Genomic DNA, 46,482 nt, shown 5'->3' on the forward strand with positions numbered 1-46,482 from the left:
GGGTGCGGATCTGCTCGGCCGTCCCCTGGACCCGCAGCGTCACCGCGTGCCGGTACGGGGCGGTGGCGAGCGCCGTCAGGACGCGCTCCGCCGGGTCGTACCCGGCGGGCGGCTCGAACGAGCCGGGCAGGACCGTCGCACCGGCGACGCGGTCCAGCCGGAACGTCCGGTCCTCACCGACCGAGAGATCCCTGCCCGTCACGTACCACCTGCCGGAGTGGGCGACGAGCCCGTACGGGTACAGGGTGCGCTCGCTGCGCCGCCCGTCCGCGGCCGTGTACCGGAGCGAGACCGGCCGGTGATGGCGCACCGCGTCGGCGATCGGGAGCAGTACGGCACTCTCGGGGGCGGTCGACGCACCCGGCGGGGCCGTGAAGGTGAGCGTGTCGAGCACGGCGTCCAGTCGGCGGCGGAGCCGGTCCGGCAGCACCCGCCGGATCTTGGCCGCCGCCGTCTCGCCCGCCGTGCCGGCCGCCGCCGTGATCCCGGTCCGCCGGCCCGCGACCAGGCCCAGCAGCACGGCCAGCGCCTCGTCGTCGTCCAGCATGAGCGGGGGCATGCGGTGGCCGGGGGCGAGCCGGTAACCGCCGTAGCGGCCGCGCACCGACTCCACGGGAACGTCGAGGTCGAGGAGGTGGTCGACGTACCGGCGCACCGTGCGCTCGCCGACGCCGAGCCGGTCGGCGAGTTCGGCCACGGTCCGGACGCCGCCCGCCTGGAGGAGTTCCAGCAGGGTGAGCACGCGGGACACGGGTCGGGACATGCAGTAAGTCTGCCGCCGATACCGGCCGGTTCCTGTCCGGTATCGCTCGTAGCGTGCGGTTGTCAGCACCGACGACCAGCACGCCGACCAGGAGCAAACCCATGAACCTCGTCTCGATCCGCGTCATCACCGACGACGTCGCCCGCCTCGTCGACTTCTACGAGCGTGCCACCGGTGTCGGCGCGACCTGGTCCACCGAGGACTTCGCCGAACTCCGCACCGCCTCGGGCACCCTCGCGATCGGCAGCACCCGGACCGTTCCGCTCTTCGCCCCCGGCTCCGCCCGCCCGGCCGACAACCGCAGCGTCGTCATCGAGTTCCTCGTCGACGACGTGGACCGCGTGCACCGGAACCTGACCGGGTTCGTCGCGGACTTCGTCAGGGAACCCACGACGATGCCCTGGGGCAACCGCGCGCTCCTGTTCCGCGACCCCGACGGCAACCTGGTCAACTTCTTCACGCCGGTCACCCCGGCCGCCGTCGAGAAGTTCGCCGCGTTCACCCGCTGACGATCCGCGCGGCCGTAGCGCGTACGGGACCCCGGGGGACCGGATGCGACTGCCCCTATGCTGGGCCTGCCCGTACGGGGAGGGACCGGGCGGAGGACGGGGAGAGATCGCACGCCGGGAGGCATCTGTGTCAGCGCTGGAGCCGGACGACCCGCGCTCCGTCGGGGAGTACCGGTTGCTGGGCCGGCTGGGCGTGGGCGGCATGGGCCGGGTCTTCCTCGGCCGCTCCCCGGGCGGACGGCTCGTCGCGGTCAAGGTGGTGCACGCCGAGCTGGTGCGCAGGCCGGAGTTCCGCGACCGCTTCCGCCGCGAGGTCCAGGCGGCCCGGATGGTCAGCGGCGCCTTCACCGCTCCCGTCGTCGACGCCGACCCGGACGCGCCCCTGCCCTGGCTGGTCACCAGCTACATCGCCGGGCCGTCGCTGGACCGGGCGGTCGCCGAGCGGGGGCCGTTCGAGCCGGGGGCGGTGCTCGCGCTGGCGGCCGGGCTGGCCGAGGCGCTGGTGTCGATCCACGCCGCGAACCTCGTCCACCGGGACCTCAAGCCGTCCAACGTGCTGCTCGCCGAGGACGGACCGCGCGTCATCGACTTCGGGATCGTCCGCAGCGTCGACGCCGACTCGGTCACCACGACCGGGCACATGGCGGGCTCCCCGGGATTCATGTCCCCCGAGCAGGTCAACGGGGACGAGGTCGGCTGGGCGAGCGACGTGTTCTGCCTGGGCGCGGTGCTGGCCTTCGCGGCGACCGGCGCCAACCCCTTCGGCGGCGGACCGACCCCCGCGCTCCTCTACCGCGTCGTGCACAACGCCCCCGACGTCGACGCCGTCACCGACCCGGCCCTGCGCGCCCTGATCGGCGACTGCCTGGCCAAGGACCCGGCCCGCCGTCCCACCCCGCGCGCGATACTCGCCCGGATCGGCCCGCTGGGCGGCGAGAGCACGACGGCCGCGCCGCACGCCGGCCAGTGGGCGCCGGCCGTCGGCCCGGCCCGTACCGATGCGGCGCCCACGGCGGTCACCCCGGCCGTCGGCCCGGCCGTCACCCCGGTCCGTACGGACGCGGTGCCCACGTTGGTCGCCCCGCCCCCCGCGTATCCGGCCACCCGGGTGGACACCGCCCGCCCGGCGCCCCGCCCACCGGACACACGCCCGACCGCACCGGGCGAGCGTGGTGGTGGCCGCGGCCGGCGGGCCTTCCTGCTCTCCGGTGCGGGCGCGATCGCCGCGCTCGGCGTCGGCACGGGGTTCTGGCTCAACCGGTCGCCCGCCCCGGACGACGTCGGGGCCTCTCCCACGCCCTCGCCGTCACCCTCCGCCGCCACCCCCCTCCCCCCGGAACCCGTCGGGCGCTGGGCCCTGGACGAGGCCTCGGGGACGATCGCGCGGGACACCGCCGGCGGGCACGACGCCACCGCGACCGGCGTCGCCTGGCAGCCCGGCGGCGCAGGGGCCGCCTTCGACGGGACCGGCAGCCAGATGGTGACCGAGGGCCCGGTGCTGAAGACCGGCGCCGGGCGGAGCTTCACGGTCGCCGCCTGGGTCCGTCTCTCCGCCGTGCCGGGCACCTTCGCCACCGCCGTCAGCCAGGACAGCGGCACCGCCAGCGGCTTCTACCTCCAGTACTCCAGCGAGGACAACGGCTGGGCCTTCTCCCGCCCCGGCCTGCGCGCCGTCGGCCGCACCGCGCCCGCCGCGCACGTCTGGACCCACCTCGCCGGCGTCTGCGACGGCCCGGCCCGCAGGCTGCGGCTGTACGTCAACGGGGTCGAGGAGGCGGTCGTCGAGGACACCGACCCGCTCCCCGCCACCGGCCCCTTCGTGATCGGCCGGGCGTCCTACGACGGACAGCCCCGCGACTTCTTCCCCGGCGCCATCCGGGACGTACGGGCGTTCGACCGGGCGCTGGACCCGGCCGGGATCAGGGCACTGACCGGATCCGGCTGACGGCCGCCGCCCCGATCCGGCTGACGGGTACTGCCCCGATCCGGCTGACGGTTACTCAGCTGACCCGCTCAACTGATCTTCCGAGAGCCGCTCTTGGGGTGCGCGTGCTAAAGATGTAGCTTCCTGGGGGTGGCCGTGAGAGCCCACCCAGGAGTTCGCGGCAGCCGGTGAACGGGGAGAGAGTTGAGCGGGGAAGCCGGATTCGGTCTCACGGGCAGTGGCGCCGAGCCGTTGCAGGACGACGACCCGCGCCGGATCGGACCGATCCCGCTGCTGGGCCGGCTCGGGGCCGGCGGCATGGGCCGCGTCTATCTCGGTGTCCACGAAGGCCGGTACGCGGCCGTCAAGCAGGTGCTGCCGTCGGTCGCCGGCGAGGACAAGGACTTCCTGCGCCGCTTCGGGCACGAGCTGGACAATCTCTCCCGGCTGCCCGCCGACGCCACCGCGCCACTGCTCACGGGGGACCGGGACGCCCGGCCGCCGTGGTTCGCCACCGCCTACGTCCCCGGCATCACCCTGCGCGAGGCCGTCGGCCTGCACGGGCCCCTGCCCGCCGACGCGCTGTGGCTCATCCTGCGCGAGGCCGCCACCGCCCTGGCGTCGGTGCACGCGCTGGACATGGTCCACCGCGACCTCAAACCGTCCAACGCCATGCTGACCCTCGACGGCCTCACCCTCATCGACTTCGGCGTCGCCCGGGCGGCCGACCAGAGTCAGCTGACCAGGACCGGCATGGTGGTGGGCACACCCGCCTACATGTCGCCCGAACAGGCCTCCGGGAAGCGGGCGTCGAGCGGTGTCGTCGACGTCTTCGCCCTGGGCTCGGTGATCGCGTACGCGGCCTGTGGCCGGCCGCCCTTCGGCGACGAGTCCGGGCACGCCGTGCTGTACCGCATCGTGCACGAGGAACCCGACCTCCAGCCGCTGCGTGAGCTGGACGCCGAGCTCGCCGACGTCGTGGCGGCCTGCCTGGACAAGGACCACGAGGGCCGGCCCACGGCGGCCGAGCTGGTGGAGATCGCGGAGCGGCACGGGCCGTTCGATCCGCCCCTGTGGCCCGCGGCGGTGAGCGGTCCGCTGGCCGAGCGGGCGGCCTTCGCCTCGACGGTCCCGGACTCCGGGCAACTGCCCGAGCTGCCGGAGGGCACACCTTCCCCGCCGTCCGTCCCCGTGGTCCAGGGCGGACAGCCGGAGAAGCGTGAGCGGCGTGGCCGTACGAAGGTACTGGCGTTCGTGGTCCCGGTCGTCGTGACGGGGGCGACGCTCGGCGTCACGCTGCTGCCGTACGCGATGAGCGACTCGGACAAGGGCCGGGACGCGGGCGCGCCGCCCGCGGCCGCCGGCCCCGCCACTTCGGGCCCCGCGGGCTCCGGCACCGGCTCCCCCGGCCCGAGCGCCTCCGCCGCCTCCGGCGGTCCTGAGGACGGCAAGAAGGACAAGCAGGACAAGAGCGAGGAAGAGGAGAAGGACGACGGGCAGGACGGGAACGGCACCGCGCCCGGCGGGGACGGGGACGCCGCTGCCGCCGGGGCCCGGGCGTCCGGCGACGGCTCGGGCTCCGGCGGCTCCCCGGATTCGGGAGGGTCCTCCGGTGCCGGAGGGGCACCCGATTCGGGAGGATCGTCCGGCTCGGGTGGGTCCTCCGGCTCGGGTGGGTCCTCCGGCTCCGGAAGCGGGTCCGGGGCGAGTGGGCCCACCGGCGACGGCTCGGAGGGCGGGGCCGCGTCGGGCAGCTTCATGCTGAAGAACGGATCGAGCGGAAAGTGCATGTACGTCGGCACCCCCATCGACGACGGCGACTGCTCGGGCGACATCGCCGTCTTCCGCTTCCAGAGCACCTCGGACGGGGCCTTCAGGCTCCTCAACGTGGGAACGGCCCAGTGCGTCCACGCCAGGAGCGCGAACGCCTGGCTCGTCAGGGCGGCCTGCGGCCAGGCCGGGGGAGAGTGGCGGGAAGGGGCGAACGGCTCGCTCCGTAACCTCACCACGGGTGGCTGCCTCGACCTCAACCGGCGGGCTTCCATGATCGGCCTGACGACCACGACGTGCACCGGCTCCGCGTCCCAGCGCTGGACCAGGATCTGACGGAGAGGAGCGTCAGCCCTCGTCCCGCCTGCCGCCCCTGCGGTCCTCGTCGTCCTCGGGGCCGCTCCGGCCGGTGTCCCGCGAGCCGTCCTCGCCCCGGTCCTCGCCCGCGTCACCGGGCCGGTCGCCCAGCGACTTCAGGAACTCGGGGTTGTCGTCCGGCGCGACCCACTGACGGCGTCCGCCGCCGCCCGGCCGGGGCGACGCGCCGGCCGGCTGCCGCTTCTTGCCGGCGATGATCCAGGAGATCGACCCGGCCAGCGGGAACAGCAGCACGAGGATCGCCCACAGCGGCTTGGGCATGTGGCGGATGTCCTGGTCCTTCGTGCTGATGCAGTCGATGAACGCGTAGACGCTCAACGCCAGTGGCACGAGGAACATCAGCACCCGGAGCATGGGGCCTCTCCAGCTCAAGCGAAGGGCGGGGACGCGTCACGGCCCCCAGGTACAGGGCCAGGGTAGCCGCTCGGGGATACTGGACCGCATGGCTTACGACGATCTTCGCTCGCTGCTCAGGGCACTGGAGCGCGAGGGCGACCTCAAGCGCATCAAGGCCGAGGTGGATCCGCACCTGGAGGTCGGGGAGATCGTCGACCGGGTGAACAAGGCCGGCGGGCCCGCCCTGCTCTTCGAGAACGTGAAGGGCTCCGACATGCCCCTCGCGATGAACGTCTTCGGCACCGACCGCCGCCTGCTCAAGGCCCTCGGCCTGAAGTCGTACGGCGACATCTCGGACAAGATCGGCGGCTTGCTCCGCCCCGAGCTGCCGCAGGGCTTCGTCGGCATGCGCGAGGCCTTCGGGAAGCTCGGCGCCATGACGCACGTACCGCCGAGGAAGGTGAAGGGCGACAGCGCCCCCGTCCAGGAGGTCGTCCTGCACGGCGACGACGTGGACCTCGACCGCCTCCCGGCGCTCTTCACCTGGCCCGACGACGGCGGCTCCTTCTTCAACCTGGGCCTCACCCACACCAAGGACCCGGAGACGGGCATCCGCAACCTGGGCCTGTACCGGCTCCAGCGCCACGACAAGCGCACCATCGGCATGCACTGGCAGATCCACAAGGACAGCCGCAACCACTACCAGGTGGCCGCCCGGCGCGGCGAGCGCCTGCCGGTCGCGATCGCCTTCGGCTGCCCGCCGGCCGTGACGTACGCCTCCACCGCGCCCCTGCCCGGCGACATCGACGAGTACCTGTTCGCCGGGTTCCTCCAGGGCAAGCGGATCGAGATGGTCGACTGCAAGACGGTCCCGCTCCAGGTCCCGGCACATGCCGAGGTGGTCATCGAGGGCTGGCTGGAGCCCGGCGAGATGCTGCCCGAGGGCCCGTTCGGCGACCACACCGGCTTCTACACGCCGCAGGAGCCCTTCCCCGCCCTGACGATCGACTGCCTGACCATGCGGAAGCGCCCGCTGTTCCAGTCGATCGTGGTCGGCCGCCCGCCGACGGAGGACGGCCCGCTCGCCCGTGCGACGGAGCGTTTCTTCCTCCCCCTCCTGAAGATCATCGTCCCGGACATCGTGGACTACCACCTCCCCGAGGCGGGCGGCTTCCACAACTGTGCGATCGTGTCGATCGACAAGAAGTACCCCAAACACGCCCAGAAGGTGATGCACGCCATCTGGGGCGCGCACATGATGTCCCTGACCAAGCTGATCGTGGTCGTCGACTCCGACTGCGACGTCCACGACCTGCACGAGGTCGCCTGGCGCGCGCTCGGCAACACCGACTACGCCCGTGACCTGACCGTCGTGGAAGGCCCCGTCGACCATCTCGACCACGCCTCCTACCAGCAGTTCTGGGGCGGCAAGGCGGGCATCGACGCGACGCGGAAGCTGCCCGAGGAGGGGTACACCCGGGACGGAGGCTGGCCGGAGATGGTGCTGTCCGACCCGGACACGGCGGCGAAGGTCGACCGCCGCTGGAAGGAGTACGGACTGTGACGTCGGCTTCCGCCGCGCTACCGCAGCAGCCGGGGCGCACCAAGGCGTTCCTGCGCCTGGTGATGATCGAGCACTCGGTCTTCGCGCTGCCCTTCGCCTACATCGCCTCCCTCACCGCGATGTACGAGTGGGACGAGAACATCCACTGGGGCCGGCTGCTCCTGGTCACCGTCGCCATGGTGGGCCTGCGCACCTTCGCGATGGCCGTCAACCGGATCATCGACCGCGAGATCGACGCCCGTAACCCGCGCACCGCGCACCGCGAACTGGTCACCGGCGCGATGTCGGTCCGGCACGCCTGGACCGGCGCGCTCGTCGCCCTCGTCGTCTTCCTGGGCGCCGCCGCCCTGCTCAACCCGCTCTGCCTCGCCCTCGCCCCCGTCGCGGTGATCCCGATGGTGGTCTACCCGTACGGCAAGCGGTTCACGAACTTCCCGCAGGCCATCCTCGGCCTCGCCCAGGCCATGGGCCCGGTCGGCGGCTGGCTGGCCATCAGCGGCAGCTGGTCCTGGGAGGCCGTCATCCTCGGCCTCGCGGTCGGCATCTGGATCGGCGGCTTCGACCTGATCTACGCCTGCCAGGACGTCGAGACCGACCGGAAGGTCGGCGTGAAGTCGGTCCCGGCCCGCTTCGGCATCCCCGCGGCGATCTGGGGCGCCCGCGCCTGCCACACGGTCACCACGGCCCTGTTCGCCTGGTACGCCGTCGCCACCCACGCCGGCGCCTTCTTCTGGCTCGGCCTGCTGATCGTCGCGGCCGCGTTCGGCTACGAGCACACCATCGTGCGGCCGAACGACCTGTCCCGCCTGAACCGGGCGTTCTTCAGCGTCAACGGCTTCATCGGCATCGCCCTGTTCGTGTGCGCGCTGCTGGATCTGCTGGTGCGGGGTCTGACCGTCTGAGTGCGGTGCGGCCCCCATCGGGGGCGAGGCGGTGGACCGGTCCTGAGGTCTGCCCCGTGCGCCGGTAGGCTCAAGATGTGAACCCAGGAGAAGCGCAGCGCAGGCCTTGGATCGTGGGGGTATCCGGAGCGTCCGGCACCCCGTACGCCGCCGCGGTCCTACGCGCGCTGCTCGCCGCCGGCGAGCGCGTCGACCTGGTGGTCAGCCGGGCCTCGCGGCTCACCCTGCTCGACGAGACCGGCATCTCCTTCCGGGACGCCCACTGGCAGCACGACCTGCGCGCATGGCTGGCCCGCGGAGCCGACGGCAAACCCGACACCTTCGACGTCGACCTCGACACCGACCTCGGCGACGACCGGGTACGGCACTGGAGCGCGGGCGACCTCGCCGCCGGGCCGTCCTCGGGGTCGTACCCCGCCAAGGGCATGCTGATCGTGCCCGCGTCGACGGCGTGCGTGGCGGGGGTCGCGCTCGGCCTGTCGAAGGACCTGTTGCAGCGGGCGGCGAGCGTCACCCTGAAGGAGCGCCGCAAGCTGGTCGTGGCCGTACGGGAGACCCCGCTGGACGGCCGGACCCTGCGGCACCTGGTGACCCTGGACGACGCGGGCGCGGCCGTGGTGCCCGCCTCGCCCGCCTTCTACGCGGGAGCGACACACATCCAGGACCTGGTGGACTTCGTCGCCGGACGCGTCCTCGACGCGGCGGGCGTCGAGCACGACCTCTACCGCCGCTGGAGCGGCGACCTCGGCGGGGCGCGCCCCGCCACCTGAGCACGGTCCGAGCAGCACCTCCCCCCACACGTTTCGGTTACCCACATCTTCTGACCTCTTCAGTGGAAGGCTTCGATCGCATGGACGCGGTGGACAGGCAGCTCATCCAGGCCCTGAGGGAGAACGGCCGGGCCTCCTACGCGGAGCTGGGGCGCCTCGTCGGGCTGTCGGGACCCAGCGTCACCGACCGCATCAACCGGCTGGAGGCGGCCGGCGTCATCACCGGTTACCGGGCCACCGTGGACGCCGCCTCGCTCGGCCTCGGCGTCACCGCCCTGATCGGCGTCTCGCTCTCCGACGCCGCCGACCACGAGGACGTCGCACAGCGGCTGCGGGACCTGCGGGAGATCGAGGACTGCTGGTTCATCGCCGGCGACGACTCCTACATGCTCAAGGTGCGCGCGGCCGACGTGGACGGCCTGGAGAGCATCATCCGCCGGCTCTCCGGCACCAAGGGCGTCTCCCGGACCCGTACCACCATCGTGCTCTCCACCAAGTGGGAGAACCGGGTGGGCGAGCTGCCGGAAGAGGTCCGGTAGGCGGGGCGTACGGTTGACGGAGTCTGTCTCAGAAAGAGGTATCGCATGGACGCCGGGCTCAAGCGGGAGCTGGAGCAGAAGGTCCGCTCCGGGGAGCGGCTGACCCGCGAGGACGGCATCGCGCTGTACGAGTCGGACGATCTGGCCTGGCTCGGCGGCCTCGCCCACGAGGTGCGGACGCGGAAGAACGGCGACGTCGTCCACTTCAACGTCAACCGCCACCTCAACATGACCAACGTGTGCACCGCCTCCTGCGCGTACTGCTCCTTCCAGCGCAAGCCGGGGGAGAAGGACGCGTACACGATGCGCATCGAGGAGGCGGTCAAGCTCGCCAAGGCGATGGAGGGCGAGAACCTCACCGAGCTGCACATCGTCAACGGCCTGCACCCGAACCTGCCGTGGCGCTACTACCCGCGCTCGCTCCGGGAACTGAAGGCCGCGCTGCCGGACGTGTCGCTCAAAGCGTTCACGGCCACCGAGATCCACCACTTCGAGACCATCTCCGGGATGTCCGCCTCCGACATCCTCGACGAGCTGATCGACGCCGGTCTGGAGTCCCTCACCGGCGGCGGCGCCGAGATCTTCGACTGGGAGGTGCGGCAGCACATCGTCGACCACCGCACCCACTGGGAGGACTGGTCGCGCATCCACCGCCTGGCGCACGAGAAGGGGCTCAAGACCCCGTGCACCATGCTCTACGGCCACATCGAGGAGCCCCGCCACCGCGTGGACCACGTGCTGCGCCTGCGTGAGCTCCAGGACGAGACCGGCGGCTTCCAGGTCTTCATCCCGCTGCGCTACCAGCACGACTTCGTGGACATGAAGGACGGCAAGATCCGCAACCGGCTCCAGGCGCGGACGCAGATGGCGACCGGGGCCGAGGCGCTGAAGACCTTCGCGGTCTCCCGGCTGCTGTTCGACAACGTCCCGCACGTCAAGGTCTTCTGGGTCATGCACGGCGTCCAGACGGCCCAGCTGGCCCTCCAGCACGGCGCCGACGACATGGACGGCTCGGTCGTCGAGTACAAGATCACGCACGACGCCGACAACTACGGCACGCCGAACAAGCTCACCCGCGAGGACCTCCTCGACCTCATCCGTGACGCGGGCTTCCGCCCGGTCGAGCGCAACACGCGGTACGAGATCATCCGGGAGTACGAGGGCCCCGACCCGGCGCGCCGGGACGAGCCGCAGCCGATGCGGGTCTGACGTCCCGGTAGTTCTCCGGCCGTGGGCCGGTGGGGGCCGGTCGCGCTGTTCCCCGCGCCCCTCAGGGCACGCACCCGCGCCTCCTGAGGGGCGCCGGGACCGTCCCGCCCCCGGGGCGCGGGACGGTGTCGATGTGCGACTCCGCCGCGTGCGCGCGCCCAGCCACAGATCGCCCGCACCCGGCAGGGGTCCTCACCGGGCCGGTGGGGGCCGGTCGCGCAGTTCCCCGCGCCCCTGAGGGCATGCATCCGAGCCTCCTGAAGGGTGCCGGAACCGTCCGACCCAGGCACGCGGGACGGTGTCGATGTGCGACTCCGTCGCGTGCGCGCGCCCAGCCACAGATCGCCCGCACCCGGCAGGGGTCCTCACCCCCACGGCGGGTACCCGACCCGCATGCCCGGCACCCGTGCGCCCGAAGACGCCTACACCGCGGAGCCCTTCGTCCCCCGCCGCGGCGGCCTCCCCGCCCTCCGCGCAGCCGCCGCGGGCTGCCGCGGCTGCCCCCTGCACAGGGACGCCACCCAGACCGTCTTCGGCGCCGGCAAGGCGACCGCCCGCGTCATGCTCGTCGGCGAGCAGCCCGGCGACCAGGAGGACCGGCAGGGCGAGCCCTTCGTCGGACCGGCCGGCCGGCTGCTGGACCGCGCCCTCGCGGAGGCCGGCATCGACCCCGGCGAGGCGTATGTGACCAACGCCGTCAAGCACTTCAAGTTCACGCAGGCCGAGCCCCGCAAGCGGCGGATCCACAAGGCGCCCACCCTGCGCGAGATGACCGCCTGCGGCCCGTGGCTCGCAGCCGAGCTGGCCCTGGTGGAACCCGAGCTGATCGTGGTGCTCGGCGCCACGGCCGGCAAGGCGCTGCTCGGCTCCTCGTTCCGGGTCACGCAGGTGCGCGGCACGGTGCTGGAGGAGGAGATCCACGGGCGCCCGGAACGGCTGGTGCCGACGGTGCACCCGTCGGCGGTCCTGCGGGCGGAGGACCGGGACTCGGCGTACCGGGGGCTGCTCTCGGACCTGCGGGTGGCGGCGCGGGCCCTGGCGTAATGCACTGGCGTCATGGCCCCGGGTAATGGTTACCATGCTCCCGTGTCCCTTACTTTCACGCTGGATCCCACCCCCACTCCCGACCTGCGCGACGGCGTGCTCGACCTGTGGGCCGACGTCAGCAACGCCGGCGGTGCCGTGGGCTTCGTCCCGCCGGTGACGCACGAGACCGTCCGCCCCGAGCTGGTCAAGCACATGGTCGCCATGGTCGAGGGCCGTACCCGCCTCCTGGTCGGCCACGACGAGGAGGGGCGCGTGGCCGCCGCCGCGTTCCTCACCCGCAACACGCACCGGCTGATGGCCCACTGGCTGTGGCTCTACACGGTGATGGTCCACCCGCGCCACCAGGGCCGGGGATACGGCCGCGACCTGATGGCCGCCGCCGCGGACGCGGCCCGCACCATCGACGGCATCGAGGCGATACGGCTGACCTGCCGGGGCGGCCTCGGCCTGGAGCGGTTCTACGAGTCCTGCGGCTACAAGGAGGTCGGCCGGGTACCCGGCGCGATCCGCGTGGCGCCGGGCGACGACCGCGACGACATCGTGATGCTGCTGCCGCTCGGCTGAGCCCGGCCCGCCCGGCCCGGACCCCCCTTGCGGGGACGAGACCCCGGCATGTTTCACTGGACAGTGCCTCTTTGTGCCAGAAACGGAAGAGTGGATTGAGATGCTCCGCTACACGCTGATGCGCCTCGGGATCTTCGTGGGCTGCCTCGTGGCCGTCTGGGGGCTCGTCTACGCCGGCGTGTTCCCGCGTGGCCTCGGCGACTCCAACGGCATGTGGATCCTGCTGCTCTCCCTGCTGATCTCGGCCCCCATCAGCTTCGTGATGCTGCGCAAGGAGCGGGACCGGGCCTCGGTGCAGGTCGTGCACCGCGTGGACCGCATGAAGGCCAACCTCGAGGCCAACCGCGGCCAGGAGGACCTCGCCGACGACGCGGCCCGGGCCGCCCAGGGCCAGACCCGGTAACGTCCGCCACACACGCGTGCGCCCCGGCTTCCCGAATCACGGGAAACCGGGGCGCTTTACGTTTTGCGGGCAGTGGTGCACCCGTACCTCTCAAAGTGAGGCTTTGAGACCCCCAAAGCGTAAGTGTTAAAGTCATACGCATGAAGCCAGCAGTCGCGCACCCCACACCGCCGAGCCTCGGGCTCGTGGCGCGCCTGCACGTGGACCTCTGTCGGTGCGCGTCCGCGACCTGTCGCCCCTGACGTTCTTCCTCATCCGTCGTTCTCCACGTCAGCCCAGCGCGTCCGTCCCCGCGTCCCGTCCCCCTACGGAGCATGTCCGTGTCTTCCTCGACGAAGTCCTTCAAGGTGCCCTTCTGGGCCCAGATACTCGCCGGTCTCGTCCTCGGCGTCCTGCTGGGCTGGCTGGCCCGCAGCCAGGACGTCTCCTGGCTGGTCACCACCCTGGAGAAGGTCGGTGACACCTTCATCGGCCTGCTGAAGCTGGCCGTCGCACCGCTCGTCTTCTTCGCGATCCTGGTCTCGATCACCAATCTGCGGAAGGTCAACAACGCGGCACGCCTGGCGTCCCGCACCCTCCTCTGGTTCATGATCACCTCGCTCATCGCGGTGGCCATCGGCCTCGTCATCGGCCTGGTCACCAACCCCGGCTCCGGCACCGGCCTCACGCCGGCCGACGGCGCCAAGCCCGAGCACACCGGTTCCTGGATCGACTTCCTGACCGGCATCGTGCCGACCGACGTCATCACGCCGTTCACCGAGCTGAACGTCCTGCAGATCGTCTTCATGGCCGCCGTCGCCGGTATCGCCGCGCTCCAGCTCGGTGAGAAGGCCCAGCCGATCCTCAACCTGAGCGAGTCGATCCTCGAACTCCTCCAGAAGGCCCTGTGGTGGGTCATCCGCCTGGCCCCGCTCGGCACCGTCGGCCTCATCGGCAACGCCATCGCCACCTACGGCTGGGACCTGATCGGCAAGTACGCGACCTTCACCGCCGACATCTACGTCGGCTGCGCGATCGTGATGTTCGTGGTCTACCCGACGCTGCTCGCCACCGTCGCCAAGGTCAGCCCGCTGCAGTTCTTCAAGGGCGCCTGGCCCGCGATCCAGCTGGCCTTCGTCTCCCGCTCCTCCGTCGGCACCATGCCGCTGACCCAGAAGGTCACCGAGCGCCTCGGTGTGCCGAAGGAGTACGCGTCCTTCGCCGTGCCGTTCGGCGCGACGACCAAGATGGACGGCTGCGCCGCGATCTACCCGGCGATCGCCGCGATCTTCGTCGCGCAGATCTTCGACATCCAGCTCGGCGTCGGCGACTACCTGCTCATCGCCTTCGTCTCGGTGGTCGGCTCCGCCGCCACGGCCGGCCTCACCGGTGCCACGGTCATGCTGACCCTCACGCTGTCCACCCTGGGCCTGCCCATGGAGGGCGTCGGCCTGCTCCTCGCGATCGACCCGATCCTGGACATGATGCGCACGGCCACCAACGTGGCAGGCCAGGCCCTGGTCCCGGTCATCGTCTCGGCCCGCGAGGGACTGCTCGACCGCAAGGCGTACGACGAGGCCCACAGCTCCCCGATCGACGAGCCGGAGCCGCAGCGGGAGTCGGTGCCGGTCGCCGCCTGACGGTTCGTACGGGCCGTACGCTGATCCGCATGGGTGCAGTCAAGGCCAGGCGGATGCCGCGTGCGGTCCGTGAGCAGCAGATGCTGGACGCCGCCGTGCGGATCTTCGGGCAGCGCGGGTACACGGCGGCGTCGATGGACGAGATCGCCGAACTGGCGGGTGTCTCCAAGCCGCTGGTGTACCTCTACCTGAACTCGAAGGAAGACCTCTTCACCGCCTGCATCCGCCGCGAGGCCCGGGCCCTCACCGAGGCCGTCCGGGCCGGCGTGCGTCCGGATCTCTCCGCCGACGGCCAACTCTGGACCGGGCTGCGGGCCTTCTTCACCCACACCGCCCGCAACGCGGACGCCTGGGCGGTGCTGCACCTCCAGGCCCGCACCCACGGCGAGCGGTTCGCGGCCGAGGTCACGGCGATGCGCGAGGAGATCGTCGCGTTCGTGACGCAGCTGATCACCGCGGCGGCGCGGGACGTGCACCGGGACCCGCACCTGTCCGAGGGCGAGGCCGCCGGGCTGGCCGAGGCGCTGGTCGGCGCCGCGGAGTCGCTCGCCGACTGGGCGGGCACCACCGAGGGCGTCACCGCGAAGCAGGCGGCGGCGACCCTGATGAACTTCGCCTGGGCGGGCCTGGGCGACCTGATGACGGGGCGCCCCTGGTCCCCGCCCCGGGAGCCCGAGACGGAACCGGTGGCTCAGGCAGGGTAGGGCTCCGGTCTCCCCGGTCTCCGCCCGATCAGTGGGCGGTCGGGGCGTCACGGTCATACCGGAAGGAACGTAACCTACCCGCAGGTAACCCCCGGGACTGCACACCCCCGGCGCGGGACCATCCCCGAACCCGCACCAACTCCCCACGAGCGCCCCGTACGATCCCGAGACTGACCGCCGGTAACCCCACGTCCGGGGGACGGCGATGAACGCCTCGGCGCGCGCGGCACGTACGTCATGCAAGCGCGCGGCACGTACGTCATGCAGCAGGGCAGTGTCGCCGCTGCACGTCCCAGGAGCCGCCCGTGTCCACCCCGCTTCCCTCCTTCGCCGCATCCGCCGCCTACGCCGACTCGCCCGGCCCCACCCTGGTGGCGCCCGAGACGCGGCGGCTGGACGGGACCGTACGGGAGGCGTACGTACCGCCGTTCGCCCCGCCGGTGCGGCGCGGCTCCCTCGCCGACCTGCCCTTCGACAACGCGGCCGCGGCCGGGGACCAGGTCGTCCTCAGCCGCAGGTCGCCGGACGGGGACTGGTCCGACGTGACGGCGGCCGAGTTCGCCGCCCAGGTGCTGGCGGTGGCCAAGGGCATGATCGCCGAGGGCCTGGCGCCGGGCGACCGCATCGCGATCATGTCCCGGACGACGTACGAGTGGACGCTGCTGGACTTCGCCGCCTGGGCGGCCGGCCTGGTGACCGTGCCCGTCTACCCGACCTCCTCCCTCTTCCAGACCCGCTGGATCCTCCAGGACTCCGGCGCGGTCACCCTGGTCACGGAAACCACCGCACAGGCCGCGGCCCTCGGCCCCGACCTGGACCGCATCCCCGACCTCAAGCACCTGTGGGTGATGGAGAAGGGGCACACGGAGCGGCTGGCGGAGCTGGGCGCCCGGGTGCCGGACGCGGAGGTGGACGTCCGCCGGGGCATGCTGAGCCCGAGCACGCTCGCCACCCTGATCTACACCTCGGGCACCACCGGCCGCCCGAAGGGCTGCGCGCTGACCCACGGCAACTTCTTCGCCGAGGTCGACAACGCGATCGAGCTGCTCTACCCCGTGTTCAAGGAGAAGACGGGCGAGGAGCCGTCGATCCTGCTCTTCCTCCCGATGTCCCACGTCTTCGGCCGCATGGTCGCCGTGGCCTGCGTCCGTGCCCGGGTCCGCCTCGGCCACGCGCCGAGCCTGAAGCCGGCGGACCTGCTCCCCGACCTGGCGGCCTTCCGCCCGACCTGCCTCCTCACCATCCCGTACATGCTGGAGAAGGTCTTCAACAGCGCCCGCGCCAAGGCAGAGTCCGGCGGCCGGGCCGCCGTCTTCGACCGCGCCGTCTCGGTGGCCGTGCGTCACGGCGAGGCCACGGAGGCGCGCCAGACAGGCGCGGGCGGCGGCCCGGGCCGCGCCCTGAAGACCGCCCGCTCCTTCTACGACCCCCTCGTCTACCGCAAGATCCGGCGCGCCATGGGCGGCCGGGTCCGGTACGTCATCTGCGGCGGCTCCCCGCTCGGCCGCCGACTGGCCGCCTTCTACGCCGGGGCCGGCATCGAGGTCTTCGAGGGCTACGGCCTCACCGAGACGACGGCGGCGGCCACGGTGACGCCCCCGCTGAAGCCCCGCCTCGGCACGGTCGGCTGGCCGCTGCCCGGCACCCGCATCCGCATAGCCGCAGACGGAGAGATCCTCGTCGCCGGCGACCAGGTCCTGCACGGCTACTGGGACCCCCGGGCGGGCGGCGTCGTCCCGGCCGCCCCCGACGGCTGGTTCGCGACCGGCGACATCGGCAGTCTGGACGACGAGGGGTACCTGACGATCACCGGCCGCAAGAAGGAGCTGCTGATCACCGCCGGCGGCAAGAGCGTGGCCCCGGCTCCCCTGGAGAACTGGCTGCGGTCACATCCGTTGATCTCCCAGTGCATCGTCCTCGGCGACCGCCGCCCCTACGTCACCGCCCTGTTCACCCTCGACCCCGACGGCATCACCCACTGGCGCCGCATGAACGGCAGGCACCCGGTGCCGCCGGAGCTGCTGACCGACGACGAGGAGGTCCTGGCGGTGCTCCAGCGCGCGGTCGACGAGGCCAACAAGCTGGTCTCCCGCCCGGAGTCCATCCGCCGCTTCGCCGTCCTGCCGAGGGACTTCACGGAGTGGGAGGGCCACCTGACCCCCTCGATGAAGCTGCGGCGCGATGTGATCACGCGGGACTTCGCGGGGGCGGTGGAGGGGCTGTACGAAGGGTAGGGGCGCCGGAGCGGAGGGTGCCGGGTCCGACGGTGCCGGGTCCGGGGGTGCCGGATCCGGGGGTGCCGGGTCCGGCACCGGGAGCCGATGTCGCCGGCCTCAGCGGCGGGCGATCAGGCACGCCTGCGGGACCTGGGAGGACGTGTCCTCCTCCTGCACGCGCACCGTCCGCGACAGCACGGTGAAGCCGGCCTGCTCCAGCAGCTCCGCCATCGGCTCCGGCCGCCGCCGCTCGTAGTCCAGGGCGACCGGGTGACCGAAGGGCCGCTCGAGGCGGAGGGACTCGTCACCGACCTGGAAGGCGAGGAGCAGATGACCGCCGGGGGCCAGCACGCGCCGCACCTCCCCGAAGAGGTCCGGCAGCCGGTCCCACGGCGTGTGGATCGACGAGTACCAGGAGACCGCCCCCGTGAGCGCCCCGTCCGGCAGGTCCAGCTCCAGCATGGAGCCCTGCTCGAACCGCAGGCCCGGATTCTCGCGGCGGGCGATCGCGAGCATCGAGGCCGACAGGTCGAGGCCGAAGACCCGCAGCCCGAGCGAGGCCAGGTGGGCGGTGACCCGACCGGGCCCGCAGCCGAGGTCGGCCACCTCCCCCTCCGGCCCCACCAGTTCGGCGAAGGCGCCCATCAACGCCCGGTCCAGCGGGGTGCCGGCGCCCGCGGAGCGGAAGTGGTCGGCGTAGTCGTCGGCGATGGCGTCGTAGAAGGTCCGGGTGGTGTCCAGGAAGCCGGTGTCGTGGCAGGTGTCGCGGGAGGTGTCGTCGGTCATGGCGGGGACCCTAACCGGGCCCACCGACAGCAGCGCCTCATTCCAGCCCCGCCGCCCGCAGCACCGCCGTCACCACCGCCGCCCCCAGCACCACCACCGCGAACGGCGCCCGCCACCACGCCAGTACGCCGCCCGCCAGCACTCCGGCGGGCCGCGCCCACCCGGCGAATTCCCCGCCCTCGGTCAGCGCCCCCGTCGCCAGCAGCGCGACCAGCAGCACCACGGCACCGGCGGCCGACAGCTCCCGCACCCGCGTCGGCACCGTGACCCGGCCGTGCAGCGCCGGGCCGACCAGCCGGAAGGCGTACGTCCCGACCGCCAGCACCAGGATCACGGCGACCGTGGCACTCATGCGGCCCCCTTCCGGACCGGCGCGCGCCAGAGGAACAGGCCGGTCAGCGCCAGCAGTACCGGAACCCCCGCCGGGACGGCCGGGGTCAGCGCCAGCGCCACCGCGGCACCCGGCAGTGCGGCCCGGCGCAGACCGGCGTCCTGGCGCAGCGCGGGCAGGACCAGGGCGACCAGCACGGCCGGGAAGGCGGCGTCGAGGCCGTATGTCGCCGTGTCGCCGAGCGCGGTGCCGGCCAGGGCCCCGAGGAGCACGCCCACGTTCCAGACGGCGAACAGCACGACGCCCGACAGCCAGAACGCCGCCCTCCGCCGCGCCGGGTCCGTCTGCGCCAGGGCGAACGCCACCGTCTCGTCGGTGACCAGGTGGGCGCCCAGCAGTCGCGCCACGCGACCGGTGCCGATGGTCTCCGCGACGGCGAGGCCGAAAGCCGCCGTACGCGTGTTGAGCAGCAGGCCGGTGGCAGCCGCGGCCACCGGGCCGCCCCCGGCCAGCAGCACGCCGACCGCGCTGAACTGGGCGGAGCCCGCGTACACGACCAGCGACATCACCACCGGAACCCATACCGGCAGCCCTCCGGCCACGGCGATCGCGCCGAACGACACGCCGACGATGCCACCGGCGGCGCTGACGAGGGCCACGTCTCTGAGCAGTTCCGGGTCCTGGCGCCATCGGCCGGCCCTGTCGCATGGTCCGTCGGGTGGTCCGTGGGGCGGTCCGTCGGACGGTTGCGGAGTTCGCTGTACCGAACGCATGTTTTCTACAATGGACAGAGTCGGCTACGTTCGTCAAGGCGAACGATCGTACTTACGGAGCGAACACCATGCCCGATCCGTCCCCCGCCCGCCTGCCCCTCGACTGGATCGCCGCCTCACTGCGGCGCGAACGGACCCGCGCCGGGCTGTCGCTGTCGGAGCTGGCCAAGCGGGCCGGCATCGCCAAGTCCACGCTGTCGCAGTTGGAGGCGGCGAGTGGCAATCCGAGCGTGGAGACCCTCTGGGCGCTGGCGGTGGCCCTCGGCGTGCCGTTCAGCACGCTGGTGGAGCCGCCGACCGCCGCGGTGCGGGTGATCAGGGCGGGGGAGGGGCCCCAAGTGGCGTCCGAACGGGCCGACTACTCCGCCACGCTGCTGTCCTCCAGCCCGCCGGGAGCACGGCGGGACATCTATCACCTGCGGGCGGAACCGGGTGCGGCCCGTGAATCCGAGCCGCACATCCCCGGGACGGTCGAGCACCTGGTCGTCGGCAGCGGGCGGCTGCTGGCCGGGCCGCGCGGGGAGGGCGTGGAGCTGGGGCCCGGCGACTACATGACCTACCGCGGGGACGTCCCGCACACGTACGAGGCGCTGGTGCCGGGGACGGCGTTCGTGCTGATCATGCAGCACGTGTGATCCGGGAGACCGGGACCAGGGCGGACCTGGCTCGGAAAGGGCCGGGTGCTGCGGTCGGGAAAGGGCAGGAGCCCCGTCGCCGAAGACGGCGCGGGGCTCCTTGGGTACTGCTGTCAATCAGACAGGAGTGACATTCTCCGCCTGCGGACCCTTCGGGCCCTGCGTGACGTCGAACGACACCTGCTGGTTCTCCTCGAGGGACCGGAAGCCGGTCGCGTTGATCGCGGAGTAGTGGACGAAGACGTCGGGGCCGCCGCCTTCCTGGGCGATGAATCCAAAGCCCTTTTCGGCGTTGAACCACTTCACGGTTCCGGTAGCCATAAGCCCTCCTTGGGCTCAAAGGGTTGCCCTGCTCCAGAACCAGCAAGTGTGAAGACTTTGAATTCTGCACAACTGCTTATGTCTGAGAACGACGAGAGCCCGCGGTCACATGCTCCGCAGGCTCTGTACTGCAAGGGAAACCAAACTGCAACTTGCTGTGAGCCTAGCACGCAGGCCCCCGGGCGCAACAGAGGTCAAGATCACTTCACCCGGATGTTTGAACGCCTCGGCCGTTCGGCTGACGCCGGGGGCGGCGGCGGGCGGTTACCGGGGGAGGGCTAGCCTCGCGATGTGGACAATTCTCGCACCCGGCCGCGCGTCGGCCACATCCAGTTCCTGAACTGCCTGCCCCTGTACTGGGGGCTCGCGAGAACAGGGACGCTCCTCGACTTCGAGCTGACGAAGGACACCCCGGAGAAGCTCAGCGAGCAGCTGGTGCAGGGCGATCTCGACATCGGTCCCGTGACCCTGGTCGAATTCCTCAAGAACGCCGACGACCTGGTCGCCTTCCCCGACATCGCCGTCGGCTGCGACGGCCCGGTGATGTCGTGCGTGATCGTCTCGCAGGTCCCGCTGGACAAGCTGGACGGTGCCCGGGTCGCCCTCGGGTCGACCTCGCGCACCTCCGTACGCCTCGCCCAGCTGCTGCTCGCCGAGCGCTTCGGCGTCCGGCCCGACTACTACACCTGCCCGCCGGACCTGAGCCTGATGATGCAGGAGGCCGACGCGGCCGTCCTCATCGGCGACGCGGCCCTGCGCGCGAACATGATCGACGGCCCTCGCTACGGCCTCGAAGTGCACGACCTGGGCGCGCTGTGGAAGGAGTGGACGGGCCTGCCGTTCGTCTTCGCGGTCTGGGCGGCCCGGCGCGACTACGCCGAGCGGGAGCCGGTCATCACCCGCAAGGTGCACGAGGCCTTCCTCGCCTCGCGCAACCTCTCGCTGGAGGAGGTCGGCAAGGTCGCCGAGCAGGCGGCCCGCTGGGAGGCCTTCGACGAGGAGACCCTCGCGAAGTACTTCACCACGCTCGACTTCCGCCTCGGCGCCCCGCAGCTGGAGGCCGTCACCGAGTTCGCCCGCCGGGTGGGCCCGACCACCGGCTTCCCGGCGGACGTGAAGGTGGACCTGCTCCAGCCCTGACGCGCGGGGTCCCCGCGCGGGCGGCCCACTACCCTGCTGGCAGGTACCGGCGTACGGGGGAGGGTGGACGCCATGCGGCCGCTGGAAGTCGACGAACCCACCGTCGTGGGGCCCTACCGGCTGCTGGGCCGGCTGGGCTCCGGCGGCATGGGCCGGGTCTACCTGGGCCGCAGCGCCGGGGGCCGGACCGTCGCCGTGAAGATCGTGCACCCGCACTTCGCGCTCGACGAGGAGTTCCGGGCCCGTTTCCGGCGCGAGGTGGACGCCGCGCGCCGGGTGGGCGGCGCCTGGACCGCGCCCGTACTGGACGCGGACCCCGAGGCGGGCGTGCCGTGGGTCGCCACGGCCTACGCCGCCGGTCCGTCCCTGACGGCGGCGGTCGCGGACGGCGGCCCGCTGCCGGCCCACTCGGTACGGGTCCTGGGTGCGGGCCTCGGCGAGGCGCTGGCGGTGGTGCACGAGCTGGGCCTCGTCCACCGGGACGTGAAGCCGTCGAACGTCCTGCTGACCCTCGACGGCCCCCTCCTGATCGACTTCGGCATCGCCCGTGCCACGGACGGCACCGCCTCCCTGACCTCGACGGGCGTCTCGATCGGCTCGCCCGGCTACATGTCGCCCGAGCAGATCCTCGGCAAGGGCGTCACGGGCGCGGCGGACGTCTTCTCGCTGGGCGCCGTGCTCGCCTTCGCCGCGACCGGCCGGCCGCCCTTCCCCGGGGACTCCTCGGCCGCGCTGCTCTACAAGGTCGTCCACGAGGAGCCGGAGATCGGCGCGCTGGACGGGGAGATACGGGACCTGGTGGCGGCGTGCCTGACCAAGGACCCGGCCGCCCGTCCGGCCCCCGGGGACGTGGCCCGACGCCTCGCTCCCGAGGGCGCGGCGCGCCTGGTGACCGGCGGCTGGCTGCCGGGGCCGCTGGTGGAGCGGGTCAGCCGGAGCGCCGTACAGCTGCTGAACCTGGAGGCGGCGGAGTCGCCGTCGGGACCGGGGCCCGGGCCGGGACCGGGGTCGGGGCACGGGCCGGGTGCGGGGTCGGCGTCTGGTCCGGTGGGGTTCAGCCGGCCGTCGGTGACGGCGGGGGCGGAGGGGGCGGATGCCGACGGCGGGGTAACGGGTGTGCCCGGCAGCGCGGCGGTGCCCGGCGTGTTCGGGCCGGCACCGGTGATGCCCGCGCCGACCGCGCCCCCGGCGCACGTACCGGCGCCACCCACTCCCGTACCGGCGCCACCCACTCCCGTACCGGCGCCACCCACTCCCGTACCGGCGCCGCGTGACGGCGACCGGTCTCCCGGCAGGCTCTCCGTCTCCGTCGCGGCCACCTCCGCTCCCGCGGGCGCTGGACGGCGGGGCCGCAGGCTGAGCTGCACGGTGGCCCTGGCAGTGGCCGGGGCGATGGCGGCGGTGACGATCGGATCGGTCCTCGTCTTCGACGTCGTGCCGGGCGGCGGCAGCAAGAACTCCGCCGACGACGGCGGCCACACCCCGTCCGCGAGTGCCCCGCCGGACGCCGGCGCGGGCGGCCGGCAGACCGCCCCTTCCCGTTACCGGGGCACCTGGGAGGGCCAGGCCGTGGCGGTCGAGGGCAACCTGCCCCTGGGTACCTTCCGCCTGACCGTCCGAGAAGCCGCGGTCGGCGAGAAACTGGGCACCCTGCGCCACACCGACCTCTTCGGCGGCACCTGTGACGACGTTCTGACCCTGAAGGAGGTGACGCAGAAGCAGGTCGTCGCGAGCGCCGTGGGAGCCGAGGGCAACCGAGACGTCTGCAACCAGGCCCTCCACACCGTCCGCCTCACCCCCGTCGGCGACGACCTCCAGTACGAGTCCGACAGCAAGGACTCGGGCCGGCCGAAGGCGCGGTTGTCGAAGGTCGAGTAGCCGACGTGTTCCCACCGGCCCACCGGCCCACCAGCCCGTCGGACCGCCGGCCATGCCCCCTGCAACTCCCCGGCCACCGCCGTCACTACTGTGTCGGCGACAGCGAACACCACTGCGCGCACCGGGTGTTCGTCAACGGGGCGACACGACGGAGAAGCCGGCCATGGAGACACTGCATTCGGACGATCCGCAGGAGCTGGGCCACTACCGCCTCCTGCGAAGACTCGGCGCAGGTGGCATGGGCCGCGTCTACCTCGCCCGGTCGCCCGGCGGCCGTACCGTCGCCGTGAAGGTGGTCCGACCGGATCTCGCGGCGGACGGGGACTTCCGCGCCCGGTTCCGGCACGAGGTGCGGATCGCGAAGGCGGTCTCAGGCCGGTTCACCGCCCCCGTCGTGGACGCCGCCCCGGACGCGCCCCTGCCGTGGCTCGCGACGTCGTACGTCCTCGGTCCCGACCTGACGGACGTGGTCGCGGCCCACGGAGCGCTGCCGGAGCGCACGGTCCGCGCGCTGGCCGCCGGGCTGGCCGCGGCGCTCCAGGACATCCACGCGGGGGGACTGATCCACCGCGACCTCAAGCCCTCCAACGTCCTGCTGGCCGCCGACGGACCGCGCCTCATCGACTTCGGCATCGCGCGGGCGGTGGACGGCAGCCGGATGACGCGGACCGGTGCAGTGGTCGGCTCGCCCGGATACATGTCGCCGGAGCAGGCGCTGGGCAAGGACGTCGGCACGGCGGGTGACGTCTTCTCGCTGGGTTCCGTGCTCGCGTTCGCGGCGACCGGGCGGGGCGCCTTCGGCGACGGCGCGGCCTCGCACGCCGCGCTGCTCTACCAGATCGTGCACGGCGAGGCCGACCTGACGGGCGTACCCCCGTCCCTGCTGGGCCTGATCCGCGCCTGCCTCATGAAGGACCCGGCGCAGCGCCCGGCGCCCGGGGAGATCGTGACCGCGCTGGCCGGGCAGGGCATCGACGCCGCTCTGCACGACTGGCTGCCGTCGGCGGTGGCCTCGACGATCGCGACGCACGCCGCGGGGATCCTGGACCTGGAGGCTCCGGAGGCTCCCCGGCCCGCGCCCGCTTTCGGCCCGGCGCCGACCATGCTGGACGGGACGCCGTCCGCGGGCACCCCCTCGACGGGAACGCCGCCGCCCGGACCGGCCGGGTACGGCACGCCGCCCGGTGGTACTCCGGCACCGCCACCGGCGCCCGCGTACGGCACCCCCCTTCCCGGCACGGTCCGGCTCGGCACCGGCGGGGCGTCCGCTCCGGCCCGTTCCCGGCGCCGGGTGCTCGGAATGGCGCTCGGTGGCGCGGCGGCCGTCGCGGTGGTGGGTGGCACTGCCGCGTGGGTGCTCACGACCGGTGACGACACCTCCGACGGGGCAACGCACGCCCCGGGTAAGGGTGGTCCGGCCGAACCGGCGGACGAGGACTTCACGACCCCACCCGCCGGCGTGGCACCACAACCGCTGTGGCACAAGTCGGCCGCGGAGGACAGCACCACGGCGGGCGTACCGCTCCTCACGTACGACGGACTGCTCCTGGTCAGCGGCGATCCGCTCGTGGCCTACGACGTCAGGACCGGCAAGGCCCGCTGGACCAGGCCGGGCATCTGCCGATCCGGAGCCCAGCTCCTCCTCCACGACGGCAAGGTGTACCTCGCCGACGGCGACCACGACGGTGTCCTGGTCGCCCACGACGTCAGGACCGGGGAAGAGGTCTGGCGCAGCCGCCTCGGCAAGCAGCTGTCCGTCGAGGACACGATCGCGATCGACGACAGGAACGTCTACGTCACGGCGACCGACCACGGTCAGGCGCGGAGCGCCACCAAGTACCGCACGGCCGTCGCGGCCATCAGCCACACCACGGGAAAGACGGCGTGGGTCCAGCACCGGGACTGGGGCACCAAGGACTACGACGTCCAGGGCAGCGCCTCGGGCAAGTACCTGGTCTACGCCGACTCGAACCTCAACCTCACCGTCCGGGACACCGCCACCGGCGGTCAGCTGTGGACGAAGAAGATCGGCGAGGAGTGGACCTGGCGGCCGACGGTCGCGAACGGCCTCGTCTTCCTGCCGGGCGACGAACTGACGGCCGTCGACGCGGACAACGGCAGCACCGTCTGGACGCTGTCCCCGGCAGGCCGCCGGGGCTTCGGCAACCCGACGGTGGTCGACGGCGTGCTCTACACCAGCGACCACGACGACGGCGTATGGGCCGTGGACGTCAAGACCGGCAAGCGGACCTGGCTCTGCGACGAACTGGACGTCGAGGGACCGGAGACGTTCCTGCGGGCGGGGACGACCCTGTACGGCGCCACCGGCTCCCTGGACGGCGGCATCATCGCCCTGGAGACCCGGACGGGCAAGCTCCGCTGGACCTACAGCGACAGCAAGGCCGTGGGCGAACCATGGCAGGCCGCCCTGTCGGGGAACCGGCTGCTGGTGACGCACGGCCATGAGATCTACGCGCTGCCGGCGGTGTGAGGCACGGGCGGCCGAGCCGGCTGTCGGAGACGGACAGTAGTCTCCGTGGTCGGATGTTGCCGGAGGTTGCCGGAGCAACGAACACGGCCGCGAAGGCCGACGGGGAGGAAGACCCACCATGCGGATGCTGGTCACGGTCGTCAGCGAGGGCGGTGAGCCGCACGACGTCGTCGTCACCGCGGACGACACCGCGACGGCCGGCGACGTCGCCCAGGCGCTGTCGACAGAACTGGGCCGAAGCGGCGCGCCGACGGGCATGCCGGCGAACGTCAGAGTCATGCCCGGCATGGCGCCGTCCCCCTTCCCCGGTTACGGGCCCGCCGGGACCGGTGGGCCGTCCCTGTGGGCCGACGGCGTGCTCTGCGACCCGGCGGCGCCCGTCGCGCAGGTGCTGCAGGACGGCATGCGGGTCACCGTGGACGACTCCATGGGCCCGTTGCTGCGCAAGGGCGAGCCGGTCGGCCAGTTCGAGCTGAGGGTCGCCGGTGGCCCCGCCTCCGGGCGTGTGGTCCGGCTCGGGGTCGGCGTGACCACCCTGGGCTCGGCGCCCACCTGCACGCTTCCGCTGCCGGGTGCCTCGCTGCCGCCGGTCGCGCTGAGGGTGTCGATCGACCTGCAGGGCAACGCGATGCTCAGCCCCGAGGACGGGGCCGAGGTCCAGCTCGACGATGATCCGGTGGCGGCGTCGGGGACGCCCTGGCCGGCGGACGGCGTCGTCCGGATCGGTGACTCACTGCTGGTCCTCGCCCGCGTCGCCGCGCCGGACGCGCACCTGTCCGCGATGAGCGAGGGAGGCCTGGCCTACAACCGTCCGCCGAGGCTGTCTCCGCTGCGGCCCCGCCGCCGGCTCGTGGTGCCGGTGCCGCCGAGCAAAGGGGAACGGGCACGCTTCCAGCTCCTCATGGCGGTCATGCCCATGGCCTTCGGCATCGGCATGTACTTCCTCACCAAGCAGATCTACATGCTGCTCTTCTGCCTGATGAGCCCGCTGATGATGGCCGCCCAGTGGATCAGCGAGAACCGCGAGGGCAAGAAGAAGCACCGGACGTCGCTCAAGCAGTACAAGAAGGACCTCGCGGCCCACGAGGCCGAACTGGCCGCCCTCGCCAAGGAGGAACAGCGCGCCCGCCGGGTCGACTCCCCCGACCCGGCCGAGATCCTGCTCTTCGCCACCGGCCCCCGGCGCCGCCTGTGGGAGCGCCGGCTCACCGACCCCGACGCCATGCAGCTGAGGATCGGCGTCGGCGACCTTCCCTCGGACGTGGAGCTCGTCCTGGGCCGTGGCGGCTCCATGTACGAGGAGGACGCCCCGGACCCACCCGTCCTCGCCGACGTCCCGGTCACCCTCCCCTTCGCCCAGCTCGGCGTGGTCGGCGTCGCCGGCGACCGGGAACGGGCCCTGGCCAGCGCCCGCTGGCTCGCGGTGCAGGCCGCGGTCCTGCACAGCCCGCGGGACCTCTCCCTGGTGTCGCTCACCGCCACCCCGAACGCCGGCGCCGCCTGGCAGTGGGTTCACTGGCTGCCCCACACCAGCCCCGACCAGGGGCAGGACTGCGTCGCGCTGGTCGGCTTCGACTCCGAGACCGTCACCCGCCGCGTCAACGAGCTGCTGAACGAACTGGCCCGGCGCAAGGCCGCCCGCGAGCAGAACAACACGACCGGCCAGCTCTACCCGGACCCCACCGTCCTGCTGATCCTCGACGGGGCGCGCCTGCTGCGCCGCGTACCCGGCGTGCCGCAACTCCTCAGCGAGGGACCGCGGTACGGCATCCTCGCCCTGTGTGTCGACGAGGACGAGCGGCTGCTGCCGGAGGAGTGCAAGGCCGTCATCGCCTGGTCCCCGGACGCCCCGCACCACGTCCGCGTGCGCGGTCACGGGCTGGAGGCCGCCGGTGACGTCCTGGCCGACCAGGCCGTGCCCGAGTGGTGCGAGCTGCTCGCCCGTTCCCTCGCGCCGGTACGCGACGTCAGCCGCGACGACGCCGGCAGCGCCCTCCCCACCTCCGCGCGGCTGCTGACCCTGCTCGGCATGCCCGACCCGGTCGGCGCCGACGTGGAACGCGTCTGGCGGGCGGGCGGTTCGACGACCGCCGCGCCCGTCGGCATCGCCGCGGACGGCACCTTCGTACTGGACATCCGGCGGGACGGCCCGCACGCGCTGGTCGCGGGCACCACGGGTGCCGGTAAGTCCGAGCTGCTGCAGACGATCATCACCTCGCTCGCCGTCGTGAACCGGCCGGACGCGCTGAACTACGTACTGATCGACTACAAGGGCGGCAGCGCCTTCATGGACTGCGCCCGGCTGCCGCACACCGTCGGCATGGTCAGTGACCTCGACGCCCATCTGACCGAGCGGGCCCTCGCCTCGCTCGCGGCCGAGCTGCACCGCCGGGAGAGGATTCTCTTCGACGCCGCCGCCAAGGACATCGAGGACTACAACGACACGCGCAAGCTCCGTCCGGAACTGGAGCCCATGCCCCGACTCGTCCTGGTCATCGACGAGTTCGCCTCCCTGGTCGCCGAACTCCCGGACTTCGTCGCGGGTCTGGTCGACATCGCCCGCCGCGGTCGTTCCCTGGGCGTGCACCTGATCCTGGCCACCCAGCGTCCCGCCGGTGTCGTCAGCGCGGACATCCGCGCCAACACCAACCTGCGCATCGCGCTGCGGGTGACGGACGCCTCGGAGTCCATCGACGTCATCGAGGCCCCCGACTCGGGCGCGATCGCCAAGTCGACCCCCGGACGCATGTACGTCCGCTCCGGTGCGCAGTCCCTGGTCGGAGTCCAGTCGGCCCGCATCGGTGGCCGCCGCCCCGCTACGGGCGGGACCGGTCCGAAGGCGACCCTTCTGCCGCTGCCCTGGCACGCCTACAGTCGCCCGCTGCCCAAGCGGGAGGAGGCCGAGGACGACGGCACCATGGTCACCGACCTGGCCGTTCTCGTGGACGCCGTGTGCGACGGCGCGCGGCGGATGGGCTTCCGTGAACAGCGCAGCCCGTGGCTGGACCCGCTGTCCGAACTGGTCACCCTGGACGACGCGCTGGCATACGCCCAGGCGCCCGGGACGCCCGAGCCGGAACCGGCGGCGGACGTCGCGCCGATCCCGTACGGCCTGATCGACCTGCCGGCGAAGCAGACGCGGATGCCGCTGTCCCTGGACCTGGTGCACGGCGAGCACACCATGCTCCTGGGCGGCGCCCGCTCCGGCCGCTCGACGGCCCTGCGGTCCCTGGCGGGCTCCCTCGCCCGCAGTACCTCCCCCCACGACGTGCACGTCTACGGCATCGACTGCGGCTCCAACGCGCTGCTGCCGCTGATGCGCCTGCCCCACGTGGGCGCGGTGGTCACCCGTGACGAGCCGGACCGGGTCCGCCGTCTCATCGAGCGCCTGCTGGCGGAGATCGCCCGACGCCAGCAACTGCTCGCCATGGAGGGCGCGTCGAGCGCCACGGAGCAGCGTGCGACGGCCGCGCCCGAGGACCGCCTCCCGTGGATGGTGCTGCTGCTCGACGGCTGGGAGGGCTTCGCCTCGACCTTCGAGGCGTACAACTACGGCCAGTTGCTCGAAGCGGCCCAGCGCATCTTCCGTGAGGGCTCCGCGGTCGGCCTCAAGGTCGTCATGACCGCCGACCGCAGCGGCCTCAGCGGTCACGTCTCGTCCGCCTTCGCCGACCGGCTGGTCCTGCGCTTCGCCGACCCGAACGACTACTCCACGGCCGGGCTGCAGGCCCGTGAGGTCCCGAAGAACATGCCCCCGGGCCGCGCCCTGCGGATCACGGACACCGGTGTCGACGAGACGCAGATCGGCCTGCTCTCGGCGGACCCGGCCGGCCAGGCCCAGGTACGTGCGCTCCGTGAGATCGCCGAGGAGGCCGCGGCCCGCCACGGACGGGTCCCGGCGGGACGACGCCCGATGCGAGTGGACGCGCTGCCCTCGCACATCACGGCGTCCGACGCCCTCGCCCTCGACCCCGACTTCGCGCCGCCGTCCGCCCTGTGGGCACTGATCGGCGTGGGCGGCGACGAACTCCACCCGATCGGCGTCGACCTGGAGGAGAGCGGCCCCGGCTTCGTCGTCGCGGGCCCGCCCAAGTCCGGCCGCTCGACGACCCTGCTGGCCGCGACGGAGTCCCTGCTGCGCGCCGGCACGCCGGTCGTCCTCGTCGCTCCCCGCCGCTCGCCCCTGCGAGACCTGGAGGGACGGGACGGAGTCCTGGGCCTGCTGAACGCGGACAGCCGCGAGGACGACCTCGAGCAACTGGTCGCCAAGGCGTCCGGCGGCTCGTACGTCGTGGTCGTCGACGACGCGGAGCTCCTCTACGACACCAGCCTCGACGAGGCCCTGGAGACGGTCGTCCGCAAGGGCGCCGACGGAGGCATCGGCCTCATCGCGGCCGGCTCCACGGACAGCCTCTCGGGCCAGTACCGCGGCTTCGCCGTAGAGGCCCGCAAGTCCCGCAACGGCCTGCTGCTCACCCCGCAGAGCCCTTCGGAAGGCGAACTCTTCGGCATCAGACTCCCCGCCAACAGCGGCAGCGGCCCCGCGGGCAGCGGGCTGTTCGTGGCCGGAGGGTCGTTCATGCCGGTGCAGTCGGTGATGAACGGGTGAGTACGGGGTGACGACGCGACTGCGGGCCGCTGCCTGGAGGCGGGGCCCGCAGTGGGTTGCTCTACGTGCCTACGGCTTAGTGAGGGGGTGCGTGTTGTCGGGAATGCAGGGCTTCTCTCGATCCGCTGAGACTGTGGCTGTGGCGTCGGTGGGCCAATTGCGGAGAATCCAGCGGCGCCTGAGCGTGGCAGCGACCGTTCCGACCAAGAAGAGGACCGCGCCGACCGACGCTCCGTAGAAGGGCAGGTTGAAGGGCGGATTGGTGACCCAGCTGTCAGAGAGGATGCGGGACGGGTCTTCGGTGTCGTATGTGACCAGGAGTGAATCGCCGGTATTCACGTCTGGGTACATCCCGGCGTAATCCGACAGCTTTACTTCAGCTCCCATCCGGGGGCCCGTGACGAGCCTGACTTTCACGTACTTGGGCTTGTTGTCGACCCCGGTTACCGTTGCGGCGACGGTTGATCCGTTGGAGCGCAGGTCGTCCACGAGGGAACGTGCTGGAAGCCAGAAGAACAGGGCCATACCCCCGCACAGTAGAAAAACACCGAAGATACCCAGGATCGTGCGGATTGGCGCAACCGTCGGGCGCGGGTTCAGCTTGGCGCGTCTAGCGGCGGCGAGCTGCTGGGATCTGACAATGTGTGGCGGTAGTTGATACTGATCCGCAGGACGTCTCCTCTTCTTATTAGTCATTGTTGACCCACCTCACGAGATCCACCCGCTCACCGAGTTTTTGAGGCTGGATACGGTGTCACCAATAGATTCACTCGCATCTTTCGCCGCTCCTGTGACCGCGTTGACCGCCTGCTTTCCGGTTTCAGTTTTTACGGCGTAAGAAGTTGCATAGCCAAAGCCGAAACCGACTACGACGCCGGCTGCGATTCCCCACCCGACGGGGCCTCCCACCGCCGCTACACCCGCCATGGCCGCCCAGGTGAAGCCAGCCCCGACAGCCATCCCTCCTACATTGGAGGCAACTGCGACATCCTTCTCGTCGCCATGCGCGATGTCCCACCCAATGGCCCCCACGGTGAGGACTGTTCCGACCAACGGCAACTTCCCGCCCGCGTGCAGAGCGCGTCCGAAGAGAGATGCGGAACTGGGTGGCCGGAGCCCCGGCACCTTGCCTACTAGCCAGCTGCCACCATCCGCGATTGAGGTCTCCATCAACCGAGAGAACGAACCCATCCCGTACCTGGCGAGGATCCGCTCAGCCTCGCGGGCAGACTGTGCGGACGCCCGGGCAGCACGCTTGGTCTCGTTCTTGAACTCCCTCTTTTCTTTCTTACTCATAGCGCTGACCCGCTGCTCGTACAACCGACTTGCCTCGTCGAAGAACTTCAGCGACCGCTCCCAGAAGTGCCCGGCATACTTAGCCTGCATACCGATGACGGCGGCAAGCAATCCTGCCGTGTCCGACCACGTCTCCGAGGGCTCGCCGAGCTTCTTCACGGCGAGCTTCACGTGCGTCCAAGCGATGGCCCAGAGACTCGGATCATTCCCCTGCATCAGCGCACGGTTGAACACCGCGGTGGGCTCGTCCTTGTCGATGTCGCCGTGGAACAGGGCGGTTGCCTTGTCGAAGCCCGGCGCGGGGGAGTCGGCGTTGACAGCGGCGGTAAACGCGGAGCCGAACACTTTCAGGTCGTTCTCGGCAGTCGCTGCCTTGGTCGCGGCAACGGTCACTGGGAGTACCTTGAGCAGCTCCAGGTCCATCTTGGCGTAGAACGCCGACGTGAAGTCCGGGTCTCCTTTGTGCTTCGCCAACTCTTCGGCGATCCGATGGAATTCGGCGCCGGCCGCGGCTTTGTCGAGCTCCGCCACTTTGTTGATCTCTTCGGCGAGCTTCTTCCCGTCGGCCCGCGCCTCCCCCACGGTCGCGACAGGTTCACGCAGCCGCACCATGGCCCCGCGCTTAAGGCCACCCTGGTCCACCTCCAAGGCCGCCGCCAGCGCCTGCCTGCGACGCAGCATCGGAAGCTCGTCGTCCACCCACGCGGCGATCTTCCCGATCTCGGTGAGGTGAGTGGTCTGCAGTCCGAGCCGCTGAAACCTGGCGGCGTACGAGGACTTGGCGCCGTGCAGTGTCTTGCTGCCGTGTGTGAGGTGCGCGATGACCCTGCGGAGGTTGTCCGGATTGATACCGGTGAAATTGGGGTCAACCATGGTCGGACTCCTACTCCCCGCCGTCGGCCGGCCGCGGATCGATGAGGACGGACCGAGCCCCGGAGCCGACCAGGCACCTCTCCAGTTCACCCGTAGGGATGATCACCCACGGCTGCCGCTCACCCATCGCCTCGACCAGAAGAGGTACCGATGTGAAGGCGAGAGCGGTGAGCTGCGCTTCACCGTTGTCGCCGGTCACCGGCAGGAGGGCCACCTCGACGTGGTCGCGGGCGGACGATGTGTCGTCAGGGACCTGCGGCGCGCCGGCCATGGTGGGCAGCACAAGGAACTCGGGATTTTCCCGAGTTGTGTCGCTGGACATCATCGCCTCAGATTATGTGGTGCCGAGGTGGGCCTGCGCTCGTCGATGGAGAGCTTCGCCAGTGTGTTGACTGGCCCACGTTGAAAATACGAAAAGGGGGAGATCGTTGTGGCGGACCAAGAATCGAAAGTGCCCAATCCGAAAAGGGCAGACCTCGAAAAACTTCGCAGCGACCTGGCCAAGGAGGTGGAAAGCCTCCGCAAGGCCCTCAAGGCACCGACCGAGGAGATCGGCGGCGACAAGGTCTGGGTCGGGAAGAACGCGCGAGCCTGGCACCGCGAGCTGGACGGCCGGCACCGGAAGCTGGGCGAACAGGTCGGCAAGCTGCTTCCCGCCATCGACGCGGCCATCCGCGGGGAACCCGAGAAGGTGTCGGCGGCCGAGGCACGCTCGTATCACCTGGGGAAATGAGCGCAACGAGCCGACGGCCCGAACGCCGCCGGGGCGCCGGAGCCACAGCCCTCAAGGCTTCGGCTCCGACGCCCCGGCCGGTCACCCGCTGCGCGTGACACGCCTTCGATCAGGTGGCGCGCTCGATGTTGTCGGCGCTGGTGTTCGCGGACTTGCTGGCGTCGTTCAGCGTGTCGACCCACTTGTCGAAGGTCGGCTTCACGTCACGCCAGTCGTCCCGGAACCGGTCGGCCTTCGGGCCCTTCCAGTAGCCGGAGCTGTCGGCCGTGGCCGTCTGCAGGTCCTTGATCAGGAGCTGCAGGTCGTGGGCCTTGCGGGCGTACAGCTTCGACAGTTCCCGGAGCCGCGTGAGATCTGCACCGCGATCCATGGCGTTCCTCCCCGTGTCAACAAAGGCAAGCGGACTGTCCGTTCGCAACAGTGGACGCTACAACACCACCAGTAGTTCCCGTCCACTGCTGTTGCAGATGGGATCTCCGGTGAACGATCGGTGTGCACGGAGTGGGAAGCGGCAGGTCAGGACTTCTGCCGGGGCCCCGTGGCTGCGACAGTATCCTGGGGGTCCGGAGACAGCGGGGGAGAGCTGCTATGGCAAATCCTGACATACAGGAACTCAACCAGCGCGCCAGTCAGTTGAGGTCCCTGGCCGATCACATAGACGGTCTCGTCGACGCCGCGAAGAACCACAGCACGACAGGCATGAAGACCTGGTCGGGGCCCAACGCGGACGACGTGCGCGGAAAGCTGAAGAGCTGGAAGACGAAGTGCGGCACGGTCGCCGAGGCCTTGCGCGACGAAGCGCAGAAGTGCGCTCAGGGCGCCAAGGACCTGCAGAACAAGAAGAAGTGAAGATGAAGAACTGAACACGAAGAAGCGCCGCCGGCCGCCGCCGGTGCCGCCTTCACGGGAGGAACCCCAGACCAGTGCCCTCGTACGACAGCTCCCGAGCCCGCTTCCGGCTCGCCGACCGCCACATCGCTGTCTTCGCCCACCTCCTCGACGGCAAGACACCACCGGAGGAGTTGTGGGAGTCGCTGGCCGAGCTCCAGCGCATCGGTCTGGTCGGCGCGGAGGGTGAGCTGGCGCCGCTGCTGCGTGACTTGCTCGGTGCGCTCGCCGACCCCCTGGTCGTGATCCAGGTGGAGGTCACCGGCGAGCACGGCCCCGTGAACCACGGTGTCGTCGTAGGGCAGGACGCGGTGATCTCCCACGACGGGTGGCCGGGCGAAGAGGAGTCGGAGTACGTCTCCATCGAGCCCAACACCCTCGTCTGGGAGCTCGCCCGCAAGGTCAACCTGCACCGCGGCGAGAAGCCCGAGAAAGGCGCCGCCGAGGTGCGCGTCGAGACGACGATGGCCGCCCTGGACGCCGCGTTCGTCGCTCTGGAGGAGCCAGGGGCGGACGATGGTGCCACCCGTGAGCGCGTCCGCGAGGCCGTCGTCGGGGCCGACCCCGGCCTCAAGGGGGAGGCACTCGACCACTTCCTCGACCTGGTCGTCTCACTCAACGCGACCTGGCGCATCACCACGGCCTGGGACGGCGAGCACGACGGCGAACGCGCCGCCATGGTTCGCGCCCTCGCCGTCTGGGACTGCGGCCCGCTGGGCCACTGGGTTCGGGAGCAGCCGGAAGAGCCCATCATGCCGGGACAGGTCGGACCCGACAGTCGTTTGGTCGTCGTCCGTTCCGATGCGGCCGAGGTCTGGGGGAAGATCACCGACCTGTTGCCGGACCGGGAGGACCTGCTGGTCGAGGACGCCGCCGAATGACGACACCACTCGCCCCCGCCGTGGAAGCGCGTCCCGCACGGTCACCGAGGCGCTGGGGGACTGCGTGGGTACTGATCGGCACACCGCTGGTGCTGGTGGGTTGCGGGTGGCTGACTCAGAGGGAGGGCTTCCTCCTGATGCTGTTCGCTACGGTTCTCGTCCTGGCGGTGCTCGGCACGGCATGGGTCATGTGCGGCGCCGGACCGGGCACGGGCGTCGCAGTGTTCGGGTTCGCGTTCCTGCTCTTCGTGGGACCGGCCCTCGGCGACTACGTCATGCATAACCGCGGAGTGCGACACGACGCCCTGGTCGTGGACGTCAGCTCCTACCGGGGCAAGAGCGGTCGTGAGCGGCCCGTGTGCACGCTCGTCCTGACCGGCGCCGACCGAGGGCGCACCGTGGAAGTCGGAGACACCGGCGGCTGTGACGACGACTTCGAGCGGGGCCGGCAGGTCATCCTCGTGGACGACCCGGAGGGGTGGCTGACGCCACGGCTGGGCAGCGAGGTCACGGGAGTCGAGCCGTACCTGGTGTGGACGCTCACGGGTCTGCTGTTCGCCATGGAGGCCTGCGCACTCTACGGGCGGCTGCGACGGCTTCGACGCGGATAGGGCGGCCCGAGGGGTCTGCCGGGCCGCCCGGGCGGTCAGAACCAGTTCATGGGGTTCGCCTTGGACTTGGCGACGCTCTTGCCCAGGTCACCGACCTTGTCGCCGACCCAGTCGGTCGCCTTGCCCGCACCCTTCTTGATGTCGTCCCAGTGCTCGACGACCTTGGCGCCGCCGTAGACGAGCCCGGTGCCCACGGCGAGCCCGATCGTGACGGGGTTCGGAGCGACCATGGCGGCGGTGAGGGAGGCGTTGAAGCCGACCTCCGCGACGTCGGCGACGTATCCGGCGCCGTTTCTCTTGAACGCGTCGACCGGGTTTCCCTGGGAGATGACGTTGGCCGTGCTGAAGCCGGTCGAGACGACGCCGCCGACGATGCCCGCCCCGCGCAGGAAGCCGGCGCCCTTGGCGGCGGTGACGAGACCGGTGCGCAGGGCACCGGAGCCCCGGGCGGCGTTCGGAAGGACCTCGGCCACGGAGTTTGCGAACCTTTGCGAGTTCGCCGCCTTGGTGAAGATCTTGACGAGGCTGGCGTTGCCGGCCCGGGCCACGGCCTGCCCGGAGTGGGTGAACCCTCCGTACATCTGGGCCACCTTGTCGGAGCCGACAAGGAAATCGATCGCTCCGTTGGCGCGGAGGGTGTTCATCAGGGGAGCCGAACGTACCCAGTTGTACCCCTGGCCGAGCAGGTCGCCCCGCAGGCCGCTGGTGAGCGGAACACGGGCGAGGTTCTGGTACGCCGTGCTCCGGTTGAAGAGGGAACCGAGCTGACCGGGCAGCCAACTGCCGGGAGCGCTCAGCGAGCGGATCTTGGGAGTCCACTTGATGAGCCCGTTCCCGGCGGACCGGATGAGCCCGTTGTTCGACCCCCGCAGGACGACGCCGAGCCGGGTCTTCCAGGTGCGCAGCGCTCCCGCCTTCAGCGAGTTGCCCAGCAGCACCTTGGTGAGCGACGTGCCCTGGATGGTGACGACCGCCGTCGCCGCGGTGACCGAGGCCCAGTCGCCGTAGAGGCCGATCATGCTGGCGACCGTCTCTTCGTGCGGTTGCAGTCCCGGAATCCGGGTGATGGCGTGGGCCTCGAGTCGCTCCACCCAGTCCGCGAGAGATTCGTTGGGCTGGCGTTTGAAGTCGTACGCATGGGGATCGTCACTGGCCGCGACCGAATTGGCCAAGAGGAGCACGTCGGGTCCGAGGCCCTCACCTTTGAGCTTTTCGATCTCCTTGGCGCTGAATCCGGCCCAGAGCAGACCGGCTTGCGGATCGCCGCTTTCGAGCCGGGCGAACACGGCGCGCTTGCGTAGATCCGGCGCGGTGTCCGTGACCCAGCTGCGCAACGGCTTGAGCGCGGTCAGTTTGCTGCTGACACCCAGTCTGGAAGCTCTCGAGAAAGCCTCGTCCACCTTGTCCTGGAGGCCGCCACGACCGTCAAGAAGCTTCGCGAGCTGGTCCAGGTCGTCCGGATTGGCGTTCCTCATGCCCATGTTTCATCCCCCTGAATACGGGCTCAGTTGCTGCGCAGAAGGGCATACGCGAAGGCGAGACGTCGGTCCAGCCAGGCCGCGCGGATCAGGAACCTGGCGTTGTTCTCCGAGGTCATGACGAGCTCGCCGCCCGATTTCCATTCGACGACGCGCGTCTTCCCGGGCTGGTCGCCGCCCTCCGCCCCCATGTCGGAAATCGCCTGGACGACGCCGAGCAAGAGCTTCCCGGCACCGCGTTGGACCATCTCCGCGGGACCGTTCTTCGCCCACTCCGCGCTGCTCACGATCTCTGGGTGCCCCGGCTGGTCGAGACGCCAGGTCGGTCGCAGTGCGTGCTTGAGGGGAGCGACGCGATGGATGTGTCCCACCAGCTCCCCCTCCGCGTCGCGCACACCGTACTGGCGTGTGCCGTCACCGTTGCGCGGAGCGTCTACCGAGCAGAGCAGCCGCTGTCCCGCCGGGTCCTCGTACAGCCGCTGGGGGCTGTCTGACGAGGTGGCCTCCGGGGGGAAGAAGGCACAGGGCGCGTTGACGCGCTGGAGGCCACCGCCCTGCGGAACCCTGACGGCGCGCAGGCCCGGCACCGCCCGCTTGCGGTGCTCGGTGGCGGGTCTCTCCTCGTCGCTGACGGCGAACTCCCAGGCGTCGGTCCAGGGAACAATGGGGACGGGGTGCTCGTCCTCGTGCCTGCTTCTGCCGAACATCAGTCAGTCTCCATGTTGCGGTGCGGGGCCCGATGGCGTCCGTACACCCGCGGGACGACTCTATCCGGGTACCGTCGAGGCAGGTACGGGCTCGGGATCCCCAGCTAGGCACTTGTGCGGGTGAGCTGTACTGCCTGGTCAGTGAGGTGCGACACTTCGAACAGCACCCCCGCGAGCTCCACGGTCTCCCCGACCCGCACGTCCTTGTAGCCGGCGACGGGGATCGCGGCACAGTTCGCGTCGATGCCGGCGGTTCCGCTGTCGGGATCGATGTAGGAGACCGTGAGGGACAGACCCGTGGGGAAGCGCTGTACTCCGCCGTTGTCGAGCAGCGAGAGGGCGGCGCCCTTGGCCGGGAATCCCTTGGCGGCGGCGGCCAGGACGGTGCGGTTGGTGGTGAAGCACAGGCCGTCGTCGGCGGCGCCCTGCTGGGGTTCGAGGGACTTCGGTGCGGCGGCCAGAGCGGCCTGGTCTTCGGCCGACTTCGGCTCCAGGACCACGCGGTAGGTGCAGATCTGCCGCACGGTGTAGCCGTGGCCGGAAACGGTGACCTCCGCTCCGGGCTCGACCTTCCACTCCTGCTGGCCCGACGCGTACTTCGCACCGTCGCGCAGGGTCGCCGTACGTGTCGTGCCGTCCGCGTCGGCCCCGGCGTACTGCACGCCACCGCCGCCGGGCAGCTTGAAGCCGCCGCCGCGCAGGACGTGGGCCGCACCGTCGGCCGGGGCGCTCCCCATGCAGGCGGGGCCCTTGTCCCGCGCCGCGGGAGTCGCTCCGCCGTCGCCACCCTCGGACGACGAACCGCATCCGGTCAGCGCCAGCAGGGCCAGGGCGGCGGCCGCTCCCGTCATGCCGTATCTACCTACCGGCCTGGGCATTGGTCTCCTCCTCGACGACGTCGGTCACTCGCTCCAGGACGACACGGGTGCGGTAGTCGACCTCCGCGACCCGCCACGTGTCGCCGGTGATCTCCACGGTGTCGTCCGCGGTCAGCCCGTCGTACTCGACGGGTGGCAGGCCCGCACAGCTGACCTGGATGCGGCCGTGCACCGACGGCTGCGCGAAGACCGTCGCGACGATCCGGTGCGGACGGCCCTCGTACTGGACGGTGTACGGGACGTGGTAGCGCAGCACCCACCGACGGTCGAACTCGAAGGGGTACTTGACCTGCGGTTGATCGGGCACTGCACTCACCTGTGGGGTGTCGTCACGGGACATCGAAGGCCTCGGGTCCCTGGAAGTACGTGTCGAGCTGGTCCTGGTCGACGGTGATCGGCGGATACCCCTGGACACCCCAGGGGTTGCCGAGGATGACCTTGCCGTCGTCGGTGAAGCCGCGGACGTAGTAGGCGTGGTTGCTGTGGTACGTGCTGCCCCACTCCGACGGGTGGTTCTTGTCCAGGCTCTCGTCGTCCGGTGTGGAGAGGGTGACGACCTTGCCGGACTCGTACGCCCTCCTCAGCGAGTCGATGTCCTTGTCGTCGTGCTTGCCGATGCCGAGGAAGCCGCCCGTCTCCAGGTCTTCGCCCTCCTGGCCGGTCAGATAGGGGGCGGACTTCTTGGGGTCGTCGCCCTCGATGCCGCCGTACCCGCGCTCGCCGTCGCCGTCCTGCGAGTAGACCATCGCGAAGGCCTTCTCGTAGTACGCCGGCCAGGTCTCTTTGTTGCCGTACGTGCTGATCGGGTTGCCGTTCTGGTCGGTCGGCAGATCGGCGGTCATGGTCACCCAGTGGTGATTGCCCTCTTTGTCCCAGACGCGGACGCTGACCGTGCCGTTGGGGTTCTGCTTGATGCCGTCCTGGATGAACTTCGGGTCCTTCTGGGCCAGTCCGGCCAGCGAGGCCACGTACCAGCAGTCGCCGAACTGGTTCTGGCTGACGTCGTCGGCGGATACCCCGTTCTGGAACAGCGGGTCGGAGGGGGGCGCCCAGTGGATGCCGTTGTTGGTCTGGCCGTTCTGGTCGTTGCCGCCGCTTTCGTAGGCGCCGGTGTTGGTGAACGTCGGCTGCATGCCGGGGAAGGCCGCCTGGAACTTGCCGACGTTCTCCGGGCTGATCTTGGACAGCATCAGGCTCAAGGTGTCCCGGCGCGCGGCCTCGGGCAGGCCGTTGTGGTCGAACGGGGACCAGTTGGAGTCGTCGGTGTCGGTGATCAGCCCGTTGTAGAAGGCCAGGTCCTTGGGCGATGCCTTCGTCATGAGCGCGTCCAGCTCGGCCGCGGTCAGCCCGTCCAGCTCGCCGGAGATCTTCTCCAGGTCGTCCCGATTGCCGTTGGCGCCGAAGTCCTTGCCGTCCAGGGCCCGGAGATTGCGCAGGGCGGCGTCGATCTTCTTCGCGTCGGGCGGCTTCTCGTCCAGGAAGACACTGCCGTCGCTGACCGGGTAGCCGCGCTTTTCCAGTTCCTGGAGGCCCTCCATCTGCTTGACGCGGCGCTTCATCGACGCCTGCATGTCGCCGAGCTCGCCCTGCAGGGAACCGGGCAGGCGCCGGCGGCCGCCGAAGAACGACGGCATGGGGATCAGGTCACCGACGAGCCCCTGGAGGTCGGGATCACGGGACGCGCTCTGGCCGGGCGGCAGGTTCTGCTGGGCGGTGGTGAGGAGGGTGGCGAGCTGGCTGTGCAGTTGCCCCGAGTCCCCGGCGAGACGGTCCAAGTCCCCGGCCAGCGCCCTCAGCCTGACCGCGTCGAACCCCCGGAACGCCATCAGTTGCCGCCCGTCCCGGTCTTGGCCTTGTCCTTCTCCTTGGCCTGCCGGTCCAGTTCGTCCGCCTGGCTCTCCCAGCGCGTCGCGTCCGCCAGCAGAGCCGTACCCATGCCGTTCAGCGTGTGCCGGCGCTGCTGGAGCTTGGCGGTGCACTCGTCGGCGAAGGGGCCCTGCCATATCGCGCCCTTGTCGTCACCGGTACGGAAGCCGGTGGCGCGCGGCGTGGCCTTCTTCACGGCGTCGTCGAGGTACGGCCCGAGCCGCCGGGCGAGCGTGCGCGCCTCCCGGGCACACTCACGCAACTGCTCGGCGCGCTTCTTCAACTCGGCGGCGTCCTCGCTGGGCCCCACGTCCGCATCCTCCCCCGTTCGCTGTGTCCGTACGGCGCCGGGCTCACTGGACGGAGCCATGACACCGCTGGTGCAGCATACGGGGGCCGGGGATCAGGGCCTCGGGGGAGGCGATTCGTCTCCACGGGTGACACACGACCACTACACGTGTCATCCCGGCGTCGGGTCACTGGAAGACCTCCAGCCATTCGAACGACCTGTTGAAGAAGGCGCGAGCGGCGTTGCCCCGGGTGAGGCTGCGGGTGTTGTCACCGCACAGCACGGCGGCGAGGGCGAGGTCGGTGGCGTCCGCCGGGCCCAGGACAGTGAAAGTGGCCTTCCTCCCTGCGCCCCTGCCGCGCCGACACGTACGGATCTCCACGCCGTTCCGGATCAGGGCACGGCCGCGGTGGCGGGCACTGGTCGCGAGGTAGCGGTACTCCCGCTCGGCGACCTGCATCCGCAGGGCCCGTCCGGCCCCGGTCTGTGCCCAGCGGTTGCGTCTGAGTCGGATTCCAGTCCCACTGACGCTGAGTTGTCCCGAGTGCAACGAGGGCTTTCGCCCGTAGGCCAGCAGCTGAAGGAGGCGACGGGGACGGTGTCACCACTGGCCTCGGTGACGTGTATGTCGCCGCGCCGTTTCGCCGGGGGGACCACCTCGATCCGCCCGAACTCCCCCGCCGCACCCCGGTAGCCGAACCTCCAGGTCAGCCGATGACCCGTGCGATCCTCCCAGTGATCGAGGGTGCAAGTGTGTCGCTGCATTCTTCCTTCCCCTCGCGCCGCTCGGCGCGGATGTGGGACGTGAGGCCAACGCCGCGGAGAACTCCGCGTCCGTTGGCTGAGCAGGTGGCCTCGCGATGTGACTTGACCGCCAACGGCTCCACCACAACCGTCTCCCGCCCCACGGTCAGCCGACCACCCGAATGTGGGTTCTGTGGTAAATGCGTTTGGAATTCGGCACGGTCCTGCATACGGCTGCTCCCTCACGCACCGAGCTCCGTGACCGCTCGTCACAAGGCTGCCACGTCGGCCCCTCGGGTGACTCACGGCCCCTCGATTGCCTTTGCTTTACTGTCCTACGGCGCAGCGCCCGACACGCGGCGCGGAGACCAGGTGCCAGTGGCGTGCCCTTCCGCCCATGTCGGATTTCGTGGCATGTGAGGTGACTGGTCGGGGTCGGGGAGACGGTGCAGTCCGACTGACTGAGGACAGGAAGGGGGCGAGCGAATGAGCGGAACTTCCTTCGATCTCCGGCGCACGGTATCCGCCCGAGGGCGCCGGGGCAGGCTTTTCCCGTGGGAAGGCCAGGTGGGCGGCCGCGGGCGTATCGAGCTGACCTTTCCCACGGAGCACAGCGACTACCCCGCGGAGTACTGCGAAGTCGCGGTGACTGGTGACAGCTTTCCGCTCGTCACCCATCTCGGGTTGGGAAACCTTGACCGCCCCCTCTTGGCCAGAGGAGAACTGCGGGTCGACTGGGACCCGGCGGACCTCTCCCGGAACGTCTACTGGCCCGGGCGGCAAGGACGAGCTCTGCGTATCCAGGTGAAGGGACGTGCCTACTCCTACGTCCAGCTCGGCGGCAAACGCGTCCATGGACTGACACGCCCAGGTGCAGGCGTAGTCATGAGGCGTTCCAGTTGGAACAGGCCGCAGACGCTGTCCGTAACCTGCTCGGGCGCCGCAGATTCCCTCGACATCGGAATCGCCCTCGTCATGGAGGGGGTAAACACGAGGAACCTATCGGCTTCCGGTGCGCTCGTCTCGTCGCCAGGGCGCTTCGGGAATCGGCTCAACGACATCTAGACGCGAAAAGTCCACAACATGAGGAGTGCAGAATGCCTTCGGTAGATGCGGCAAGGCGCAGAGTTCGCCTGTCCGATGCTCACATCAGTGTGCTGGGGATCCTGGTGGAGGAGGGCGAAACTCCGGCCGAGTTGTCCCGGGCGCAAGACGAACTGCGTGAAGCTGGACTTCTCGACGCCGAAGACAAGATCGTCGCTGATCTGTACCCGCTCGTCTCCACGCTGATGGAGCCCCGCGTCATCGCACGTGTCGAGGTGACCGGCCCCCAGGGTGTCACCAACAACGGCGCCGTCATGGGCAACGAGTTCATCTTCGTCCATGAGGCATGGCCCGGTGAGGCGGAGTCGCAGTACGTGCCTGCCGAGCCCGAGACCCTGGTCTGGTCCCTGGTCAGGATGGTGGACCTGCACCGTGACCTCACTGACGAGGCCGACACCGGCGAGGTGATCGAGGCGACCATGGGGTTGCTCGACCAGGTGATCGAACGTATGGAAGGCGGGGAGTCCCAGGAACCGGAGGCCGTGGCAGAGGCGACCGGTGCTCCCGTGCGGCTCGCGGAAGTCCTCGCCGAACTGAACTGCATGTGGCGGATGACGGTGGTCTGGCAGGGCGACGGCCCGGCCCGAACGGACTCCGGACTCGCCGTGTCGGCGCTGGCCGTCTGGGACTGCGGCGTCGAGGGCTACTGGGTGCGCGAACTGCCGGCCGAGCCGGTGGCCGACGGACAGGTCGACGCGGCGAGCGAGCTGCGTGTGCGGCGCGTGTCGGCCAAGGAGCTGTGGCAGCGCGTCACCGACCTGCTTCCGGACGGTGCCCAGCTCGCCTCCTCGGCGGCCTGAGGGCCTGGCGGCTCAGGCAACCGGTCATCGCACGCACGCAGTATCAGCTGACTCCGACGGGGGATGAAATGGGCGACAGTTCCAAGCGCATGGGAAATCCGGAAGACCTCGAGCACCTGGCGAAGCTTCTGGACGGTAGAGGGAATCTGCAGGACAAACTGGATGAGGCGTTCACCCGGGCGTCCAATCTGGGGGTGCGGGACAAACTAAGTCCCCTCAAGCCCATGCAGTCGTGGACCCGGGAGACGTCCACGGATCTGAGGCGGCGTGGCGCCATCCTCCGCGCGGAGAACGGTGACCCCCTGGCGGCCGCTCTTTATGCAGGCTTCAAGCCGGAGGACCTGAAAGGCAAGCAACTCCCCCCGGACATCATGCTCATCGCCAACGCGTCGGTCGCGAACGGTGACAAGTTCGACAGCGAGTGGCTGAAGCGGCAGCCGGGCGAGACCTACCAGGACTGGATAGAACGCGTACAGTCCGACGCGGTGGCGAAAGTCTCGGGCAACAAGAACCTGGGCGAAGTGGTGGGCGACTACATCGACATCACCGCCATGGCGTCGACCGTGCCGGGTGCGTTCAAGATGGCAGCCGCCGGAACCATGGGGCTGATCAAGAGGTTCCGGAAGGGTGAATTCCTCAAGGCGCCCGGGACGACTCTTGCTCAGATCCTCAAGGGCAAGGCTCCTTCGTACATCCCTGCAAGGATCGCCCGGCTGGGAGCGAGCATCGGCGCTCGCACGCCTTCCGCAGTGCTCAACGTACTCACGGGCAAGGACAGCTATGCCATCCTGGCCGGTAATCGTTGGGCCTGGGAAGCGAATCTGCTCAAGGTCGGCAAGAATGCCAGCGCCCTGAACCGTGCGGCCGGCGCGAGCAAACTGTCTGCCTTCACCTCCGGAGCCGGTACCGCGCTTCGTACGGCCGGCTGGTGGCGGGCCACCGGCATCGGGGGAAGCGTCCTGGCCACCGGTATCGGTGCGTTCGACGTCATTCAGGAAGGCAACCCCGTCGAGGCCTTCAAGAGGGACAAGGCCGGTTACGTGTCGAAGGTGTCCGGCGTGGCATTCAATGCGTCGCTCACCGCGGCCATGATCGCTCCCAACCCGATCACGATCGGTGCGGCGGCGGTCACCGGCGTGGTCTACGGTGTCTCGTCCATCGTGGACAACTGGGACAAGGTCAAGCAGTTCCCCGGCAAGGTCGCGGACGCCGGAGCCTGGGCAGGGAAGAAGGTCGCCGAGGGAGCCGGCAAGTTGGCCGACGGCGCCAAGAAGCTGGGCAGTGCCCTCAACCCGTTCGACTGACGCGGCAGACGGCGCGAGATTGAAGGTGGACTATGTCTCAAGGGCCTTTTGAACTCCGGCGCTTCACCAACTCGGTGACGTCACGGACCCAGCACCATGTGGCCTTTTGGCGTGGTGAGCTGGGCGGGCTGGGCCTCGTAGAGTTGGTGGTCCCCGCCCTGGAGGTCGTGCCGGTCGCAGACCAGACGCGGACCTGCGGAGCGATGGTGGTCGGGGACAGCGTCCCGACCTCCTACTTCACCGGGATGCCGTACGGCGGGCGGCCCCGGCTGGCCTCGGGGCGGTTGAACGTCGCTGGCCAGCAGGCGGCCTTCGAGCGCAGCGCGCTGCGGACGAGCCGGCAGGGACGGGCACTTCGGATCTGGGCCGTGGGCCGGGAGTACCGGTATGCCGAGACGGGCAACCGGCGGCATCACGTGCTGGAACGTGCCGACGCGCGGGTCGACATGGTCCGCTCCAGCTGGGCCCGACCCGAAGTCCTCTCCGGCACGCCACAGGGAGCCGTGGACTCCGTGGACGTCAGCCTCGCCGTCCTATTCGAAGGTGTTTACACGCGCAACCTGTCGCTCAGGGGGGCGTTGATCTCGGGGCCGGGGCGACTGGCGGATCGCCTGGGGGGATAGACGGCCGGTCGAACGCCGGGAACGGAGTTCCGTGCCGCCCTGCCGCCTCGAGAGTACCCGCGTGGGTGCTAGTAGTCGCCGATGGGCTCATTGCGGCGAGGGCTGTTGAGCAACCTGTTCAAAGTTTCCGATACCGCACCGGTTGCGGTCAGCTCCAAAGTGTCGACACCTTCGAAGACAATGGCAAGTGCCAGGTCAATCGAATCAACTTCGCCGGTCGCGGTACCGAAGGTACTCATGCCTTTCGCGGCACTGCTCTTTCCGTGGGTGAGGGTGACGAGTGAACCAGGACGGCTGAGAGTCGCACCTTTTTCGAAGCGAGTAACGGAGTACTCGTAAGATCGTTCCCGATAGGTTAGCTTCAGAGCGCGTGACGCGTTGCGGAAACCCTTGCTGTTGAACCTCATTTCACAACGGTGTCCATTGATCAGCAGGCGGGCATTTTTCAAGGTCGGTTGGCCGGGGCCAACCGTTCGGTACACGGTGTCCGGTAGATTTTCGCCACGCAAGCGCACCTCGGAGTGGATTCCTGATTCTCTACTGAAACCCTTCCTTCGCTCGACCTCAAGGGTTACTTCGCCGAAGTCACCGACAACCCCCTTACGGCCGTGAACTTTCTTGTAATTAAATGGGCTGAGTTCAAACCTGAATTCTGTCATGATGCTCTCTTGTCGGAATTTTGTCGTCCTACCTCAGAACCAGTTCATGGGGTTGGCCGCCTTGGCGACGCTCTTTGCGCCGTCTGTAAGGCCATCTCCTGCCTTGGACAGCTTGTCACCGGTCCAGTCGACCGCCTTGCCCGCGCCTTCTTTTATTTCGGGCCAGTGTTCAACAAACTTTGCGCCACCGTAGACGAGCCCTGTACCTACTGTCAGGCCAATGGTTACGGGGGTCGGAGCGACCATCGCTGCGGTCAAGGATGCATTGAACCCGACCTCTGCGACATCGGCGACGTAACCGGCTCCCTTCTTCTTGAAGGCTTCCGCAGGGTTTCCCTGTGCATAGATATTGGCGGCACTGAGGCCGGTCGCGAAAGCACTTGCGCCGATACCGGCAACGCGGAGGAAACCTGCTGTTTTCCCTGCGGCACTGAGACCCTTAACCTCGCCGTTTCACTTGGGTACGCCTGACTTTGGGGCGGAAACGCGAAAGTGCCTTCCTGACCTGGGACGATGAACCTTGCTGAGGGGTTCTGTCGGTCCAGGCGGAGGGCACTTTCTACGTGC

The 46,482-nt window shown here is 70.4% G+C and carries 45 protein-coding genes and 1 pseudogene (1 of these 46 cut by a window edge); 27 read left to right on the forward strand and 19 right to left on the reverse strand.

The window, feature by feature from the left end; translation table 11 throughout:
* Window positions 1-763 carry the 5' portion of a helix-turn-helix transcriptional regulator gene (locus tag RM812_RS25440; RefSeq protein WP_311576268.1) on the reverse strand. 245 nt of this gene lie to the left of the window's left edge, so the window shows 763 of its 1,008 coding nt (coding positions 1-763); its start codon is at window positions 761-763; the stop codon falls past the left edge of the window.
* Between the two features lie 101 nt (window positions 764-864).
* Between RM812_RS25440 and RM812_RS25445 the strand changes: the two genes are divergently transcribed.
* The 3 genes from RM812_RS25445 (at window position 865) to RM812_RS25455 (ending at window position 5,302) form a co-directional block, all read left to right on the forward strand.
* The gene (locus tag RM812_RS25445) at window positions 865-1,272 is read left to right on the forward strand and encodes a VOC family protein (RefSeq protein WP_311576271.1); all 408 of its coding nucleotides are present in this window, start codon (window positions 865-867) and stop codon (window positions 1,270-1,272) included.
* A gap of 127 nt (window positions 1,273-1,399) precedes the next feature.
* Entirely contained in the window at window positions 1,400-3,217 is a 1,818-nt protein-coding gene (locus tag RM812_RS25450; RefSeq protein ID WP_311576274.1) for a protein kinase domain-containing protein, read from the forward strand.
* Between the two features lie 183 nt (window positions 3,218-3,400).
* Window positions 3,401-5,302: a protein kinase domain-containing protein gene (locus tag RM812_RS25455; RefSeq protein ID WP_311576277.1), complete on the forward strand. Its 1,902-nt coding sequence runs from the start codon at window positions 3,401-3,403 to the stop codon at window positions 5,300-5,302.
* A gap of 12 nt (window positions 5,303-5,314) precedes the next feature.
* Here RM812_RS25455 and RM812_RS25460 read toward each other — a convergent pair whose 3' ends face one another.
* Complete coding sequence (locus RM812_RS25460; protein ID WP_311576280.1) at window positions 5,315-5,698, reverse strand: PLD nuclease N-terminal domain-containing protein; 384 nt, start codon at window positions 5,696-5,698, stop codon at window positions 5,315-5,317.
* Window positions 5,699-5,786: 88 nt separating this feature from the next.
* Between RM812_RS25460 and RM812_RS25465 the strand changes: the two genes are divergently transcribed.
* The 12 genes from RM812_RS25465 to RM812_RS25520 all read left to right on the forward strand — a co-directional run bounded on the left by RM812_RS25465 (window position 5,787) and on the right by RM812_RS25520 (window position 17,235).
* Window positions 5,787-7,244 (forward strand): menaquinone biosynthesis decarboxylase, encoded by a 1,458-nt coding sequence (locus RM812_RS25465; protein ID WP_311576283.1) that lies wholly within the window; start codon window positions 5,787-5,789, stop codon window positions 7,242-7,244.
* Window positions 7,241-8,146 (forward strand): menaquinone biosynthesis prenyltransferase MqnP, encoded by a 906-nt coding sequence (mqnP, locus tag RM812_RS25470; RefSeq protein WP_311576286.1) that lies wholly within the window; start codon window positions 7,241-7,243, stop codon window positions 8,144-8,146. The genes RM812_RS25465 and mqnP overlap by 4 nt, the downstream gene beginning before the upstream one ends.
* A 77-nt stretch (window positions 8,147-8,223) precedes the next feature.
* Complete coding sequence (locus RM812_RS25475; RefSeq protein WP_311576290.1) at window positions 8,224-8,916, forward strand: UbiX family flavin prenyltransferase; 693 nt, start codon at window positions 8,224-8,226, stop codon at window positions 8,914-8,916.
* 80 nt (window positions 8,917-8,996) lie between these two features.
* Entirely contained in the window at window positions 8,997-9,455 is a 459-nt protein-coding gene (locus RM812_RS25480) for an Lrp/AsnC family transcriptional regulator (RefSeq protein ID WP_311576294.1), read from the forward strand.
* Window positions 9,456-9,500: 45 nt separating this feature from the next.
* Window positions 9,501-10,664: an aminofutalosine synthase MqnE gene (mqnE, locus tag RM812_RS25485; RefSeq protein ID WP_311576297.1), complete on the forward strand. Its 1,164-nt coding sequence runs from the start codon at window positions 9,501-9,503 to the stop codon at window positions 10,662-10,664.
* 393 nt (window positions 10,665-11,057) lie between these two features.
* A complete protein-coding gene (locus tag RM812_RS25490; protein WP_311576300.1) occupies window positions 11,058-11,708 on the forward strand; it encodes a UdgX family uracil-DNA binding protein in 651 nt (216 codons plus the stop codon).
* A gap of 42 nt (window positions 11,709-11,750) precedes the next feature.
* The gene (locus RM812_RS25495) at window positions 11,751-12,275 is read left to right on the forward strand and encodes a GNAT family N-acetyltransferase (protein WP_311576303.1); all 525 of its coding nucleotides are present in this window, start codon (window positions 11,751-11,753) and stop codon (window positions 12,273-12,275) included.
* A 100-nt stretch (window positions 12,276-12,375) separates the two neighbouring features.
* Window positions 12,376-12,678 carry a DUF4229 domain-containing protein gene (locus RM812_RS25500; protein WP_311576306.1) on the forward strand — a complete coding sequence of 101 codons (303 nt, stop codon included), beginning with the start codon at window positions 12,376-12,378 and terminating at the stop codon, window positions 12,676-12,678.
* Window positions 12,679-12,818: 140 nt separating this feature from the next.
* Entirely contained in the window at window positions 12,819-12,920 is a 102-nt protein-coding gene (locus tag RM812_RS25505) for a putative leader peptide (protein WP_311576309.1), read from the forward strand.
* A gap of 72 nt (window positions 12,921-12,992) precedes the next feature.
* Window positions 12,993-14,297, forward strand: a complete 1,305-nt coding sequence (locus tag RM812_RS25510; protein ID WP_311576312.1) for a dicarboxylate/amino acid:cation symporter — start codon at window positions 12,993-12,995, stop codon at window positions 14,295-14,297.
* Window positions 14,298-14,326: 29 nt separating this feature from the next.
* A complete protein-coding gene (locus tag RM812_RS25515) occupies window positions 14,327-15,001 on the forward strand; it encodes a TetR/AcrR family transcriptional regulator (RefSeq protein WP_311576316.1) in 675 nt (224 codons plus the stop codon).
* 305 nt (window positions 15,002-15,306) lie between these two features.
* Window positions 15,307-17,235, forward strand: a complete 1,929-nt coding sequence (locus RM812_RS25520) for an AMP-dependent synthetase/ligase (RefSeq protein ID WP_311576319.1) — start codon at window positions 15,307-15,309, stop codon at window positions 17,233-17,235.
* 99 nt (window positions 17,236-17,334) lie between these two features.
* On the opposite strand, the gene RM812_RS25525 is transcribed toward RM812_RS25520, so the two are convergent.
* The 3 genes from RM812_RS25525 to RM812_RS25535 are packed head-to-tail and all read right to left on the reverse strand — an operon-like array spanning window position 17,335 to window position 19,107.
* The gene (locus RM812_RS25525) at window positions 17,335-18,003 is read right to left on the reverse strand and encodes a class I SAM-dependent DNA methyltransferase (protein WP_311576323.1); all 669 of its coding nucleotides are present in this window, start codon (window positions 18,001-18,003) and stop codon (window positions 17,335-17,337) included.
* Window positions 18,004-18,040: 37 nt separating this feature from the next.
* Complete coding sequence (locus RM812_RS25530) at window positions 18,041-18,355, reverse strand: AzlD domain-containing protein (protein ID WP_311576326.1); 315 nt, start codon at window positions 18,353-18,355, stop codon at window positions 18,041-18,043.
* Window positions 18,352-19,107 (reverse strand): AzlC family ABC transporter permease, encoded by a 756-nt coding sequence (locus RM812_RS25535; RefSeq protein WP_394816515.1) that lies wholly within the window; start codon window positions 19,105-19,107, stop codon window positions 18,352-18,354. The genes RM812_RS25530 and RM812_RS25535 overlap by 4 nt, the downstream gene beginning before the upstream one ends.
* Before the next feature lie 68 nt (window positions 19,108-19,175).
* On the opposite strand from RM812_RS25535, the gene RM812_RS25540 reads away from it, so the two are divergent.
* Window positions 19,176-19,742 (forward strand): helix-turn-helix domain-containing protein, encoded by a 567-nt coding sequence (locus RM812_RS25540; RefSeq protein WP_311576332.1) that lies wholly within the window; start codon window positions 19,176-19,178, stop codon window positions 19,740-19,742.
* A 117-nt stretch (window positions 19,743-19,859) separates the two neighbouring features.
* On the opposite strand, the gene RM812_RS25545 is transcribed toward RM812_RS25540, so the two are convergent.
* Complete coding sequence (locus tag RM812_RS25545; RefSeq protein ID WP_004984723.1) at window positions 19,860-20,063, reverse strand: cold-shock protein; 204 nt, start codon at window positions 20,061-20,063, stop codon at window positions 19,860-19,862.
* A gap of 291 nt (window positions 20,064-20,354) precedes the next feature.
* Here RM812_RS25545 and RM812_RS25550 point away from each other — a divergent pair, with 291 nt between their 5' ends.
* The 4 genes from RM812_RS25550 to RM812_RS25565 all read left to right on the forward strand — a co-directional run bounded on the left by RM812_RS25550 (window position 20,355) and on the right by RM812_RS25565 (window position 30,181).
* Window positions 20,355-21,203, forward strand: a complete 849-nt coding sequence (locus RM812_RS25550; protein WP_311576348.1) for a menaquinone biosynthetic enzyme MqnA/MqnD family protein — start codon at window positions 20,355-20,357, stop codon at window positions 21,201-21,203.
* A 72-nt stretch (window positions 21,204-21,275) separates the two neighbouring features.
* Window positions 21,276-23,081: a serine/threonine-protein kinase gene (locus tag RM812_RS25555; protein ID WP_311576351.1), complete on the forward strand. Its 1,806-nt coding sequence runs from the start codon at window positions 21,276-21,278 to the stop codon at window positions 23,079-23,081.
* 163 nt (window positions 23,082-23,244) lie between these two features.
* Complete coding sequence (locus RM812_RS25560; RefSeq protein ID WP_311576354.1) at window positions 23,245-25,572, forward strand: serine/threonine-protein kinase; 2,328 nt, start codon at window positions 23,245-23,247, stop codon at window positions 25,570-25,572.
* A gap of 118 nt (window positions 25,573-25,690) precedes the next feature.
* Window positions 25,691-30,181: an FtsK/SpoIIIE domain-containing protein gene (locus RM812_RS25565; protein ID WP_311576357.1), complete on the forward strand. Its 4,491-nt coding sequence runs from the start codon at window positions 25,691-25,693 to the stop codon at window positions 30,179-30,181.
* 69 nt (window positions 30,182-30,250) lie between these two features.
* Here the strand turns inward: RM812_RS25565 and RM812_RS25570 are convergent, their stop codons facing one another.
* From RM812_RS25570 to RM812_RS25580, 3 genes are all read right to left on the reverse strand, one after another.
* On the reverse strand, window positions 30,251-30,706 hold the full coding sequence (locus tag RM812_RS25570) for a hypothetical protein (RefSeq protein ID WP_311576360.1): 456 nt from the start codon (window positions 30,704-30,706) through the stop codon (window positions 30,251-30,253).
* Between the two features lie 183 nt (window positions 30,707-30,889).
* Complete coding sequence (locus tag RM812_RS25575) at window positions 30,890-32,350, reverse strand: hypothetical protein (RefSeq protein WP_311576363.1); 1,461 nt, start codon at window positions 32,348-32,350, stop codon at window positions 30,890-30,892.
* A 10-nt stretch (window positions 32,351-32,360) separates the two neighbouring features.
* Window positions 32,361-32,675 (reverse strand): SAV_915 family protein, encoded by a 315-nt coding sequence (locus tag RM812_RS25580; RefSeq protein ID WP_311576366.1) that lies wholly within the window; start codon window positions 32,673-32,675, stop codon window positions 32,361-32,363.
* 105 nt (window positions 32,676-32,780) lie between these two features.
* Here RM812_RS25580 and RM812_RS25585 point away from each other — a divergent pair, with 105 nt between their 5' ends.
* The gene (locus tag RM812_RS25585; RefSeq protein ID WP_311576369.1) at window positions 32,781-33,083 is read left to right on the forward strand and encodes a hypothetical protein; all 303 of its coding nucleotides are present in this window, start codon (window positions 32,781-32,783) and stop codon (window positions 33,081-33,083) included.
* Between the two features lie 109 nt (window positions 33,084-33,192).
* Here RM812_RS25585 and RM812_RS25590 read toward each other — a convergent pair whose 3' ends face one another.
* Entirely contained in the window at window positions 33,193-33,453 is a 261-nt protein-coding gene (locus tag RM812_RS25590; RefSeq protein WP_217140661.1) for a WXG100 family type VII secretion target, read from the reverse strand.
* Between the two features lie 218 nt (window positions 33,454-33,671).
* Here RM812_RS25590 and RM812_RS25595 point away from each other — a divergent pair, with 218 nt between their 5' ends.
* The 3 genes from RM812_RS25595 (at window position 33,672) to RM812_RS25605 (ending at window position 35,463) form a co-directional block, all read left to right on the forward strand.
* Window positions 33,672-33,932, forward strand: a complete 261-nt coding sequence (locus tag RM812_RS25595; RefSeq protein ID WP_311576376.1) for a WXG100 family type VII secretion target — start codon at window positions 33,672-33,674, stop codon at window positions 33,930-33,932.
* A 74-nt stretch (window positions 33,933-34,006) separates the two neighbouring features.
* Window positions 34,007-34,852, forward strand: a complete 846-nt coding sequence (locus RM812_RS25600; RefSeq protein ID WP_311576379.1) for a hypothetical protein — start codon at window positions 34,007-34,009, stop codon at window positions 34,850-34,852.
* A 137-nt stretch (window positions 34,853-34,989) separates the two neighbouring features.
* Window positions 34,990-35,463: a hypothetical protein gene (locus RM812_RS25605; RefSeq protein ID WP_311576382.1), complete on the forward strand. Its 474-nt coding sequence runs from the start codon at window positions 34,990-34,992 to the stop codon at window positions 35,461-35,463.
* Window positions 35,464-35,498: 35 nt separating this feature from the next.
* Here RM812_RS25605 and RM812_RS25610 read toward each other — a convergent pair whose 3' ends face one another.
* The 7 genes from RM812_RS25610 to RM812_RS25640 form a co-directional block, all read right to left on the reverse strand.
* Window positions 35,499-36,938 carry a PE-PGRS family protein gene (locus RM812_RS25610; protein ID WP_311576385.1) on the reverse strand — a complete coding sequence of 480 codons (1,440 nt, stop codon included), beginning with the start codon at window positions 36,936-36,938 and terminating at the stop codon, window positions 35,499-35,501.
* A gap of 29 nt (window positions 36,939-36,967) precedes the next feature.
* A complete protein-coding gene (locus RM812_RS25615) occupies window positions 36,968-37,648 on the reverse strand; it encodes a hypothetical protein (protein WP_311576388.1) in 681 nt (226 codons plus the stop codon).
* Window positions 37,649-37,752: 104 nt separating this feature from the next.
* Window positions 37,753-38,499, reverse strand: a complete 747-nt coding sequence (locus tag RM812_RS25620) for a hypothetical protein (RefSeq protein WP_311576392.1) — start codon at window positions 38,497-38,499, stop codon at window positions 37,753-37,755.
* 7 nt (window positions 38,500-38,506) lie between these two features.
* The gene (locus RM812_RS25625; RefSeq protein WP_311576397.1) at window positions 38,507-38,833 is read right to left on the reverse strand and encodes a hypothetical protein; all 327 of its coding nucleotides are present in this window, start codon (window positions 38,831-38,833) and stop codon (window positions 38,507-38,509) included.
* Between the two features lie 22 nt (window positions 38,834-38,855).
* Window positions 38,856-40,352 (reverse strand): C2 family cysteine protease, encoded by a 1,497-nt coding sequence (locus RM812_RS25630; protein WP_311576400.1) that lies wholly within the window; start codon window positions 40,350-40,352, stop codon window positions 38,856-38,858.
* On the reverse strand, window positions 40,352-40,702 hold the full coding sequence (locus tag RM812_RS25635) for a hypothetical protein (protein WP_311576403.1): 351 nt from the start codon (window positions 40,700-40,702) through the stop codon (window positions 40,352-40,354). Before RM812_RS25635 ends, RM812_RS25630 begins: the two co-directional genes overlap by 1 nt.
* Window positions 40,703-40,868: 166 nt before the next feature.
* Complete coding sequence (locus tag RM812_RS25640) at window positions 40,869-41,141, reverse strand: hypothetical protein (protein WP_311576407.1); 273 nt, start codon at window positions 41,139-41,141, stop codon at window positions 40,869-40,871.
* Window positions 41,142-42,522: 1,381 nt separating this feature from the next.
* Here RM812_RS25640 and RM812_RS25645 point away from each other — a divergent pair.
* The 3 genes from RM812_RS25645 to RM812_RS25655 all read left to right on the forward strand — a co-directional run bounded on the left by RM812_RS25645 (window position 42,523) and on the right by RM812_RS25655 (window position 45,256).
* Window positions 42,523-43,329 (forward strand): hypothetical protein, encoded by an 807-nt coding sequence (locus RM812_RS25645; protein WP_311576410.1) that lies wholly within the window; start codon window positions 42,523-42,525, stop codon window positions 43,327-43,329.
* Between the two features lie 68 nt (window positions 43,330-43,397).
* Window positions 43,398-44,633, forward strand: a complete 1,236-nt coding sequence (locus RM812_RS25650; RefSeq protein ID WP_311576412.1) for a mucin-2 — start codon at window positions 43,398-43,400, stop codon at window positions 44,631-44,633.
* Between the two features lie 98 nt (window positions 44,634-44,731).
* Window positions 44,732-45,256: a hypothetical protein gene (locus RM812_RS25655; RefSeq protein WP_311576415.1), complete on the forward strand. Its 525-nt coding sequence runs from the start codon at window positions 44,732-44,734 to the stop codon at window positions 45,254-45,256.
* A gap of 68 nt (window positions 45,257-45,324) precedes the next feature.
* Here RM812_RS25655 and RM812_RS25660 read toward each other — a convergent pair whose 3' ends face one another.
* Together RM812_RS25660 and RM812_RS25665 are read right to left on the reverse strand one after the other, a co-directional pair.
* Window positions 45,325-45,915 carry a hypothetical protein gene (locus RM812_RS25660; RefSeq protein ID WP_311576419.1) on the reverse strand — a complete coding sequence of 197 codons (591 nt, stop codon included), beginning with the start codon at window positions 45,913-45,915 and terminating at the stop codon, window positions 45,325-45,327.
* Window positions 45,916-45,948: 33 nt separating this feature from the next.
* Window positions 45,949-46,347: pseudogene (locus RM812_RS25665) on the reverse strand (PE-PGRS family protein); the annotation flags it as partial.
* Window positions 46,348-46,482: the final 135 nt, after the last annotated feature.

This window comes from Streptomyces lancefieldiae, assembly GCF_031845825.1.
Taxonomy (GTDB): domain Bacteria; phylum Actinomycetota; class Actinomycetes; order Streptomycetales; family Streptomycetaceae; genus Streptomyces; species Streptomyces lancefieldiae.

Bases quoted from the DNA above. Each gene is read 5' to 3' on its own strand.
- RM812_RS25445 (WP_311576271.1), top strand. From the start codon at position 865: ATGAACCTCGTCTCGATCCGCGTCATCACCGACGACGTCGCCCGCCTC.
- RM812_RS25460 (WP_311576280.1), bottom strand. From the start codon at position 5,698: ATGCTCCGGGTGCTGATGTTCCTCGTGCCACTGGCGTTGAGCGTCTAC.
- RM812_RS25465 (WP_311576283.1), top strand. From the start codon at position 5,787: ATGGCTTACGACGATCTTCGCTCGCTGCTCAGGGCACTGGAGCGCGAG.
- RM812_RS25480 (WP_311576294.1), top strand. From the start codon at position 8,997: ATGGACGCGGTGGACAGGCAGCTCATCCAGGCCCTGAGGGAGAACGGC.
- mqnE (WP_311576297.1), top strand. From the start codon at position 9,501: ATGGACGCCGGGCTCAAGCGGGAGCTGGAGCAGAAGGTCCGCTCCGGG.
- RM812_RS25490 (WP_311576300.1), top strand. From the start codon at position 11,058: ATGCCCGGCACCCGTGCGCCCGAAGACGCCTACACCGCGGAGCCCTTC.
- RM812_RS25500 (WP_311576306.1), top strand. From the start codon at position 12,376: ATGCTCCGCTACACGCTGATGCGCCTCGGGATCTTCGTGGGCTGCCTC.
- RM812_RS25505 (WP_311576309.1), top strand. From the start codon at position 12,819: ATGAAGCCAGCAGTCGCGCACCCCACACCGCCGAGCCTCGGGCTCGTG.
- RM812_RS25510 (WP_311576312.1), top strand. From the start codon at position 12,993: ATGTCCGTGTCTTCCTCGACGAAGTCCTTCAAGGTGCCCTTCTGGGCC.
- RM812_RS25515 (WP_311576316.1), top strand. From the start codon at position 14,327: ATGGGTGCAGTCAAGGCCAGGCGGATGCCGCGTGCGGTCCGTGAGCAG.
- RM812_RS25525 (WP_311576323.1), bottom strand. From the start codon at position 18,003: ATGACCGACGACACCTCCCGCGACACCTGCCACGACACCGGCTTCCTG.
- RM812_RS25530 (WP_311576326.1), bottom strand. From the start codon at position 18,355: ATGAGTGCCACGGTCGCCGTGATCCTGGTGCTGGCGGTCGGGACGTAC.
- RM812_RS25535 (WP_394816515.1), bottom strand. From the start codon at position 19,107: ATGCGTTCGGTACAGCGAACTCCGCAACCGTCCGACGGACCGCCCCAC.
- RM812_RS25540 (WP_311576332.1), top strand. From the start codon at position 19,176: ATGCCCGATCCGTCCCCCGCCCGCCTGCCCCTCGACTGGATCGCCGCC.
- RM812_RS25545 (WP_004984723.1), bottom strand. From the start codon at position 20,063: ATGGCTACCGGAACCGTGAAGTGGTTCAACGCCGAAAAGGGCTTTGGA.
- RM812_RS25555 (WP_311576351.1), top strand. From the start codon at position 21,276: ATGCGGCCGCTGGAAGTCGACGAACCCACCGTCGTGGGGCCCTACCGG.
- RM812_RS25560 (WP_311576354.1), top strand. From the start codon at position 23,245: ATGGAGACACTGCATTCGGACGATCCGCAGGAGCTGGGCCACTACCGC.
- RM812_RS25565 (WP_311576357.1), top strand. From the start codon at position 25,691: ATGCGGATGCTGGTCACGGTCGTCAGCGAGGGCGGTGAGCCGCACGAC.
- RM812_RS25570 (WP_311576360.1), bottom strand. From the start codon at position 30,706: ATGGCCCTGTTCTTCTGGCTTCCAGCACGTTCCCTCGTGGACGACCTG.
- RM812_RS25575 (WP_311576363.1), bottom strand. From the start codon at position 32,350: ATGGTTGACCCCAATTTCACCGGTATCAATCCGGACAACCTCCGCAGG.
- RM812_RS25580 (WP_311576366.1), bottom strand. From the start codon at position 32,675: ATGATGTCCAGCGACACAACTCGGGAAAATCCCGAGTTCCTTGTGCTG.
- RM812_RS25590 (WP_217140661.1), bottom strand. From the start codon at position 33,453: ATGGATCGCGGTGCAGATCTCACGCGGCTCCGGGAACTGTCGAAGCTG.
- RM812_RS25595 (WP_311576376.1), top strand. From the start codon at position 33,672: ATGGCAAATCCTGACATACAGGAACTCAACCAGCGCGCCAGTCAGTTG.
- RM812_RS25605 (WP_311576382.1), top strand. From the start codon at position 34,990: ATGCTGTTCGCTACGGTTCTCGTCCTGGCGGTGCTCGGCACGGCATGG.
- RM812_RS25610 (WP_311576385.1), bottom strand. From the start codon at position 36,938: ATGAGGAACGCCAATCCGGACGACCTGGACCAGCTCGCGAAGCTTCTT.
- RM812_RS25615 (WP_311576388.1), bottom strand. From the start codon at position 37,648: ATGTTCGGCAGAAGCAGGCACGAGGACGAGCACCCCGTCCCCATTGTT.
- RM812_RS25620 (WP_311576392.1), bottom strand. From the start codon at position 38,499: ATGACGGGAGCGGCCGCCGCCCTGGCCCTGCTGGCGCTGACCGGATGC.
- RM812_RS25630 (WP_311576400.1), bottom strand. From the start codon at position 40,352: ATGGCGTTCCGGGGGTTCGACGCGGTCAGGCTGAGGGCGCTGGCCGGG.
- RM812_RS25640 (WP_311576407.1), bottom strand. From the start codon at position 41,141: ATGCAGGTCGCCGAGCGGGAGTACCGCTACCTCGCGACCAGTGCCCGC.
- RM812_RS25645 (WP_311576410.1), top strand. From the start codon at position 42,523: ATGCCTTCGGTAGATGCGGCAAGGCGCAGAGTTCGCCTGTCCGATGCT.
- RM812_RS25650 (WP_311576412.1), top strand. From the start codon at position 43,398: ATGGGCGACAGTTCCAAGCGCATGGGAAATCCGGAAGACCTCGAGCAC.
- RM812_RS25660 (WP_311576419.1), bottom strand. From the start codon at position 45,915: ATGACAGAATTCAGGTTTGAACTCAGCCCATTTAATTACAAGAAAGTT.